This is a genomic window from Jiangella muralis, from assembly GCF_001270745.1.
Taxonomy (GTDB): Bacteria; Actinomycetota; Actinomycetes; order Jiangellales; family Jiangellaceae; genus Jiangella; species Jiangella muralis.
On the sequence record NZ_LFXL01000045.1, the window covers coordinates 1 to 57,671 of the forward strand.

Here is a 57,671-nt window from a genome sequence, read left to right on the forward strand (position 1 = left end):
ACTGGGAACGGCCGCCTGAAACTCAAGATCAACCTCAGAGTTTGGGAAACCTAGCAGCGCTAGCGGGAGGCCACCGTGGGGAAGGGCGTGACGTTGTCGGTGCCGGTGGCGCCGGCGGGGACGGCGGCGTCGGCCGGGCCGGCCTGGCGGGGCGCGTACTGGCCGGTCATCCGGGCCACCTTGAGCGACAGGTGCAGGGCCAGCCGCTCGGCGCCGCTCTTGAGGTTGGTGTGGGCGAGCTGCTCCAGCCGCTGCAGCCGATAGTACAGCGACGTCCGGTGCAGGTTGAGGCGCTCGGCGGTGAGCTGGGCGTTGCCGGCGACGTCGAGGTAGGTCTCGAGGGTCTCCAGCAGCGGCAACGCGTCGGGGTCGTCGAGCAGGTGGCCGAGGCCGGGATGGACCGTCGGCACCTCCTCGCCGAGCGACGCCAGCTTGACGACGATCTGGTGGATGCCGAGCCGGGACCAGTGGACGACGTCGCCGAGGCCCGGGAGCAGGCGAGCGGCGTCGGCGGACATGCGGGCCTCGCGGAAGGAGGCATACGCGTCCTCGAGAACGTCGCGGCGGCTGCCGACACCGACGACCAGCGCGGCGTCGGACCCGGCGCCGGCCAACGCGGTCCGGGTCAGCTCGACCAGCCCTTCGACCCGTTCGTCGACGTAGATGTCGTGGTCGCCGGTGCAGGACAGCAGCAGGACGGCGTGGTCGCGGCTGATCAGGTCCAGCGCCTGGCCGCGCCGGACCACGCGGCGGAAGTCGGCGACGGCCTGGGCGAGGGCGTCCTCGATGTCGACGGCGGAGGAGCGGCGCGGCACGCCCTGCAGCACCACGGCGACGACGCCGTCGCGGTCGGGCATGTAGCCGGCGTCGATGAGGCTGCGAGCGGCCTGGGCGCTCATCGGCGAGCTGCTCAGCAGCATGTGCATGGTGTCGGCCAGCCGGGCGGACGAGAACAGGCTGGCCACGCTCTCGCGGTGCAGCCACTCGCCCAGCTCGGCCGCGCCCTGCACGCACGCGTCGAGGTCGGCGTCGCTCATGCTGCCGTCGGCGTCGACGAACCAGAGGTGGCCGAGCAGCTTGCCGCGGTAGACGACGGGGACGCAGATCCGCGGCAGCATGTGCAGTTCGGGGTTGGCCGGCAGCCGCAGCGGCCGGCGCAGGTTCGGCAACCCGAACCGCTTCAGCCAGCCGCGCACCTCGGACGAGGCGTGCCGGCGCAGGATGGAATCTTCGCGGACGTCGTCGATCGGCTGGTCGTGCGAGCTGAACGCGAGCAGCCGCATGTACCGGTCTTCGAGCACGGCCGGCCGCGCGACCCGCTGCGCCAGGCTCTCCAGGATCTGCTGCATCGAGAGTTCCATGATCACCTCCGCCCGCGCAGTAACATATCACATGCTACCGGGATGAAAGGGATGAATACGTCACCGGGCGACGACGAACTCCGTCAGCTGGCTGCCGAGGTCCTCCACGCCGCCCGGCCAGCCGCGCACCAGCTGCCCGCCGCGCGCGATCAACGCCACCAGCGGCGGCTCGTCGACACCGTAGCGCCGGAACACCTCGCCGACCGGGTCCAGCCCGACCGGGTACGCGATGTCGTGCTCGCGCACGTACTCGGCGGCGTCGTCCTCGCTGGTCGCGCTGCCGACGCCGACGAACAGGACGGCGTCGCGGTACTCCTCGCTCAGCGCGGTGATGTCGGCCTGCTGCTGCGTGCACAGCTCGCAGAACGACTCGAAGAACACCAGCACGACCGGCCGCTGCTCCCACTGCTCCGCGAGGTCGAGGGTGCTGCCGTCGAGCAGCTCCAACTCGAACGACGGCGCCGCCGGCGCATCCGAAGGCGCGTCGATGAACGTCACGTCGCTGGGCACCTCGCCGGGCAGCTCGAACGACACCGCGGCCGGGTCGTCCGACCCGGAGCACCCGGCCAGGGCCAGCACAGCGGCCACGACCGCCACTACGACACGCCTCACGAGATCAACACCTCTCCGATCAGTTCCGCGTCGTCGCTCGGCTCGATCGGCACGGCGAAGCCGTCGCCGACGACGAACTCGTAGCCGTCCGGCGTGGTCAGCCCTTCGACGTCGACGTCCATGACGCACATCGTGGGCTGCCGCATGCCCTCGCGGAACGAGACGTCCATCATCTGCTCCGCGGTGCCGCTCGGCAGTTCGCCGCGCGCCACCTCGACGCCGTCACCGTCCTCGACGGTGAAGGTCGCCTCGGCGTGGACGGAGCGGAACGCGCCCGCCCCGTTGCACGGCTCGCCGAGCCGGCGCAGGTTGCCGTCCGGGATGAGCACCCGGACGACGCCGGCCTCGGTGCCGGAACCGGACGCATCGTCGGACGAGCCCGAGCACCCGGCCAGCACCGGGATCAGAACGGCGACGGCGAGCGCCGCACGGCCACGCAGACGTAGCACGGGATGAGTCCCCTCCCCGGGAGCCCGGGCAGCGGCGCGGAAACACGGCGCCGCCGCCCGGGTGCCCACTCGAGATCAGCGGCGCGGGTTGGTGTCCTGGACCGCAACCGTACAGGTGACGGACCGGGTGGCCGCCGGGTCGCTTTCCGACGTCGCGGTGAGCGTGACCGTGGTCTCGCGCGCCGCCGGCGTCTCGCGGGTGACGTACACCGGCACCTCGACGGTGTCGCCGGCCCGCGCCGTGGTGAGCGCGTTGTCCAGCCGCGCCGTCCAGCCCTTGCCGCTGGACGCCACCGACAGCCGGTACACGTCGTTGTCCAGCTTCGACGCGACGTCGGTCGGGTGGCCCGCGGTGTTCGTCGCGGCCGAGCCGGTGTTCGTCAGCGGGAACGTGCACTGCGCCGCCTGGCTGGTCCGCAGACCCGTGACCTCGGCCGCACCCACCGACACCCCGCGGTCCTGCGCACCGTCGCCGTCCAGCGACCGCACCGCGAGGTCGTACGACAGCACGCCCTCCTCGTCGCGCTCCATGTCGATGACGTAGAAGTGCAGCCGGTTGTGCTCGTCGACGTACTCGTACTCCGAGCCGGAGTTCGTGCCGGCGTGGAAGAGGGCGTCGTTGAGCTGGCGGTGGTCGGCGATCGACGCCATGACGGGGGTGCCGTCGGGGCGGTAGAAGTCGACCAGCCCGATGTCGTCGGGGTTGGCGTCGATGGTCCAGTTGAAGCAGCTGTAGCCGCAGGTGTTCGAGCCGCGCTGCTTGTTCTTCGCGATCATGACGCCGCTGTCCGGCGTGAACGAGTCGAAGCCCATCCGGTCGACGACCTCGACGGTGTAGTCGTCCCACCCGGTGTTGCCGTTGTTGTCCGGGTCGGTGTGGCAGAACGGGTCGGTGTCGGCGTTGCAGTCGGGGGTGCGGTCGGGGCGACCGGCGCCGTCCAGCCTGATCCGGACGCCCGACGTGCCGTCCTCGCCCGCGTCGACGGCGCGCGCCGTCACCCGGTCGACATAGACGCCGGTGTTCGCCAGGTTCTCCCGGCTGAGCTCCACCAGGTTGTCGGCGATGCCGGCCAGCATCTTGTTGCGCACCATCAGGCCGGCCGGCGACCACCCGCCCATGTTCGGCGGCACCACCCACCGCAGGTGGTGGCCACCGGGACCGTTGAACGAGCCGCGGTCCATCATGTCCCACGGCGCGGATCCCACCCGGTGGAACGGCGACGGCGGACTCTGCCGGTCCGAGAACGGATTGTTGTTGTTGTCGCCGATGCTGAAGAAGAAGTGCCCCATCTCGTGCGTGATGGTGCCCGAGCTCTCCGCCTGACGGATCGAGGCGCTGCCCCAGCGCTGCGACGACGCCAGCCACGAGGTCCACTCGACGTAGCGGGTGGGCGCCCAGTTCGGCATCGAGTCGTCCGGGTCCAGCCACTCCGGCGGGCCCCACTCGTCCGGCACGTCCTCCTTGGAGTCGAACATCATCTCGCCGAACTCCTGCCAGACCGAGGTCTGGTCGTAGCCGGCGTAGACCCGCAGCACGACGTCGTAACCGCACCGGCTGCCCACGCAGGGCGTGCCCTGCTCGGCGAGGTCGGCCCGCCACAGGTTGTCGGTGTCGCCCTCGACGTTGCCGTTGCAGGTGTAGCCCTCGGGGCAGTGCTCGCCCGGCGCGTTGCGGATCCAGCTCTCGTTGAGGCCGTACTCGAACTGGTTGCGCGGCAGCGTGTACGGGCCGAAGGTGTCCATCTCGTCGACGCCGAGCCGGCCGCGGCTCTGCTCCATCCAGTACTCGTGGATGGTGCGGCCGTGGTTGTACTCGTTCGGCTCCAGGTAGTAGTCGCGGTAGAAGTCCGGGACGTCCGCACGCGCGATCGGGTCGATCTGCGGGTTGCCGAACGGGTCCGACCCCTTCGGCTGGGTGATGACGAACGGGATGTCCTTGAAGTCGACCGCGACGAGGGCGATGCGCAGGCCGCGCTCGCTCGGCTTGACGTCGGGGTCGTTCCACTCGGTGCCCGGGATGTCGGTCCAGTCGTCCCAGGTCAGGTCGTACTGGTTCTGCCAGTTCTGCGGGTCGATCGGCTCGACGACGTAGTCCGGCGGATCGGCCTGTACCGCCCCGGCGGACATTCCGAGCACGAGGGCCGCGGCGGCGAACGTGAGACTGGCGGCACGAAGAGTTCGGCGGAATCTCATGGGTGCTCCTTCACGAACCGCCCGGGCCTGTCTCGCGGACAGGCCCGGGCGGCCGTCATGGGATGCGGACGACCGGCGTCACCGCCGGGGGTTGGTGTCCTTCACGGCCACCGTGCAGGTGATCTGCTGGGTGGCCGACGGGTCGCTCTCCGACGTCGCGGTGAGGGTGACCGTGGTGTTCCGTGCGGCCGGCGTCTCGCGGGTGACGTAGACCGGGACCTCGACGGTCTCACCGGCACGGGCCGTGGTGAGGGCGTTGTCGAGTTCGGCCGTCCAGCCCTTGCCGCTGGACTCGACCGAGAGCCGGAACACGTCGTTGTCGGCCTTGCCGCTGACGTCGCTGGCGTGGCCGGCCGGGTTCGTCGCCTCCTCGCCGGTGTTGGTCAGCGGGAACGTGCACTGGGCGGCCTGGCTGGCCCGGATCCCGGACACCTCGCCGTCGCCCAGCTCCACCCCCCGGTCCTGCGAACCGTCGCCGTCCAGCGACCGCACCGCCAACGTGTACGACAACACGCTGTCGTCGTCGCGCTCGATGTCGATGACGTAGAAGTGCAGCCGGTTGGCCTCGTCGACGTACTCGTACTCCGAGCCCGAGTTCAGGCCGGCGTGGAACGCGGCGTCGTTGAGCTGCCGGTGGTCGGCGATCGACGCCATGATGGGCGTGCCGTCCGGCTTGTAGAAGTCGACCAGCCCGATGTCGTCCGGGTTGGCGTCGATGACCCAGTTGAAGCAGCCGTAGCCGCAGGTGCTGTTGCGGTCCTCGTTGGTCTTGTTCTTGGAGATGATCACGCCGCTGTCGGGGTTGAACGAGTCGAACCCCATCTGGTCGACGACCTCCAGCGTGTAGTGGTCCCAGCCGGTGTTGCCGTGGCAGAACGGGTCGGTGTTGATGTCACAGGCCGGCGTGCGGTCCGGACGGCCCTCCCCGTCCAGGCGGATCTTCACGCCCGACGTGCCCTCGGCGCCGGGGTCGACGGCGCGCGCAGTCACCTCGCCGACGACGACGCCGGTGTCGGCCAGCGCCTCACGGCTGAGGTCGAGCAGGTTGTCCGCCGGCAGGATGCCCGCGTGGATCTTGTTGCGGACCATGAGGCCCGACGGCGACCAGCCACCCATGTTCGGCGGCACGACCCAGCGCATGTGGTGACCGCCGGGGCCGTTGAACGAGCCGCGGTCCATCATGTCCCACGGCGCCGAGCCGACCCGGTGGAACGGCTGCGGCGGGTTCGCGCGGTCCGAGAACGGGTTGTTGTTGTTGTCGCCGATGCGGAAGAAGAAGTGCCCCATCTCGTGCGTGATGGTGCCCGAGCTCTCCGCCTGACGGATCGACGAGAGGCCCCACTGCTGGGCCGCGGCCCGCCACGAGGTCCACTCGACGTAGCGCGTCGGCGCCCAGTTCGGCATCTCGTTGTCGGGGTCCACCGACGCCGGCGGGCCCCACTCGTCCGGGATGTCCTCCTTGGTGTCGAACATCATCTCGCCGTACTCCTGCCAGATGCTGGTCTCGTCGTAGCCGGCGTAGACCCGCAGGATGACGTCGTAGCCGCAGCGGCTGTCCGGGCACGGGACGCCCTTCTCGGCCAGGTCGGCCTTCCAGACCGTGTCGACGTCGCGGTCGAGGTTCCCGTTGCAGGTGAAGCCCTCGGGACAGGCCGACTGCTGACCCCACTCGTTCAGGCCGTACTCGAACAGGTTGCGTGGCACCTGGTACGCGCCGAAGACGTCCATCTCTTCGACGCCGAGCTTCCCGCGGCTCTGCTCCATCCAGTACTCCTGGATGGTGCGGCCGTGGTTGTACTCGTTCGGGACCATGTAGAAGTCGTGGTAGAACTGCGGCACCTCGTCCCGCGAGATCGGGTCGATCTGCGGGTTGCCGAACAGGTCGCTCTGCTTCTCCTGCGTCATGACGAACGGCTGGTCCGGGAAGTCCACCGCCACCAGCGCGATGCGCAGGCCACGCTCGCTCGGCTTCGCGTCCGGGTCGTTCCACTCGGTGCCCGGGATGTCGGTCCAGTCGTCCCAGGTCATGTCGTACTGGTTCTGCCAGTTCTGCGGATCGATCGGCTGGACCTCGAAGTCCGGCGGAGCCGCCTGCCCCGCACTCGCCACACCGACGACGAGCGTCGTGACCGCGGCCGCGGCAAGTCCCAGCCGCCACCGCCTCGCGCCGCTCGTCCTGCTGAGCCCTCTACGCATGCGCTCTCCCAACGTCGTGCCCGGTGGATAAAATACGACATTGCACATTGCTCGTCACGTCCGGACGACGGGTCAGCGCCGCACGGTCGTGGCGGCGACGTCGACCACGCAGGTGGCCGTCGCGGTCGGGTCGCTCTCCGAGGTGGCGGTGAGCGTGACGGTGGTCGACCGGACCGCCCCCGGGGTGCGGGTGACGTACACCGGCACCTCGACGGCGCCGCCGAACGGGCTCGCGGCCAGCTCGTTGTACAGCTCGGCGTCCCAGCCGGCGCCGGACGACGTCACCGACAGCCGGTACACGTCGGCCGCCACCTCGTCCGTGACGTCGCCCGGGTGCGCCGCCGCGTCGACCGGCGCCGTCTCGCCGGTGTTCTCCAGCGGGAACGTGCAGGTGGCCGCCTTGCCGGGGGTGTGCCGGCCGGGCACGCCGGTGTCCAGAGCGACGCCCCGCCGCTGCGGGCCGGCGCCGTCGAGCGAGCGGACGGCGACGGTGTACGTCCGCACGCCGTCCGCGTCCTCCTCGACGCCGACCACGTAGAAGTGCAGCCGGTTGTCCTCGTCGACCCACTCGTAGGACGTGCCCGAGTGCGTGCCGGCGTTGAACGTCGCGTCGTTGACCTGGCGCGGGTCGCCGGTGACGACCATCCGCGGCGTGCCGTCGGGCTGGTAGAAGTCGACCATCCCGATGTCGTCGGGGTTGGGGTCGATCAGCCACGAGAAGCAGGTGGCCGTGCCGCAGTTGCTGCCACGGTCCTTGTTCTTGTAGATCAGCACACCGTTGCCGGGCGTGTACGAGTCGACGCCGAGTTGCTGCACGACCTCGAGCGTGTAGTTCGTGTAGTCGGCCTGGCCCATGCATTCCGGGCCGGCGGTCGACGGGTGGCACGACGGCGTGCGATCCACCGGTGCGGCGCCGTCGAGCCGGATGCGCACGCCCAGCAGCTCGTCCTCGTCCGGACCGGCCGCTCGCGCCCGCACCTTCGCGACCACGACGCCGGACGACGCCAGCCCGTCGCGGCTGAGATCGACGATGTCGTCGGTGTCGATGAGGCCCAGCTCGAGCTTGTTGCGGATGCTGTGGTGCGGCCCGACCGTCGAGCCGCCGTCGGCCGGGACCTTCCAGCGGGTGTGCATGCCGGTCGGCCCGTTCCAGGAGCCCTGGCTCATCATGTCCCACTGGCCGGTGAAGGTCCGCTGGGCCGGCACCGCGAAGGCGCCGTTGTAGTTGTCGCCGAGGCCCAGGATGTGGGTGAACTCGTGCGCGAACCCGGCGGTGCCCGACGACTCCGACATGTTGCCGCTGCCGCCGCCGGCGCTGGCCCACGTGAACGAACCGGCCGCCCACGACGTCCACGGGATGTAGCGGGTCGGCATCCAGTTCGTCATGACGCCGTCGGGGTCGAACTCGGCCGGCGGGCCGAACTCGTCCGGCACGTCCTCGGGCGAGTCGAACATCATCTCGCCGAACACCTGCCAGGCGGTGGACTCGTCCAGGCCGGCGCCCATGAAGAAGATCAGGTCGTACTGGCTGCGCACTTCCGGCGGCACGTTCGCCTCGTACAGCGCGCGGGCGTCGCGGGTGTAGTTGCCGTTGCAGGTGAAGTCGGGCGGGCAGCTGGCGGCGTTGCCGTACGGGGAGTTGCCGTACTCGAAGTGGTTGCGCGGCATCCGGAACGGCCCGAACGCGTCGACGTCCACGCCGTACTGGCCGTAGGAGTCCTCCATCCAGTACGAGTTCAGCGTCTGCCGGTGGTTGAGGTCGCTCGGCTCGTTGAGCAGTCCGGCGTAGAACCGCGGGACGTCCGCGCGCGGGACGTCGCCGACGCCGATCGGGGTGCCGAAGATCGTGGACCCCTCCGGCTGGCTGATCTGGAAGTCCATGTTCGGGTAGTCGACCAGGACGAGCGCCGCCCGCCAGGTGTCGACGGTGGGCTCGCGATCCGGGTCGGTCCAGTCGACGCCCGGCACCGGGACGAAGTCGTCCCAGGTGAGGTCGTACTGGTTGTCCCAGTCCTGCGGGTCGATCGGGACGAGCGGCGGAGCCTGCGACGGGCCGGCGCTCTCGGCGCCGGCGAGCTGCGGGAACAGCAGCGCGGACGCGGCCACGGCGATCAGCAGCGCCCGCGCCCGGCGGACGTGTCGCGACGATCCATCCGCGACTGCCGTCAGGCCTCGCGGTCGGCTGCCAGCGTCTGTCGGAGACACAGATCCTCCTCGGCCAGAGGTGCGGGAAAAGGCGTCACCGGACAGCGACGCCGAGATGCGGTGATTCTGTGCCGGTACGAGGGAAACGAGAGTAATATTGTACTGTCACCGGTCACGTGGAACAAGTGCGCAGGTGCCGGCCGTCGCCACCACGGGCCGACCGTCCATGATCATCAACCGATGGCGACACATGACGTCACCAGTCGTTGATGACGACCGGCCGCGCGCGGACTCACCCCCCAAAAGGGGACATTCACCCGCGTTACGATTAGGACACAGTAGTGCAATAGCACATCGCACTGTGTCCGCTCTGATGGTTAGATCTGTGCTCTGTGGTGCCGCGGAAGACCCGTGCCGGTCGTGGGTTCCGGGGTGCCACAAGCGTACTGAGCGTCCCGACGCCAGATCCGCGAGCCGGCCGCCCCCCTCGGCTCTGTCGCATGTCGAACCAAGGAGGACCAATGCGTGTGCACCGCAAGGCAGGGCGACTCGTCGCCCTCACCGCCGCCGTAGGGCTGCTGGTCGCAGCCTGTGGCGGCGACGACTCTGGCTCGGGTGACACCGGCAGCGACGACGGCGGCGACCCGAAGACCTTCATCTTCGGCGCGTCCGACGACCCGAAGACCCTCGACGCCGCGTACGTCTCGGACGGCGAGTCGTTCCGGGTGATCTTCCAGATCTACGAGACCCTCGTCCAGCTCGAGCCGGGCACGACCGAGGTGGCGCCCGGCCTGGCCGAGGAGTGGGAGGTCAGCGACGACGGCCTCACCTACACCTTCAACCTGCGCGAGGGCGTCTCGTTCCACGACGGCGAGCCGTTCAACGCCGAGGCGGTCTGCTACAACTTCGACCGCTGGTACAACTTCACCGGCCCCGCGCAGAGCGGTGACGTCACCTACTACTGGCAGACGGTGTTCGGTGGCTTCGCCACCAAGGAGGTCGAGTCCGCGCCCGACACCAGCCGCTACCAGTCCTGCGCGGCGACCGACGAGCTCACCGCCACGCTGACGCTGACGGAGCCGTCGTCGGCGCTGCTGGCCGGCCTGGTGCTCCCGGCGTTCGCCATCGCCAGCCCGAAGGCGATCGAGGAGGGCGGCACCGACATCGTCGCGTCCGGCGACTCGTTCACCTACAGCGGCGGCTTCGGCTCCGAGGTGGTGGCCGGTACCGGCCCGTTCGAGTTCGTCAGCTGGGACCGCGGCGAGAGCCTGGTCCTGGAGCGCAACGAGGACTACTGGGGCGACGCGCCCGCGCTGGACGAGATCATCTTCCGGCCGATCGCCGACCCGACCGCCCGCCTCCAGGCGCTGCAGGCCGGTGAGATCGACGCCTACGAGGGCGTCAACGCCGCCGACATCGGCGCCATCGAGAGCAACGGCGACCAGGTCGTCGAGCGCCCGGCGTTCAACGTCGGCTACGTCGGCTTCAACAACAAGCTGCCGATCTTCCAGAACGAGAAGATCCGCCAGGCCATCGCGCACGCGCTGAACCGGCAGGGGCTGCTCGACGCCGCGTACCCGGAGGGCGCCGTCGTCGCCAACCAGTTCCTCCCGCCGGACCAGTGGGGCTACAACGACAGCGTCGAGGGCTACGAGTACGACCCGGACCTCGCCCGTCAGCTGATCCAGGAGTCCGGCGAGACGAACCTGACGCTGGAGTTCTGGTACCCGTCGGACGTGTCGCGGCCGTACATGCCGGACCCGCAGGCCGTGTACGAGTCCTTCGCCGCCGACCTGCAGGCCGTCGGCTTCACCATCGTCCCGAAGACGGTGCCGTGGACGCCCGACTACCTGCAGAACATCCAGGGCGACGGCCTCGGCCAGCTGCACCTGCTGGGCTGGACCGGCGACTACGCCGACCCGGACAACTTCGTCGGCACGTTCTTCCGCCAGGATCGCCCGGAGTTCGGTTTCACCGACCCGGCCATCCAGAGCAAGCTGAACGAGGCCCTCGGGATGACCGACCAGGCCGAGCGAGAGACGCTGTACCAGGAGATCAACCAGCTGCTGTACGACTACATCCCTGGCGTTCCGTTCGTCCACAACCAGCCGCTGCTCGCGCTCGCCGGTGATGTCACGGGCTACACCCCGTCGCCGGTCAGCCTCGAGTACTTCAAGCTGGTCGACATCGAGGGCTGATCGACACGTGCTGAGATTCATCGTCCGGCGCCTTCTCCTGCTCGTCCCGATCCTGCTGGGTCTGTCGGTCCTGCTGTTCGCATGGGTCCGCGCCCTTCCCGGCGGTCCGGCACAGGCACTGCTGGGAGAACGGGCCACGCCGGAGGCCGTCGCGGCGATCGAATCGCAGCTGGGCCTGGACCGCCCGCTCTGGGAGCAGTACCTCCAGTTCCTGGGGCGGGCCGTCCGGCTCGACTTCGGCGCGTCGCTGCAGACCGGGCAGCCGGTCATCGACGAGATGGTGCGCCGGTTCCCGGCCACCATCGAGCTGGCGCTCGCGGCGCTGCTGATCGCCGTCGCCGTCGGGATCCCGCTCGGGTACCTGGCGGCCCGGCGCTACGGCACCTGGATCGACAGCCTCGCGGTGACGGGGTCGCTGCTCGGCGTGACGATCCCGATCTTCTTCCTGGCGTACCTCCTCAAGTACGCCTTCTCGGTCGAGCTCGGCTGGCTGCCCACGGCCGGCCGGGCCGACCCGAGGGCCCGGGCGGAGCATCCCACCGGGTTCTACGTCCTCGACGGCATCGTCACCGGGAACCTGGGCGCCAGCTGGGACGCCATCCAGCACCTGATCCTGCCGGCGCTGGCGCTGGCGTCGATCCCGCTCGCGGTGATCGTCCGCATCACCCGGGCGTCGGTCCTCAACGTCGTCAACGAGGACTACGTGCGCACCGCCGAGGCCAAGGGCCTGCTGCCGGGCACGATCACCCGGCGGCACGTGCTGAAGAACGCGATGCTGCCGGTCACGACCGTCATCGGCCTGCAGCTCGGCGTCCTGCTGGCCGGCGCCGTGCTCACCGAGACCGTGTTCGCGTTCGCCGGCGTCGGCAAGTTCATGGCCGACGCGATCGTGCAACGCGACTTCCCGACCATTCAGGGGTTCATCCTGGTCATCGCCGTCGTGTACGTCGTCATCAACATGATCGTCGACCTGACGTACGGGTTGCTCGATCCGCGGGTGAGGGTCTCATGAGCGTCAACGAGGTGGTCGCAGGCGAGCCGGGCGGACCGGCCCCGGCCCCGACGGAGGCGGCCGCGCGGCCGCCGTCCAGCCTGGGCCGCGAGGCGCTGCGCCGGCTGGTGCGCACCCCGATGGCGGTCGTGGGCATGGCGCTCATCGCCGTCTTCGTCCTGGTCGCGATCTTCGCGCCGCTGATCGCGCCGTACTCCCCCACAGACAACTCCTGGCTGGACCAGGTCCGCCCGGGCCAGTACCCGGGCCCGTCCGCCGAGCACTGGCTGGGCATCGACCCGCTCGGCCGCGACGTGTTCTCCCGGATCATCTACGGCGCCCGGCAGTCGCTGCTGATCGGCGTCGTCGCGCTGGCGCTGGGCGCCGTCGCCGGCATCGCGCTGGGCGTGCTGGCCGGCGCGTTCGGCGGCTGGGTCGACACCGTCGTCATGCGCTTCGTCGACATCATGCTGTCGGTGCCCGGCCTGCTGTTCGCCATCGCCGTCGCCGCGATGCTCGGCCAGAGCCTCACCTCGGTGATGATCGCGATCGCCGTGGTGAACGTGCCGATCTTCGCCCGGCTGCTGCGCGGCGAGATGCTCGGGCAACGTGGCGCCGACTACGTGCTGGCGGCGCGGTCGCTGGGCATCTCGCGCTCGGCGATCGTGTTCCGGCACGTGCTGCCGAACTCGTTCACCCCGGTCATCGTGCAGGGCACGCTGACGCTGGCGCTGGCCATCGTCGAGGCGGCCGGCCTGGCCTTCCTCGGCCTGTCCGGCAGCGACCCGTCGGCGCCCGAGTGGGGGCGCATGCTCACCGACGCGCAGGAGACGCTGACGTCGGCGCCCATGCTGGCGATCTACCCCGGCCTGGCCATCGTCCTCGCCGCGCTCGGCTTCACCCTGGTGGGCGAGTCGCTGCGCGAGGCCCTCGACCCCAAGTTCCGGCGGTGACGACTTCATGAGCCTGCTCGAAGTGCGCGACCTCTCGGTCACGTTCACCCGATCCGGCCAGGAGCCGGTGCGCGCCGTCGACGGCGTCAGCTTCGACGTCGCCGCGGGCCAGTCCGTCGGCATCGTCGGCGAGTCCGGGTCCGGCAAGTCGGTGACGTCGCTGGCCGTCATGGGGCTGCTGCCGTCGCGCGGCGTCCAGGTGGGCGGCACCGTCACGCTGGACGGCAACGAGCTGACCGACATGGACCAGCGCGCCCTGCGCGACATCCGCGGCCGCGACGTCGCGATGATCTTCCAGGACCCGATGACGTCGCTGAACCCGGTGGTCACCAACGGCAGGCAGCTGGTCGAGGTGCTGACCCGGCACGCCGGGCTGAGCAAGGGCGAGGCGAAGGCCGAGGCCGAGCAGCTGCTGCGCCGCGTCGGCATCCCCGACCCGGTCCGGCGGCTCGGCGAGTACCCGCACCAGCTCTCCGGCGGCATGCGCCAGCGGGTGATGATCGCCATCGCGATCGCCTGCCGGCCGAAGCTGCTGATCGCGGACGAGCCGACGACGGCGCTCGACGTCACCATCCAGGCGCAGATCCTGGACCTGCTGCGCACGCTGGTGGCCGAGAGCGGCTGCGGGATGATCATGATCACCCACGACCTCGGCGTCGTGGCCGGCCTCTGCGACGACGTCCACGTCATGTACTCCGGCCGCATCGTCGAGTCGGCGGGGACGAAGGACCTGTTCGCCCGGCCGTCGCACCCGTACACCGACGGTCTGTTGCAGTCCATCCCGCGCATCGACGACGACGATCCGGCCGACCTGCTGCACACCATCCCCGGCTCCGCCCGCGACACCGTCGCGTGGGACCGTGGGTGCGCCTTCCAGCCGCGCTGCGCGCGGGCGGTGGCCGAGTGCCTGTCCGGGCCGCCGGCGGTGACCGAGCTCGGCACGCCGATCGTGCCGCATCCGGTCCGCTGCCTGCGGCCGGTCGGCCAGGACGTGAGCCTGCACGAAGGGAACGTGGCCCGGTGAGCCTGCTCCAAGTCCGCGACCTCGAGGTCCACTTCCCGATCAAGGCGGGGACGCTGTTCCAGCGCACCGTCGGCGCCGTCAAGGCCGTCGACGGCGTCGACCTCGACGTCGAGGCCGGCACGACGTTCGGGCTGGTCGGCGAGTCCGGCTGCGGCAAGTCGACGCTCGGCCGCGCGATCATGCGGCTGACCGAGCCGACCAAGGGCTCGGTCACACTGGACGGCCAGGACATCCTGGCGCTCAGCGAGCGGAAGATGCGCGCCGTCCGCCGCCAGTTCCAGATGGTCTTCCAGGACCCGATGGCCAGCCTCGACCCGCGGCAGAGCGTGGAGTCGATGCTCACCGAGCCGCTGCGGGCGCACAAGTTCCCCGGCGGCTCGGCGGCGCACGCCAAGCGCATCCGCGAACTGCTCGACGTCGTCGGGCTGCCCGAGTCGGTGGTGAACCGGTACCCGCACGAGTTCTCCGGCGGGCAGCGGCAGCGCCTCGGCATCGCCCGCGCGCTGGCCCTGAACCCGTCGCTGATCATCGCCGACGAGCCGGTGTCCGCGCTGGACGTGTCGATCCAGGCGCAGGTGATCAACCTGCTCAAGGAGCTGCAGGAGCGGTTCTCGCTCACCTACGTCGTCATCGCGCACGACCTCGCCGTCGTCCGGCACATCAGTAAGACCGTCGCCGTCATGTACCTGGGCGGCATCGTCGAGCAGGCGCCGGCCGCCGACCTCTACGGCCAGCCGCTGCACCCGTACACGCGGGCGCTGATGAGCGCCGTACCGGTGCCGGACCCGAACGTCGAGGAATCGCGCAACCGCATCCTGCTGCAGGGCGACCTGCCCTCGCCGGCGAACCCGCCGGCCGGCTGCCGGTTCCACACCCGCTGCCCGTGGAAGCAGGCGGCGAAGTGCGACACCGAGCGGCCGGCACTGCGCGAGCTGCCGTTGGTGGCGCCCGGGCACAAGGTGGCCTGCCACTACGCCGAGGACATCCTGTCCGGGAAGCTGACGCCGCACGAGGTGCGTCCCGAGGAGGTCGCGCTGACGCCGGCCGCCGACGATCCCGGCAGCATCGAGACGACGGAGGCGCACGTCGCCGGTGGGCTCACCCCCGGAGGACCGCCCGGTGCCCGCTGACACCGCAGACGTCGTGGTGGTCGGCGCCGGCGTCGTCGGCGCGGCCACCGCCTGGTACGCCGCGCGGTCCGGGCGCTCCGTCACGGTCGTCGACCGCGGCTCGGTGGCCGGCGGCACGACCGGCGCCGGCGAGGGCAACATCCTGGTCTCGGACAAGCCGCCGGGCGCCGAGCTGGACCTCGCCCGGCTGTCGTCCGCGCTCTGGCGCGACCTCGCGGTCGAGGTCGGCGGGTTCGAGTACGACACCAAGGGCGGCCTGGTGGTCGCGTCGACCCCGGCCGGGTTCGACGCCTTGGTCGCGCTGGCGGCCCGGCAGCACGCGGCCGGCGTCGAGACCGTCGTCGTGCCGGCCGGCGAGCTGGCCGAGCACGAGCCGCACCTGACGCCGTCACTGGCCGGTGGCGTGCTGTACCCCGGCGATGCGCAGGTCCAGCCGATGCTGGCGGCCGCCCGGCTGCTGCGCGCGGCCCGGACCAAGGGGGCACGGGTGCGCACCGGCGTCGAGGTGACCGGGTTCCTGCGCTCCGGCGACCGCGTGACCGGCGTGCGGACGACGGCCGGCGACCTGCCCGCAGGCGCCGTCGTCAACGCCGCCGGGACGTGGGGCGGCGAGATCGCCTCGCTGGCCGGCGTCGACGTGCCGGTGCTGCCACGTCGCGGCTTCATCCTGGTCACCGAGCCGCTGCCGCGCCTCGTCCGGCACAAGGTCTACGCGGCCGAGTACGTCGCCGACGTCGCCAGCGACGACGCCGACCTGCAGACGTCGCCGGTCGTCGAGGGCACCGAGGCCGGGCCGATCCTCATCGGCGCCAGCCGTGAGCGGGTCGGCTACGACCGCACGCTGTCCGTGCGCGTGCTGCGGGCGCTGGCCGCGCAGGCGGTCGCGCTGTTCCCCGTCCTGGCCGGCGTGCAGGTCATCCGCGCCTACCGCGGCTTCCGCCCGTACTGCCCCGACCACCTGCCGGTGATCGGCGCGGACCCGCGCGCGCCCGGCCTCTTCCACGCGTGCGGGCACGAGGGCGCCGGGATCGGCCTGGCCGCCGCCACCGGGCGGCTGATCGCCCAGCTCGTCGACGGCGACCGGCCGGAGCTGGACGTGACGCCGTTCCGGCCAGAGCGGTTCGCATGAGCGCGGCGTTCGAGTTCGACGGGCGCGACATCGCGTTCACCGAAGGGCAGACCGTCGGCGCGGCGCTGGTCGCGGCCGGGGTGCGGTCCTGGCGGACGACCCGGCGCGAGGGCCGCCCGCGCGGCGTGTTCTGCGGCATCGGCATCTGCTTCGACTGCCTGGTGACCATCGACGACGTCCCCAATCAGCGGGCGTGCCTGGTGCCGGCGGACGCGGACTCGATCGTCCGCAGCCAGGAAGGAGACGGCCGTGGCCACCTCGCCGTATGACGTCGCCGTCGTGGGCGCCGGCCCGGCCGGGCTGGCCGCCGCCGCGGCAGCGCTCGCGGGTGGGGCGCGCGTCGCCCTGATCGACGCCGGACGGCAGCCCGGCGGCCAGTACTGGCGGCACCGGCCCGGCGATCTGGGCGCGGTCGCGGACCTCCACCACGACCTGGGCGCCTTCCGTGCGCTGGTCGCCGGTGTCGCGGGTGCGGTCAGGTACTTCGGCCAGCACGTGTGGAACGTCTCGGGCTCGGCAGCCGACGGGTTCGCCGTCCTCACCGCCGAGACCGAGGTGGCCGCCCGGAGCCTGGTGCTCGCCCCCGGCGCGTACGACCGGCAGGTCCCATTCCGCAGCTGGGACCTGCCGGGCGTGTACACCGCCGGGGGCGCCCAGGCCCTGCTCAAGGGCAACGAGGTGCTCGTCGGCCGGCGCGTCGTCGTCGGCGGCACCGGGCCGTTCCTGCTGCCGGTGGCGGCCGGGCTGGCCGCCCGCGGCGCGCACGTCGCCGGCGTGTACGAGGCCAACGCCCCGGCCGGCTGGGCCCGGCACACCGCCGCGGTGCTGCCGGTCGCGGCCAAGCTGACGGAGGGCGCGGGCTACGCCGCCGCGCTGGCCCGGCACCGGGTGCCGTTCCACTCGCGCCGGGCCGTCGTCGCGGCGCACGGCGAGCAGGCCGTCGAGGCCGTCACCGTCGCGAAGCTGGACCGCGAGTGGCGCATCGTGCCCGGCTCGGAGCGGATCGTCGAGTGCGACGCCGTCGCGGTCGGCTGGGGGTTCACGCCGCAGCTGGAGCTGCCGCTCGCGCTCGGCGTCGCCACCCGCGTCGACGCCGACGGCTCGCTCGTCGTCGAGGTCGACGAGCGGCAGCGGACGTCGGTGCCCGGCGTCTACGTCGCCGGCGAGGCCTGCGGCGTCGGCGGGGCGCCGCTGGCCGTCGCCGAGGGCGAGATCGCCGGGACGGCGGCCGTCGCGGCCCCCGTGCCGGCCCGGCTGCGCCGCCGCCGGCGGGCGCTGCGCCGGTTCGCCGCCGCCATGCACGCCGTCCACCCGGTGCGCGACGGCTGGCAGAGCTGGCTGGGCGACGACACCCTGGTCTGCCGGTGCGAGGAGGTGACCGCGGGCGAGGTGCGGGCCGCGGTCGACGACCTCGGCGCGACCGACGCACGGACCGCGAAACTGCTGAGCCGAGCCGGCATGGGATGGTGTCAGGGACGGGTGTGTGGCTACGCCACCGCCTGCCTGACCGCGTCGGCCTCTGGATCAGCCACAGTGTCGGCGCTCGACCTACAGGGGGTGAGCGAACGGCCGATCGCCGTTCCGATCTCGCTCGGCCGGCTGGCGGGCGACGCCGGCCACACCGGACAACAGTGACATTTCACATGTCACTAAGATATTCTGTAGGAAGCACACGACGACGTCCGGCGCCCGGCGGACCTCTCGTCGACTCACCCCGCACCGAACCTGGAAGGCTCATGCATGTCTGACGTCGATCACGCCGTCGGCGCCGCCGCCGAGGCAGCAGCGCCGTTCGAGCAGGCCGGCCGCGTCCGCCGGGCCGACGCTCTCGACGCCGTCGCCGCCGCGCTCGAGGACGACCGCGACGCCATCGTCTCCACCGCCGACGCCGAGACCGGGCTGGGCAGCACCCGGCTGAACGGCGAGCTCACCCGCACCACGTACCAGCTGCGGCTGTTCGGCGAGGTGCTGCGCGAGGGCTCGTACACCGAGGCCACCATCGACCACGCCGGCGACACCCCGATGGGCCCGAAGCCCGACCTGCGCCGCATGCTCGTGCCGGTCGGCGTCGTCGGTGTCTTCGGCGCGTCCAACTTCCCGCTCGCGTTCAGCGTGCCCGGCGGCGACACCGCATCCGCGCTGGCGGCCGGCTGCCCCGTCGTCGTCAAGGCGCACCCGTCGCACCCCGAGACCAGCCGGCGCACCTTCGCCGCCATGCGGGCCGGGCTGGCCGAGGCCAAGCTGCCCGAGGGCACGCTCGGCCTGGTCGAGGGCCTGGAAGCCGGCACCGCACTGGTCCAGCACCCCGACGTCCGCGCCGTCGGCTTCACCGGCTCCACCCGCGGCGGCCGGGCGCTGGCCGACCTCGCCGCCGCGCGGCCGCAGCCCATCCCGTTCTACGGCGAGCTCGGCAGCCTGAACCCGCTGGTCGTGACGCCCGAGGTGGCGGACGGCCAGGCGCAGGAGTTCGCCGCCGGCTACGTCGGCTCCATCACCATGGGCGTCGGCCAGTTCTGCACCAAGCCGGGGCTGCTGTTCGCGCCCGCCGGCGCCGACGAGCTGCGGGCCGCGCTGGGCGCGAAGCTGGCCGAGGTGCCGGCCGGGCGCATGCTCAACGACTCCATCCGCGACGCCTACCAGGCCGAGACCGAACGGCGGCGCGCCGACGACCGGCTGCGCACGCTCGGCGACGGCCAGGGCGACGACCCCGCGCTCGGCCGTCCGGCGCTGTTCTCCGTCGCCGCCGCCGACCTCGACGCCGAGCTGCTCGAAGAGTGCTTCGGCCCGACCGCGCTGGTCATCGAGTACCGCGACACCGACGAACTGCTGGCCGCGCTGGACCGACTCGAGGGCCAGCTGACCGCGACCATCCACGCCGGCGACGGCGAGACCGACCTGGTCGGCCGGCTGCACACCACCCTGCGGCAACGGGCCGGCCGGCTGCTGTTCGGCGGCTTCCCGACCGGCGTCGCCGTCACGTGGGCCATGCAGCACGGCGGGCCGTACCCGTCGGCCAGCCTCAGCACACACACCTCCGTCGGGCCGACGTCGATCCGCCGGTGGCTGCGCCCGATCTCGTATCAGAACGCGCCCGAGCACGTGCTTCCCGAGGAGCTGCGCGAGGCGAATCCGGGCATTCCGCGGCGCGTGGACGGCATTCTCCAGACCTAGATTTTGCCCACCTGGACCCGTTGGTCCCATTCTCCACACATGAGTGAAATGTTATATAGTATAGAAATGGAGCCTCACATGAACGGTCGTGAAAAGCCATGGCACGGCGTTCTGGTTGCCACCCCGACGTTCTTCCGTGACGACCTGTCGGTCGACTACGACCGGTACGCCGAGCACGTCCGCTGGCTTGCCGGCAACGGCATCGACGGCGTGTGCCCGAACGGCTCGCTCGGCGAGTACCAGGTGCTGACCCCGGAAGAGCGGGCCACCATGGTGAAGGTCGCCATCGAGAACGCGCCCAAGGGCTTCACGGTGATGCCCGGCGTCGGCGCCTACGGCTCCCGCGAGGCACGGGGCTGGGCCGAGCAGGCCGCCGAGGCCGGCGCACAGGTGGTCATGGCGCTCCCGCCGAACGCCTACCGTGGCGACGACCGTTCGGTCATCGAGCACTTCCGCGAGATCGCGAAGGTCGGCATTCCGGTGTCGGCGTACAACAATCCCATCGACACCAAGATCGACCTGAAGCCGGCTGTGCTGGCCGAGCTGTACAACGAGGGCCTCATCGTCGGCGTCAAGGAATTCACGGGCGAGTCCCGCCGCTCCTACCAGATCAGCGAGCTGGCGCCCGGCCTCGACATCCTCATCGGCACCGACGACTCCGTCGTCGAGGTCGGACTGGCCGGCGCCAAGGGCTGGATCTCCGGCTACCCGAGCGTCTTCCCGCAGGCCTGCGCCCAGCTCTACCACGCGGTGCTGGCGCACGACCTCGACACCGCGCTGCCGCTGTACCGCGACCTGCACGCGCTGCTGCGCTGGGACTTCAACACCGAGTTCATCCAGGCGATCAAGCTGTCGATGGACGTCATCGGCCGTCACGGCGGTCCGGTCCGTCCCCCGCGCCAGCCTATGCTGGCCGGGGACGCGGCGACCGTGCGCGAGCTGACCGCCAAGGCCGCCGAGAAGTACTCCTGACGGTCGAGGGAGCCCGCCGATGCGATCCAAGCGCATCTTCCACACCGTGGAATCGCACACCGAGGGAATGCCGACGCGCGTCGTGACGGGCGGCGTCGGCACCCTGCCGGGCGCCACCATGGAGGAGCGGCGCCAGTGGTTCATCGCGCACTCCGACCACCTGCGGCGACTGTTGATGTTCGAGCCGCGCGGGCACTCCGCCATGAGCGGCGCGATCCTCCAGCCCGCCACCCGGCCCGACGCCGACTGGGGGGTCGTGTACATCGAGGTGTCCGGGTGCCTGCCGATGTGCGGGCACGGCACCATCGGCGTCGCGACGGTGCTGGTCGAGACCGGGATGGTCGAGGTGACCGAACCCGTCACGACGATCCGGCTGGACACCCCGGCCGGGCTCGTGGTCTGCGAGGTCGCCGTCCGCGACGGCGCCGCCGAGGCCGTCACCATCCGCAACGTCCCGGCGTACACCGACCGCCTCGACGCGAAGGTCGACGTCCCCGGCTGGGGCGCCGTCACCTACGACCTCGCCTACGGCGGCAATTTCTACGCCATCGTCGACGCCGGCCAGCTCGGCCTGCGCGTCGACGTCGCCCAGAAGGACCAGTTGCTCGCCGCCGGACTGGCCGTCATGGACGCCATCAACGCGGCCGACGCCCCGGTGCACCCCGAGAACCCGGAGATCAACGTCTGCCACCACGTCCAGCTGGTCGACCCCGGCTCGGACGCCCGCCACTCCCGGCACGCCATGGCGATCCACCCCGGCTGGTTCGACCGCTCGCCCTGCGGCACCGGCACGTCGGCACGTATGGCACAGCTCTTCACCCGCGGTGAACTGCCGCTCGACACCGACTTCGTCAACGAATCGTTGATCGGCAGCCGATTCGTTGGCCGTCTCGTCGGCGAGTCGAGCGTCGGAAACCTTCCCGCGGTGATACCTACAGTCACCGGGCGCGCATGGCTGACTGGAACGGCACAATACTTCCTCGACCCAGCAGATCCCTTTCCCGAGGGCTTTCTCCTTTAGGGTTGAAGAGGTGGGATATCTCGCACGAACGCGACGTCGCGGTGACGTTCGGCCGTCGTGCAACACCGGAGGGACCACAGATGGCTGAACTGCGGCAGTTGGCTCTGCCGTCCTTCGCACGACGGATGAGCGTCAGGGAAGAGGTCGCCGACGCATTGCGTGGCGCCATCGTGTCCGGGGAGATGAAGCCCGGCGAGCTCTACTCCGCCCCCGGACTGGCCGAGCGTTTCGGCATCTCCGCCACCCCCGTCCGCGAGGCGATGCTCGACCTCGTCAAGCAGGGACTGGTCGAGGTCGTCCGCAACAAGGGGTTCAAGGTCACCGACATGTCGGAGACCGACCTCGACCAGATCACCCAGATCCGGGAGCTGCTCGAGCCCCCCATCGCCGCCCAGGCCGTCTCGGCGATCTCCGCGCAGGAGCTGTCCCACCTGCGCAACCTCGCCTCGGCCATCGTCGACGCCGCTGCCGAGGGCGACCTCATCAGCTACATCGGCGCCGATGTCGAGTTCCACCTCCGGCTGCTCTCGGCCAGCGGCAACCAGCGTCTCGTCCGCATCGTCCAGGAGTTGCGCGCCCAGACTCGCCTCTACGGCCTGTCGTCGCTGGCGTCGTCGGGGCGACTGGTCGCGAGTGCGCGGGAGCACCTGCAGATGTGCGACCTCATCGAGGCCGGCGAGGCCGAGCAGCTGCAGGAGCTCATGCGCACCCACATCGGCCACATCCGGCGCGAGTGGGCCGGCCGGGAGGACTAGGGTCCGGGGTCTCGGCGATCAGGTGACGGAAGCGCCCGGCGTTCGCGCGTTGTGTCACCTGATCATCTCCACGATGCGGACACCAAACGATCAGGTGACGAAGGCGCGCCGAATCTGAGCGATACGTCACCTGATCATCGGCGGCAGCGGTGCCGCCGGCACCTGGCTTCGAGCCCTGGATGAGAGCCCTCTCACCCAGGGCTCATCGGCAGCTCAGACAGCGGCGAGAGGCTCACTCCCGCACCGGCGGTGCCGACGAACCCCGCCGGAGCCCGGGACCTCCCGGAGCACGAGGCCTGAGCCCCGCCGGACGACTCCCCCTTCGGCGGCGCGGCTCAGGTCTCGCGCTGCGTTCGACGCCGCTTCCGGCGACGGCGGGCGCGGCCACCCGCCACGCGCGGCCGCGCCGCCGCCCTCGCCGTCACGCCACCACTACCGGCCGCCACCCACCCTTGACGCCCGTTTCGTCCGGTCAGTACCATGTCACATCTTTCCATGCTGTTACCGCTAACAGGATCCACGGCACACTCCGAACCCGTCGGACTCCGCATCTCCCCGGACAAGGAGAACCACATGAAGAAGGACCTGTCCCGGCGCACCGTCCTCCGCTTGGGGGCACTGGCGGCAGCGGCACCGGCCGTCGGCACCATGGCGGCCGGCAGCGCCGGTGCCGCGCCCGGCGGCGCCTCCGCCGCAGCCGCCCGTCTCGCCAGCCAGCCCAACCTCCCGATCGCGGACAGCTGGCAGGTGCGCCCGTTCACGCTGAGCCAGGTGACCCTCGGCGACAGCGTCTTCAAGGAGAAGCGGAACCGGCTGCTCAACTACGCCCGCGAGTACGGCCCGAGCGTCGTCAACGGCGTGCGCGACGACCAGCGGGGACCGGACCGCATGCTGCGCAGCTTCCGCGTGACGGCGGGGCTGGACCACAAGGGCGTGAACCCGATCGGCAGCTGGGAGTCGCCCGACGGCAACCTGCGCGGCCACTTCAGTGGGCACTTCCTGACGCTGCTGGCGCAGTCGTGGGCGTCGACCGGTGAGCAGATCTTCAAGGACAAGCTCGACTACATGGTCAACGCGCTGGGCGAGTGCCAGGACGCGCTCGCCGCGCAGGCCGCCCGGCCCACGCCCCGTGTCGACGGACGCCACGGGACGGCGATCCGGTTCACCGGCACCCCGAACGGCCACATCACCGGCGACGCCGACGTCATCCGGCTGCCGGAGGGCATCGTCAGCGGCCTGACGGACTTCACGATCGCCGCGTGGGTGAACCCGGCCGTGCGCGACGACAACGCCCGCGTGTTCGACTTCGGCCACCCGGGCGACGCCGCGTCGGACTCGCTGTCGCGGATGTACCTGACGGTGCACAACGACACCGGCCCGCGGTTCGCCATCACCACCGGCGGCGCAGCGGCGGAGCAGCGCATTCAGGCAACGACGGCACTGACGGCGGGCCAGTGGGCGCACGTCGCGATCGTCAAGTCCGGCGGCACCGGCACCATCTACGTCGACGGGGTCGCAGCGGGCAGCGGCGAGCTGACGCTGTCGCCGTCCGACCTGGGCAGCACGCCGGCCAACTGGCTCGGGCGGGCCCAGTTCCCGCAGGTCAACATCAAGTTCCTGAACGGCCTGATGGACGAGTTCCAGATCTTCGGCCGTGGCCTCGACGCGGCCGAGGTGGCCGCCGTCGCCGCCGACCCGGCGTCGGCGAGCGCCGACGTCGCCTGGTACCGGTTCGACGAGGCGCCCGGCCCGGTCGTCACCGACTCGTCCGGACGCGGCCAGCACGGCGAGTTCGCCGGCGCGACGGACGGACGGCGGCACCCGGGCTTTCTGTCGGCGTACACCGAGGCGCAGTTCATCCGGCTCGAGGAGTTCACCACCTACAGCGGCACCGGCATCTGGGCGCCGTACTACACGCTGCACAAGATCATGCGCGGCCTCATCGACGCGTACCACCTGGCCGGCAGCGAGCGGGCGCTGGAGATCGTCACGAAGATGGGCGACTGGGTGCACAGCCGCCTGTCGCGGGTGCCGCGCGAGAACCTCGACCGCATGTGGTCGCTGCACATCGCCGGCGAGTTCGGCGGCTCGAACGAGAACCTCGCCCACCTGGCCGCCATCGACACCGACCCGGAGCGCAGCGCCAACCACCTGGCCGCGGCGAAGGCGTTCGACAACCGGCGGACGGTGTTCCCGGCGGCCGTCGAGGACCGCGACGTGCTCACCGGCATCCACGTCAACCAGCACGTGCCGCAGTTCACCGGCTACCTGCGCATCTACGAGCAGGACACCGAGGCCAACGCCGAGTACTTCACCGCGGCGGACAACTTCTGGCACATGATCGTCCCGCACCGGATGTTCAGCCACGGCGCGGCCGGCGGCCAGTACGGCGCGGCGCCCGGGCGGCCGGAGAACACCAACCCGGAGCTGTTCCAGCCGCGCGGCGACATCTCCGAGTCGCTGCACTACCAGGCCGCGACCGCCGGGACGACCAGCGGCGGCGGCGAGACCTGCTCGTCGTACAACCTGCTGAAGCTGACCCGGAACCTGTACTTCCACCAGCCCGATCCGGCGTACATGGACTACTACGAGCGTGGCCTGACGAACCACATCCTCGGCTCGCGCCGCGACAACGACAGCGCCAGCGACCCGCAGGTGACGTACTTCCTGCCGGCCCACGCGGGCGCCACCCGCGGCTTCGGCAACAACGGCACCTGCTGCGGCGGCACCGGCATGGAGAACCACACGAAGTACCAGGAGACGATCTACGCGCAGTCCGCGGACGGCTCGACGTTGTACGTGAACCTGTACATCGCCTCGACGCTGGACTGGGCGGAGCAGGGGTTCGCCGTCACGCAGGTGACGGACTTCCCGCGGCAGGAGTCGACCTCCATCACGGTCGACGGCAGCGGCCCGCTCGCCGTCAAGCTGCGGGTGCCGTCCTGGGCGCGGCGCGGCTTCACGGTGACGGTCAACGGCGCCGCCGTCGACGCCGCGGCCGAGCCGGGGACGTACCTGACGCTGGACCGGACGTGGGCGCCGGGCGACCGGATCGACGTCGCGATGCCGTTCGGCCTGCGCACCGAGCGCGCGCTGGACGACCCGCAGGTCGAGAGCATCTTCCACGGCCCGCTGGTGCTGCCGGCGCTGAACCGGTCGCGGGAGTGGCGGCAGTTCTCGTTCTACCCGTCGCTCAAGCTCGACGGCGACCTCGCGGCGGCCGTCGAGGCGCTGGACGAGCCGAACTTCTTCGCCACCCACGAGCACACGCTGCGCCCGCTGTACGTCGGCATCAACGACGCGCACCACGTGTACTACAAGCGGGTGGAGCCGAAGGTGGTGTTCGGCTCGATCGACTCCGGCGTCTCGAACGAGGCCCGCGACGACGACGGCGACAGCTTCCTCGACAAGGTCTGGGCGGCGGCGCCGTTCCAGGGCCACGGCGAGTTCGTCGCCCGCGTCGAGCAGGTCGCGTCCGAGTGGCAGGCGGCCGGCCGGTTCACCCGCCGTGAGCGCCAGAACGTCCTCGTCGCCGCCGCACAGGCGCAGAAGGACCTGCGGGCCGGCTGACCCGCCCGCAGAGAGGTGCGCCGGCCCGGGACCGCAGCCCGGGCCGGCGCACCTGCGTCACTCCTCTGCGTCGAGGTGAGTGAGCATCAGGCGGTACGTCTCGTCGACGGCGCCCTCGGCGGACGGGACGACGACGGCGTGCGGACGCCGGGCCAGGTACGCCGTCAGCCGGTCGTACAGCGCGGCCACCTCGGCCGGCTCGGCCCGTGCCGGGTCGGCGGCCGTCCGGGCGCGCTCGGCGAACCGTCGTAGGACGGCCGCCCGATCGGCCATCACCACCAGCTCGTGGAACGCCGCTAGGGTCTCCGTCGCCACCGCCTCGAGTTGCTCCAGGAACCCGGGCCGGGCCACCGACTGGGGCACCACGACGTCGTGACCACCCCGCAGGTGCGCCCGCGCCGCGACGACGGCGACCGCGCGGGCCAGCAGCCCCGCGGCGCCCGGATCGTCGCGCCAGCCGCCGATCAGGTCGCGGACGCGGTCGACGTCGAGGTTCAGCGTCAGCGGGTGGTCGGTCGCGTAGCACCCGGCCAGCGTCGACTTGCCGACCGCCGGCGGGCCGTTGAGCACGATCAGCCGCGGCGTCACCGTCCGTACGCGGCGAGGAACACGTCGGCCGCGCGGTCGGCCAGGACGTCCAGCTCGTCCGCCGGCGACACGGCGGCGGTGCCGGCGAACATCATCCGGTTCATCGGCTTGTACATGACCAGCCCGGCGAGGTGGTACGCCGCCAGCGTGGGGTCGTCCAGCTCGCGCAGCAGGCCGCGCTCGGCCATGCGCGCCAGCGCCTCGCCGAGCAGCACCAGCGACGGGTGGAAGGCCCGTTCCCACCAGGTGCCGGAGACGTCGGGGAAGCGGTCGGCCTCGGCGATGACCAGCCGGCGCAGTTGCAGCACCTCGGGCCGGCTCAGGCTCTGCAGCAGTTGCCGCCCGACGTCGCGCACAGCGGCGCGCACGTCGGTGGCGTCGTCGAGCGTCGCGTACACGGCGGCCAGCCGGTCGCCGAGGGTGTCGGTGCGCCCGGCGATGATCTCGGCGAACAGGTGCTCCTTGTCGGCGAACTGCTTGTAGACGGTCTGCTTGGAGACCGCGGCCTTCGCCGCCACCTGGTCCATGCTGGCGCCGATGTAACCGTGCTGGAGGAACACCTCCGTGGCCGCTTCGACGATCGCCCGCCGCTTGCGCGCCGTCCGGCCTTCCTCAACGCCTTCGAGAACCATGCCTTCTCCTCACTCCCTCAGCAGAGAGTACTAGACAGTTCCGTACTCGTGTGAGTACTGTACCGTCTAGTTCCAAGCCACCACCGAGATTCGGGAGCACGAGATGAGCACGGTCACTTCCAAGGACGGCACCACCATCGCGTTCGACACCTACGGCGAGGGCCGGACGCTGATCATGATCGACGGCGCCACCGGCTACCCGGCGATCAACCCGCTGAACGCCGAGACCGGCAAGCTGCTGGCCGACGGGTTCCGCACCTACGCCTACGACCGCCGCGGCCGCGGCAACAGCACCGACACCGCCCCGTACGCCGTCGAGCGCGAGATCGAGGACCTCGCCGCGCTGGTCGAGCATGCCGGCGGCGGCCCGGCCGTGCTGTTCGGCTGGTCCTCCGGCGGGGTGCTGGCGCTCGACGCCGCCGCGTCCGGGCAGCTGCCGGTCAGCCACGTCGTCGCGTTCGAGCCGCCGTTCGTCGTCGACGACGTCCGCCCGCCGCTGCCGTCTGACTACGTCGAGCGCCTGGACGCCGCCAACGCGGCCGGCCGGCCCGGCGACGCCGTTGAGCTGTTCATGACGGCCGCCGCAGGCATGCCGCCCGAGGCCGTCGAGGGCATGCGGCAGAGCGACTTCTGGCCGGTCATGGAGGGCATCGCGCCGACCATCGCCTACGACGGCCGGATCATCGGCACGACGATGTCCGGCAACCCGCTGCCGGCCGACCGATGGGCGTCGGTCGACGTCCCCGTGCTGGTCATGCACGGCATCGACACCTGGCCGACGCTGATCCCCGGCCCGCGCGCGCTGGCCGAGCTGCTGCCGACGGCCACGCTGAAGCCGGTGCCGGGCGAGAACCACGCCACCACCCCCGAGGTGCTGGCGCCGGAGCTGCGCGCGTTCGTTGAGGGGGCCTGACATGGGACGCATCGTCGTGACGGAGTTCAGCAGCCTCGACGGCGTCGTGCAGGCGCCGGGCGGCGAGGACTTCAAGTACCAGGACTGGAGCTTCGACTTCGACAGCGGCGAGGAGGGCGAGCAGTTCAAGGTCGACGAGGCGCTCGGCGCCGAGGCGCTGCTGCTCGGCCGCGTGACGTACGACGGGTTCGCCGCGGCCTGGCCGCAGGAGGAGGGCGAACTCGCCGACAAGTACAACGGCATGCGCAAGTACGTCGTCTCGTCGACGCTGACCGATCCGACCTGGAACAACACCCAGGTCGTCCGCGGCGACGTCGCCACCGAGGTGGCGAAGCTCAAGAACGAGGTCGACGGCGAACTGCAGGTGGCCGGCAGCATCCGGCTGGCGCAGGAGCTGCTGGAGCACGACCTCGTCGACGAGCTGCACCTCATGACGTACCCGGTGCTGCTCGGCTACGGCCGCCGGCTGTTCGGCGAGACCACCGACCGCACGCGGTGGCGGCTCACCGAGTCGCGGACCGTCGGCGAAGGCGTCCTGATCACCCTGTTCGAACGGAACCGGGCCTAGGCTCGCTTGGTCTCCGAAACTCCGACACGTGAGTCGAGGTTTGAGCGGAGTAGCGCGAATCGCACCCCGCGCCACATCTGCAGACTGGACGACCCTGCCGCGTTCGCCGGAGGCCGCCACGTTGGCCGTCCCGCTGGCGCCGGCAGGAACGGCGCACGGCAGCCAACGGCGGACGGTGCACACGGGCGGGCTCTGCCCGCACTTCCCCCGTCCCCCTGATAGCTGCCCGTTCTTGGCCGCGGTGCCGGGGGTCAAGCGGTGCTTCGCTCGCGCGAAGCGCGCCGTTGGGCTCCGCTTGAGGCGCGGTGCCGCGGCTAAGAAAATGGGCAGCAGGGGGACGGCCCACTACCGCAAAACGGCGAACTGCGGGACAACGGCGAACCGCTACACGATCCCCCACCCCACCGTGTGGATCCGCTGCGCCGCCACGCGACGCCGGTCCAAACTCGGTTCACGTGCCGGAGCTTCGGAGACCCAGTGAAGCTAGGCTCGAAGCATGAGCGACGACCCGGTCGGTGTGGTGACACGCTGGGAGAACGCGGGCGGCGAGTGGCGCGTCGTCGCCCGCACGGCGGTGGGCGTCACCGTCGCCCTGTGCCGCTGCGACGGCGGCGAGGAGGTCGACCGGTTCACCTCGGCCGACCCCGCGCTACTGGCGTTCCTCGCCGGCCGCGGCTGAGCCGCCGGCCAGCGCCCGCAGCGGCGCCGTCAGCCGATCGGCCAGGACGGGGTCGACGTGGCGGGCCTCGGCCAGCAGCGCCTCGGTCGCGACGGCGAACGCACGGCGCAACGTCGGGTCGTCGAGGGCGCCGACCAGCGAGCCGGCCAGCGACGCCGTCACGGCCTCCGGCAGGGCGTCGACGCCGCGGCCCTGGTGGGCGGGGAGGTCGTGGCGCAGGCAGGCCAGCGCGACGACCTGGTCGCGCAGGCCGTCGATCATGGACAGCGCCTGCCAGCCGCGGCCGCGCTCGATGCTGGACCGCGCGTGCAGGGCGTACAGCCAGCCCATCCCGACCAGCCCACCGGCCGCCGGCGGCGTCGCGGCCGGGACGTCGCGGGCGGCGCCGAACAGCAGCCGGAAGGTCGGGGCGATGGCGCCGAACTCCGCGGCCGGCGCGAACGCGATGTCCACCTGCAACGTGTTGGCCAGCAGGAACACCCGGTAGATGGTGCTGCCGCGCGGGGAGTCGAGGTGCGCGACCGCGCCATGGCGCTCGTACATGACGGCGGTCCAGCCGGCGATCACGGCGGCCTGGTCGGCGCCGTCGGCCAGCCCGAACGCGAGGTCGATGTCGGACCAGTCGTCCTCGGCGCCGCTCGCCGCCGACCCGGTGAGGGCAGCGCCGTCGATGCGGTGGTCGGCACGGGCGGCCGCGACCAGCTCGTCGCGCAGCGCCGAACGCTCGTCCGGGGTGAACACGATCGGCCAGCCTACGTCAGCCGAACACCCAGCCTCCGTCGACAGTGAGGACCTGGCCGGTGACGAACGCGCTCTCGTCGCCGGCGAGGTAGACGAAGGCGCCGGCGAGGTCGGCCGCGGTCCCCCGGCGCTTCAGCGCCTGAACGGCCGTGACCTGCTCGAACACCGCGTCGGGGTCGGGTTCGAGCGCCTCTTCGTGCTCGGTCCGGATGGCGCCGGGCATGACGGCGTTGACGCGGACGCCGTCGGGGCCGGCCTCGCGGGCCAGCGCCCGGGTGAGCCCGATGATGCCGGCCTTGCTGGCGGTGTAGTGCAGCGCGCCGGCCTGCCCGGTGCGTGCCATGACGCTGCTGACGGTGATGATCGAGCCGCGGCCGCCGGCGACGAGGTCGGGGTAGGCGGCGCGGGCCAGCAGCCAGCTGCCGCGCAGGTTGACGGCGAAGACGCGGTCCCAGTCGGCGACGCTGATGTCGCGCCACGACGACTGCGCGGACAACGCGGCATTGGCGACGACGATGTCGAGCGGGCCGAGGTGGGCGCGGGCGCCGTCGACCAGCTCCTGGACGGCGCCGGGGTCGGCGAGGTCGGCCTCCAGCGCGACCGCCTTCGTACCCGCCGTCCGCAGCTCGGCCGCGAGGTCCTCGGCCTGCGCCGCCATGTCGGGACGCGGCTCGTGGCCCAGCGCGACGGAGGCGCCCTCGGCGGCGTACGCTCGGGCCACCGCCGCGCCGATGCCGCGGGAGGCGCCCGTCACCAGCGCCACCCGTCCGGCCAGCCGACCCTCGTCCACTCGTCACCTGTTTCAGCAGATGCAATGGTCGGTTCGAATTCTCGGACCGGCGGGCGTGCGGTGTCAACCGGAAGGGCCGCATCGTGGCCGTCCGGCAAGGGCTACCGGGTCAGCTCGTCGACCGCCTCGACGGCGGCGTCGACCTGCTCAGGGGTCGTGACGATGCTGGTGCCGAACCTGACGTAGGTCTCGCGGTACGGCGTCAGAGAAGCGTCGCGCGCCAGCTCTCCCGCGACGGCCGCCGCCGGGTCCGCGTCGAACGCGTCGCGCCACCGCTGGACGGCGGCCCGCACCGGCGCCGGGTGGCTGGCCAGCACGTACGCGGCGAAGTGGGCCAACTCGGGGTCGAGGGCGAACTGGGCGCGCACGACCTCCCAGTCGGCGAGGTCGAGCTCGTCCGGCGACGGCGAGGTCGCGGCGGCGGGCTGGCCGGCGTCGTCGCCGCCGGTGTTGCCGGACGAGCAGGCGACCAGCAGTGCCGGCGCACCAGCCACCACCGTCCGTCGCCGCAGCCGCGCGCCCGCCATGCCGCGACGCTACTCCGCACCACGGACACGAGCGAGAGTGTGGAGCGCTGGCGCCTTGGGGGCTGGATGAGTGAGTCCGAAATGACCCCGGGTGGCTGGTCGTGCTGGTGAGAACCATGGTCATGGCGCTATTTGTGTCGCCAGGGCAGCAATTTCCGCGCCATGGTCATGGTTCTCATCGGCGCGGACGTGCCCGCATCAACTGACCGCGTCGCTGGTGCTCGCCACCCGGGTACGCCACCCGGCCACCCGAGGATCATTCGGACTCAGCGCTAGAGCAGGGCGGGCAGGCGGGCGGCCAGCAGCTCGAAGTCGCGGGCGCCGGTGTAGGCGTGCGCCGACAGGCGGAGGAATGCGCGGCTGTCGTGGACGCAGACGTTGACCTCGGCGGCGGCGTCGCGGGCGATGCGCACGCGCAGGGCCTCCTCGGCCGCCTTGTCGCCGATCCGGACGGACGGGGGCAGCGCGACCAGGCGCATGGTCGGCGCCGGGGCGGCCAGGTCCGGGACCTCGCTGCCGATCGCCTTGGCCACGAGGTCCGCACCGGCCGCGACCAGCCGCGACACCGATTCGCGAGCGGCCGGCCAGTTGAGGTCGTCCAGCACGTCCAGGGCGGCCGGCGCCGCCAGCCAGGGCACGTAGTCGGCCGTCGCCTGCCAGTCGAAACGTTCCGGCAGCGAGCCGTGCTCGGACCACGAGACCACCGGCGGCAGCGTCCGCGACCGCCACTCCGGCGCCACCACCACGCCGGCGGTCCCCCGCGGCGCGCACGCCCACTTGTGCAGGTTGCCGGTCCAGAAATCCGCACCCACCGGCACCGGAGCAGGCAGCAGCCCGGGCCCGTGCGCGCCGTCGACGATCACGGGGACGCCGGCCGCACGGCACAGCGACACCAGCCGATCCACCGGGAAGACCGTCGCGGTCGGCGAGGTGATCTGGTCGACCACCACGACGTCCGCGGCGCCGACGGCCGGCGTCAGCAGCGCCACCACGTCGTCGGGCGACGCCGTCAGTGGCACGGGCACCTCGACGACGGACGCGCCGCGAGCCGCCGCGAACCGGTCGGCGGCGAACCGCACGGCGCCGTAGCCGTGTGAGGTGACGACGATGCGCCCGCCGGCCGGCACGTCCACGGCCGCCAGCGCGACCGTCACGCCGGCGCTCACGTTCGGCACCAGCGCGAACCCGGCCTCGTCGGCGCCCAGCCAGCGGGCCAGCTCCCGCCGCGCCGACGCCACCCGCTGCGGCAGCGCCCGGAACCACGCGGCCGGGTTCGCCTCGTTCTCCGCCCGCAGCAGCGCCGCCTCCCGCTGCGCGGCCAGCGGCACGGCGCCCCACGACCCGTGGTTGAGGTGGAGGACGGCGGGGTCGAGGGTCCAAAGGCCGGACCGCGGCTGCCACTCAGACGTCACCGTCTCATCCTTCCCGACGGTGTGCGGCGGCGACCGTCGACCCGTCGGCGGGGACGCCATCGCGAGCGACGCCGTCGTCGTCCTGGTAGCGCCAGCTGAAGCGGAGGCCGTGGGCGGTCGCGATGTCCGGGCCGTCCATCAGCTGGAAGTGCAGGTGCGGCTCGGACGAGTTGCCCGAGTTGCCGCACTCGGCCAGCGGCTGGCCGGCGACCACCACATCACCCACGGCCACCCGCAGCGAACCTTGCCTGACGTGGGCAAACACCGCGTACACGCCGTCGCCGAGGTCGACGACGACGTGGTTGCCGAGCAGGTGCCGGGGCCGGCCGAGCGTGCGGACGAAGCCCTCGAGGAGCAGGTAGAGCAACCCGGGCAGCGATGTACGGGTCAGGTGGTCGCGCTGTCGATCCGCCGCCGCGACGACCCGGGCGCCGGCCGGCGCGAGCAGGGGCATCCCGAACGCCGGGTACGCGGCCGGGCGGCGGGCGACCGGCCACAGCCACACCGGCGCCGGCGCCGGCCGGAGGGCCAGATCGATGGCGTAGGTCTGCGCCAGGGCGTGGGTGTGGCTGGGCACCTTGGTGCCCGGCCCGTTCAGGGCCGTCCAGCGCCCGGCCAGCGGCAGCTCGACGGCGACGGGGTCCGGCTCGGCGCCGCGGGGCGGCCGCTGGGCCCGCGTCGTCAGCCAACGTCCGGCCAAGCCGAACGCCAGCAGCCCGACACCGGTGAACCAGAGCGGGCCGAGCCCGGCCCGGTTGATGAGGACGGCGACGGCGCCAGCCGCGAACGCCGGCCCGTGCAGCCACCTGAGAACCCGCATGACTGCGAGCCTAACAACGCGGTGAGCTGCGGTTTCGTGAACTCGTGAGCGATCGGCCATGACATCTGTCAGCTGCCGGCGAAGCGGCACGGGATTGTCGCGGGCCGCATGTTCCCGGTAACGTCACCGCGCCGAGACGTACGATCAGACCGGCGTCGGCCGGGGTCCCGGCACCGTGCCGCCGCGAGTGACGTGCAGAGTGTGGGAGGGAAGATGAGCGCCGGGAGCCCGGACGACAAGCCGAACCTGCGGTCCATCGCGTCCCTCGCGGGCGTCTCGCACATGACCGTCTCCCGCGTCCTCAACGACCACCCGAACATCCGGCCGGAGACCCGCGAGAAGGTCCTGCGCGTCGTCGAGGAGCTGAACTACCAGCGCAACAGCGCCGCCCGGGCGCTGGCGACGCGCAAGTCGCGGCGCATCGGCGTCATCGTCGACCGGCCGGTCGAGATCGGCCCCGACAGCACGCTGCGCGCCGTCGAGCACGCGGCGCGCGAGGCCGGCTACTCCGTCAGCTCCGTCGCCGCCTCCCCCGACGACGACGGAGTGCGCCCGCGCGAGGCCATCGCGTACCTGACGGCGCACGGCATCGACGCGCTGTGCGTCATCGCGCCGCGTGCGTCGTCGGTCGACGTGCTGCGCGAGCTGACCGAGGGGCTGCCGACGCTGATCGTCAAGGCCGACGACGACCCGAACTTCCTCACCGCCTCGGTCGACCAGCGACTCGGCGCCACGCTGGCCGTCCAGCACCTGATGGACCTCGGCCACCGCGAGATCGTGCACGTCGCCGGCCCGCTGGACTGGCTGGACGCGCGGGCCCGCGAACGCGGCTGGCACGCGCACCTGAAGAAGGCCGGGCTGCACATCCCGCCGGCGTTCGTCGGCGACTGGTCGGCCGACTCCGGCTACGAGTTCGCCGTCGCGTTCGACGAACTGCCGCCGTTCACCGCGATCTTCGCCGCGAACGATCAGATGGCGCTCGGCATCCTGCACGGCTTCCGCGACCGCGGCATCCGCGTGCCGGAGGACGTCAGCGTCGTCGGGTTCGACGACCTGTCCGTGTCGCGGCACTTCCTGCCCACCCTCACGACGGTGCGACAGGACTTCCACGCCCTGGGCACGCTCGCGGTCGAGATCCTCGTCGCCGCGCTCGAGGGCGGCAGCACCGAGCGGCGCTCGCGGATCGCACCGGAGCTGATCCTGCGCGAGTCGACGGCTGGGCCTCGAAGTATGTGACATCAGTCAGTACCATTTCACATCTTGCATGGTCCATGTGTTCCCGGTAACATCTCCCCGTTCCACGCCCACGAACCACGCCGGAAGGCACGGGTCTCAAGGAGGAGATCGATGCGCAGCAACGCACGGATCGCACGGGCCTTCGCGGCGGCCGGGGCACTGACCCTGGCCCTCACCGCGTGCGGCGGAGGCGACGACGACACCAGCGCCAGCGGCGACGGGGGCGACGAGGTCGTCACCGTCGGCTTCGTCGCGGTCGGCCCCGAGGGCGGCTGGCGGCAGGCGAACGAGGCGAACGTCCAGGACACCTTCACCGAGGAGGCCGGCTTCGAGCTGAAGTACGCGCCCGCCACCAACCTCGACCAGCGCTCCCAGATCGACGCGTTCACGTCGTTCGTCGACGAGGGCGTGGACGTCATCCTGCTGTCCGCCACGGAGGGCGCCGGCTGGGAGGACTCCCTGCGCCGCGCCCAGGAGGCCGAGATCCCGGTCATCCTCGTCGACCGGGGCATCGAGCCGGACGACACCGACCTCTACGTCACCCGGATCGCGCCGGACAACTACGAGGTCAGCACGTCGGTGGCCGAGTGGGCCGTCGCCGCGTTCCCCGACGGCGGCAACTACTTCGTGCTCGAGGGGCCGGCCGGCGTCTCCGTCGTCAACGAGCGCAACCAGGGCTGGGACGACGCCGTCGGCTCGGCCGCCAACCTGGTGAAGATCGGCGCGCAGACCGCCAACTGGTCGACCGAAGAGGCCAAGAGCGTCTTCGAGACCGTCCTGCGGGCCAACAACAACGACATCCAGATCGTGTTCGCACAGAACGACGAGATGGGCCTCGGCGCGGCGATCGCGGTCGAGGAGGCCGGCCTGACGCCGGGTGTCGACGTCCAGATCGCCACCATCGACGGCACCAAGCCGGCGCTGGAGGCGCTCTCCGAGGGCCGGCTGAGCTTCGTCGCCGAGTACAACCCGCTGTTCGGCGAGACGCTGCTCGACGTCGTGGGCCAGGTGCTGGACGGCGAGGAGGTCGAGCCGTACATCGTCGTGCCGAGTGAGACGTTCGACTCGCCGGAAGCCGCGACGGCCGCGCTGCCCACCCGCAAGTACTGAGGACTCTGGAGCCGTCATGACCGGAGCGCCACCGATCGTCGAGATGACCGGCATCTCGATCTCGTTCCCAGGGGTCAAGGCCCTCGACGCCGTCGACTTCCGCCTGTTCCCGGGCGAGGTGCACACCCTCATGGGCGAGAACGGGGCCGGGAAGTCCACCCTGATCAAGGCGCTCACCGGGGTCTACAAGATCGACGAGGGGCAGATCCTGGTCGCCGGGGTGGAGCGCCGCTTCGGCGGCACCGCCGACGCCCAGGCGGCCGGGATCGCCACCGTCTACCAAGAGGTCAACCTCTGCGCCAACCTGTCCATCGGCGAGAACGTGATGCTGGGCCACGAGGTCCGCGGCCCGTTCGGCATCAACTGGAAGGCGACGCACCGGGCGGCGGCCGGGGTGCTGGCCACGCTCGGCCTGGAGCAGCTGGACCTGCGCCGTCCGCTCGCCACGCTCTCGCTTGCCATCCAGCAGCTGGTCGCGATCAGCCGGGCCATGGTGACCGAGCCGAAGGTGCTCATCCTCGACGAGCCCACCTCCAGCCTGGACGCCAACGAGGTGGCCAACCTCTTCACCGTCATCCGCAAGCTGCGCGACCAGGGCGTCGCCATCCTGTTCGTCACGCACTTCCTCGACCAGGTCTACGCGATCAGCGACCGCATCACCGTCCTGCGCAACGGCGGCTTCGTCGGCGAGTACCCGACCCGCGAGCTGGACCGCACGACGCTGATCTCGAAGATGATCGGCAAGGACTTCGCGACGCTGCGCTCGCTGGGCAGCGAGCGGCAGACGCACCACTACGAGCCGCGCGGCGAGCCCCTGCTCAAGGCCGAGGATCTCGGCCGCAAGGGCTCGTCCGAGCCGACCGACCTGGAACTGCACCAGGGCGAGGTGCTGGGCCTCGCCGGGCTGCTCGGCTCCGGCCGGACCGAGCTGGCCCGGCTGCTCTACGGCGCCGACCGGCCGGACAGCGGGACGGTCTGGCTGCGCGGCAAGAAGACCGACATCCACAACCCGACGGCCGCGCTCTCGCACCGCATCGCGTTCTCCAGCGAGAACCGGCGCGACGAGGGCATCATCCGCGACCTCACCGTCCGCGAGAACCTGGTGCTCGCCGTCCAGGCCAAGCGCGGCTGGTTCCGGCCGCTGTCGCGCAAGGAGCAGGACGCGCTCACCCGCAAGTACCTGGCCGAGCTGAACGTCCGGCCGGCCGACCCGGAGCGTCCGATCAAGTTCCTGTCCGGCGGCAACCAGCAGAAGGTGCTGCTCGGCCGGTGGCTGGCGACCGAGCCGGACCTGCTCATCCTCGACGAGCCCACCCGCGGCATCGACGTCGGCGCCAAGGCGGAGATCCAGGCCGCCGTCGCCGCGCTGGCCGCCAAGGGCGTGGCCGTCGTGTTCATCTCCTCCGAGCTCGAGGAGGTGGTCCGGCTCAGCGACCGCATCATCGTCATGAAGGACCACCGCAAGCTCGCCGAGCTGGAGAACGGCCCGCACGTGACGGCGGAGACCATCGTCGCCGTCATCGCCGACGAGGGCGACGACGAGGAAGGTGACTCCGAATGAGGGACGTGGCCGCGCGGCGCGGCGCGATCATGCGCAACCCGGCGTTCTGGGGCGTCATCGCGATAGCGGCGCTGCTGGCGATCAACGTCATCAAGGACCCGAGCTATCTCTCCATCGGCTACAACGGCGAGACCGGGCGGTTGTCCGGCAATCTCGTCGACATCCTGCGCGCCGCCGCGCCGATCCTGATGATCGCCGTCGGCATGTGCCTCGTCGTCGCCACCAGCGGCATCGACCTGTCCGTCGGCTCGATCATGGTCGTGGCCGGCGCGGTGTCGATGGAGCTGCTGAGCGGCATGGACGGCAGCACCGGCAACGCGGCGCTGACGCTGGCCGTCGCGCTCGGCATCGCGACAGCGCTGGGCGCGGTGAACGGCATCCTCGTCTCCGTCGTCGGGCTGCAGCCGTTCATCAGCACGCTGGTGATGATGCTGGCCGGCCGCGGCATCGCCAAGGTCATCACCGGCGGGCAGAACACCACCGCCGACAACGACTCGTTCGCGTGGCTGGCCAACGGCTACGTCGCCGGGATCCCGGTGGTGTTCCTGCTGGCCATGGCCATCGTCGCGCTGGTCTGGCTGCTGGTGCGGCGCAGCGCGCTCGGGCTCATGCTGGAGGCGATCGGCATGGACTCGCGGGCCAGCCGGCTCGCGGGCGTGAAGCGGCGTAACCTGCAGCTGACCGTCTACTCGGTGAGCGGGCTGCTGGCCGGCGTCGCCGGCGTGTTCGCGACCGCCAGCGTCATGACGGTGGACGTTTCGCGCACCGGCTACCAGCTGGAGCTGGACGCGATCCTCGCCGTCGTCATCGGCGGGACGTCGCTGGCCGGCGGCAAGTTCTCCATCGGCGGCGCCGTGATCGGCGGGCTGCTGATCGCGACCCTGGACAAGACCGTCGTGTTCCTCGGCATCCCGGCCTCGGCCACGCCCGCGTTCAAGGCCATCGTGATCGTCGTGCTCTGCCTGCTGCAGTCCGAGCGCGTCCGGTCGCTGTTCCGACACCGCCGTGCCCTCCGGGCGCAGTCGCAGAAGGAGGCCGTTGCGGCATGACCGTCACGACTCGACCGCCGACCGGGTCCGCGCCCGGCCCCGCGCCGTCGCGCCGCTCGCTGGGCGACCGGCTGGGGGCCCGGCTCAGCGCGCTGCCGACGGTCGCCGCACTGCTCATCTTCGTCGGGATGATCATCTACGGCGAGGCGGCGTACGGTCGCATCGTCCAGTTCAGCACGCTGTCGAACCTGCTGGTCAACAACTCGCACCTGATCATCCTCGCGGTCGGGCTCACGTTCGTGATCCTCACCGGCGGCATCGACCTGTCCGTCGGCGCCATCATCGCGGTCAGCAGCGTCGCCGGGGTCATGCTGTCCAACGCGGGCTGGCACCCGGTGGCCGCCGTGCTGGTGATGGTGCTGATCGGCTCGGCGCTGGGACTGGTCTCCGGCGTGCTGATCCAGTACTTCGGGGTGCAACCCTTCATCGCGACCCTGGCGACGATGTTCCTCGCGCGCGGGCTCGCGTCGATGCTGAGCACCGTCCCGGAACGGCTGGCCGACGACTCCGCGATCCGCGAGCTGGCCACCCAGCTGAAGATCATCGACGGTGAGAAGGTGAACGACCTGGTCGTCACGCCAGGCGTGGTCGCCGCCGTCGTCATCGTCGTGCTGGGGTTCCTCGTGCTGCACCGGACCCGGTTCGGCCGCACCGTCTACGCGATCGGCGGCTCGGAGCAGTCGGCGACGCTGATGGGCCTGCCGGTCCCCGCGACCAAGCTGGGCATCTACGTCATCAGTGGCACGCTCGCCGGCATCGCCGCCGTCGTCTACACGTCGCGGCTGGGCAGCGCGCAGAACATCACCGGCATCGGCTGGGAGCTGGATGCGATCGCGGCAGTCGTCATCGGCGGCACGCTGCTCACCGGCGGGACCGGGTTCGTGCTCGGCTCGGTGGTGGGCGCGCTGGTACTCGGCCTGATGAACGTCCTCATCACGCGCGACGGCGGCATCCGCCCGGAGATGACCACCATCATCACCGGCGGCATCCTGCTGGTCTTCGTCATCCTGCAGCGTGTCCTCGCCGCCCGGCGCCGGTCGGAGACGGGCTAGGGGAGATTGGCCACCGGCCGCTCCCTCGCAGGTATGGCTCTGCATGGCTCCGGGTCGCGGCATGCCGCGTCCGGCCGACGGCGGCAGCGGCCGACCGGCCTAGCGTCGTCGGCCGTGCGCGACTACGTACCGCAGCCGAACGCCCCCGGCTACGAGTATCTCCGCCTGGCCGACCACCTGGCCGCGGAGATCGCCGCCGGTCGGCTCCCTGCCGGCAGCAAGCTGTTCGGCGAGCAGGAGCTGGCCAAGACCTGCAACGTCGCGCTCGGCACGGTGCGCCGCGCCCTCGTCGTGCTGCGCGAGCGTGGGCTGATCACCACCTGGCCCGGCAAGGGCAGCTTCGTGACCGGCCCGGAGACGTCGAACGAGGCGGGCGGAACGTCACCGGGGTGACGCTCGCCCGTCTCGCCGACGCCCTCGGGGTGCGGGCGCCGGACCTGCTCTGACGATCCCGGCGGTTCGTCAGACGCGCTCGAGCTCGACCTTCGGCAGCACCCGGGCCAGCGGCGCCGGCAGCCACCAGGCGCGCCGCCCCAGCAGTTGCATGACGGCGGGCACGATCATGCATCTGATGATGACCGCGTCGACGAAGATCGCCACCGCGAAGGCGAAGCCCGTCTGTTGCAACAGCCGTTGCGGGCTGAGGACGAAGGCCGCGAAGATCACGATCATGATCGAGGCGGCCGCCGTGATCACCCCGCCGGTGTGGGCCAGGCCCTCCCGGATCGCGCGCGACGGGTCCTTCTCCCCCGCGCGCACCCATTCCTCGTGCATCCGGGAGATCAGGAAGATCTCGTAGTCCATCGAGAGGCCGAAGACGATGGCGAAGATCATCACCGGCACGTACGCCTCGATGGGTCCACTCTCGAAGCCGAGCGCGCCGTCCTGGAACACCAGCTTCATCGCGCCGAGCGCGGCGCCGATGCTGAGCAGGTTCAGGAACGCGGCCTTCAGCGGAATGAGGACCGATCGGAACACCGCCATCAGCAGGACGATCGAGAGCCCCACGACGATGAGGATGAACAGCGGCATCCGGTCGGCGAGCTTGCCGGCGTAGTCCTCGGACGCGGCCGTGGCCCCGCCGACCAGATACTCCGCGCCGTTGTCCGCAGTCAGCCCGGGCAGCACGTCGTCGCGCAGGGTGCCGACCAGTTCCGTCGTCGCTTCGTCCTGCGGTGAGGTGGTGGGGTAGACGAGGACGGTCGCGGCCTCGCCGTCCGGCGTGGGTATCGGGTCTGCGGTGGCCGCGACTCCCTCGGTCTGGGCCAGCGCCTGCGCCGCGTCGGCGGCGGCCTCGTCGGCGCTGCCGTCGCCGCCGTCGGTCACGACCAGCAGCGGCCCGTTGAACCCGGGACCGAAGCCTTGCGAGAGCAGGTCGTACGCCTGCCGGCTGGTGGAGTCGCTCGGGTCGTTGCCCGCGTCGTTGAAGCCGAGCCGGATGCTCAGCGCCGGGAAGGCGAGGGCTCCGAGCAGCACCGCCGCCAGCACCAGGGCAGCCAGCGGGCGCTTCTGCACCGCCGCCGCGAGCTTGCGCCAGCGCTCACCGTCCTCGTTCTTACCCTTGGCCCTGCGCTTCTCGGCCCGCGCGCGGAACTGGCGGGCGAAGCGGTTGCCGAAGATGCCGAGCAGCGCGGGCAGCAGCGTCAGCGAGGCGAGCATCGTCATCATCACCGTCAACGCCACGGACAGCGCCATGCCCTGGATCGAGCCCAGGCCGAGGGCGGTGAGGCCGAGCAGCGCCAGGATGACGGTGCAGCCGGCGAAGAACACCGAGCGGCCCGCGGCGTCCAGGGCCGTGACGGTGGCCCGTTCCGGTTCGGCGCCGCGCACCAACTCGGCCCGGTAGCGGGCGAAGATCAGCAACGCGTAGTCGATGCCGACGCCGAGGCCGACGAGGAACATGATCGGCGGCGTCCAGGACGCGATGGTGAAGATGTGCGAGGCCAGGACGATGATGCCGACCGTCGAGCCGACCGCGAAGAGGGCGATCATGATGGGCAGGCCGGCGGCGATGAACGTGCCGAACATCAGCACCAGGATCACCATCGCGGCTACCAGACCGGCCGCCTCTCCGACGCCGGTCTCGGATTCCGCGATCAGCCGGACGGCGTCACCGCCCAGCTCGACCTGGAGTCCCTCGCCCTCGATCCCCTGCGCGACGTCGAGGATGCGTTCGGTGTCCTCCGCCGGCATGTCGTCCGACGGCACCTCGAGCTCCACGGTGGCGTAGCCGATCGTGCCGTCGTCGGAGACGGCGGTCGGGTTGTCGTAAACGCTGCGGACCTCGCCGACATTGGGCAGCTCCGCGACCTCCGCGAGCATCGGTTCGACGCGCTCTCGCACGCCGGTCAGCCCGCCCTCGTCGTGCAGGACGATGTCGACGGTGTCCCCGGCGCGCTCCGCGCCGTGCTCCTTCAGCAGGTCGGCGGCGGCCTGTGCCTCCGTGCCGGGGAGCGAGGTGTCGTTCTTGTACGCGTCGCCCACGGCGGTGGCGACGCCCCACACGCCGATCAGGACCGCCACCCACAGGATCAGAGCGATCCACTTGCGGCGGTGCGCGAACCCGGCGATGCGGACGAACACCCCCGCCCGCCCGGGTGGTTGTGTGATCTCTTCTTCGCGGTTCAACTGTGGCGTCGTCACGGGTGATGACGACGCAGCCCGGCGAGGTGTGACATCGACGTGTCACAGTGGACGGGGCCGTGTCGTCAACCGGGCATGGGAGCGATGAACGCACGAGACGCCGACGACCTGCTGGCTCGCTCGTTCGAAGCGAACCGGCCGCGGCTGCTGCGGGTCGCCTACACGATGACGGGCTCGCTGGCCGACGCCGAGGACTGCGTTCAGGAGGCGTGGCTGCGGCTGCGCGGGCTGGCCGACCCCGGCACCGTCCGCGACCTCGCCGCGTGGCTGACGACCACCGTCAGCCGGCTGGCGCTCGACGCCCTGGGCAGCGCGCGGGCCCGCCGCGAGCAGTACGTCGGGACGTGGCTGCCCGAGCCGCTGGTCGAGACCCGCGACTACGACCCCGCCGACCGCGTCACGCTGGACGAGTCGGTGAGCATGGCGCTGCTGGTGGTCCTCGAACAGCTCTCTCCCGCCGAGCGCACCGCGTTCGTCCTGCACGACGTGTTCAGCATGCCGTTCCCGGAGATCGCCGAGGTGGTCGGGCGGTCCCCGGCGGCGGTGCGGCAGCTGGCCTCGCGGGCCCGCCGGCACGTGGAGGGCACGCGGCCGCGGCTCCCGGCCACCGGCGCCGAGCAGCGCGAGCTCGTCGACGCGTTCATGGCCGCCTGCCGGCAGGGCGACCTCCCCGGGCTGATCGCGCTGCTCGACCCGGACGTCGTCCTGCGCAGCGACGGCGGCGGCAAGGTCTCGACGCTGCCGAAGATCGTGCACGGCGCGGGCCGGGTCGCGCATGCGCTGGTGCACTACGGCCGGGCGGCCTACTTCCAGGTGCACACGGCCGACGTCAACGGCGCGCCCGGCGTCGCCGTCCGCCACGAGGACGGCGTGCTGACGGTCATCGCGTTCACCGTCGACGCGGGCCGCATCACCGCCATCGACGGCGTGCGCAACCCGGACAAGCTGACCCGGGTGCCCGGCCTTGACTGACGCCGCCGTGACCGGTCCGTGACCGACCGGCGAAGCCGGCCCCGTTCTGGCTCTCCAGGTCTCGTGTGTGCACGCCTACGGTCCCGACTGGTGACATCTGCGCGCTCGCGCCGCTGACACCGTCGTCCCACACGTGAACACGAATCCTGGAGATCTACGTGATAAGGAAAAGCCTGCGCAGCCGGTCTGCGCTGGGCGGTGTGGCCGCGCTGACGCTCGTCACGAGCCTGCTGGGCGGCCTGGTCGCGTCGGCCGCCGAGACGCGGGAGGACCCGGCCGAGCCGCTGCCCCGCATCGCCGCCGGCGACAACCGTCAGCTCATCGACACCGACACCGGCCGGCCGTTCATCCCGCGTGGCTACAACTACGTCCGCCTCGCGCCGCAGCCGTGGAACCCCGAGGAGCCCTACCACTCGACCTTCGAGCCGGGACAGTACGACGGCGAGCGGGCCGGCGCCGCGCTGGCCGAGCAGAGCGCCGCCGGCTACAACACCGTCCGGGTGTTCGTCGACCCCGGCCACGGCCAGGACAACGTCAACGGCACTCCGCACGGCCTGGGTCACGGCGACGACGACACCAGCACCGGCAACCCGGAGTACCTGGACAACCTCGCCGACTTCGTCCGCCGGGCGGCCGGCCACGGCATCTACGTGCTGCCGTCGATGGACGCGTTCCCGCAGAACGCGTACTACTTCGACATCGTCGCGCAGAGCGCACCGCCGGAGAACGTCGCGGGCCGCAACACCAACTACATGTACGAGGGCTTCGTCAAGGCGAAGGAGGCGTACCTCGCCAACTTCACCACCGAGATGACGGACCGGCTCGGCCCGCTGATGAGCACGTTCCTCGCGCTCCAGCTGGACAACGAGGCCACCTTCGCCGCCGACAAGGCGCCGTTCGCAGCGGCGTCGGGCACCTTCACCGGCCCGGACGGCACCAGCTACGACATGTCCGTCCCCGACCAGCGCCAGGCCGCCGCCGACGACACCATCGTCGCGTACGCCGACGCGGCCACCGCCGCCGCCAAGGAGGTCGATCCCGACCTCATGGTGACGATGGGCGCGTTCACCAACCGGGCGGTCGGCAAGCCCGGCTACGACGGCTTCGCCACGCACTGCGAGGGCGACGCCTGTGATGGCGACTTCCGCTACCCGGCCCGCGTGTCGACGCTGACCCGCGAGTCGGCGCTGGACTTCTTCGACATCCACACCTACCCGAACCCGCAGTTCACCCTCGAGGAGGCGCTGAACTCGGTCGAGTGGCCGGAGGTCGAGGGCGTCGTGATCAACGGCGAGTTCGGCGCCCAGCGCGACCGCTACGGCAACGACATCGACCGGGCCGCCGCGGCGATGCGCGACCACCAGATCGAGAGCTGCGCGTTCAACCTCACCGGCTGGCTGTTCTGGACCTGGGACACCGACGATGACGACGTCCAGCAGCTGTTCTTCCGCGGCAACGAAGCCGGCGGCGTCATCGACCAGCAGCTCTCCCCCGTCAACCGGCCCGACCCGTGCCTGCGGGAGGCCCCGGTCGTCGCGCCGCTGGCGGTGGAGTCGCCGGAGGACGGGCAGACCGGCGACGTCGAGTTCGCCGGGACGGGCCAGCCCGGCGGCACGGTCACCCTCACCGTCGACGACGAGGAGCTGGGTTCGGCCACCGTCGGCGACGACGGCGGCTGGACGATCGAGCCGGAGGCGGGCCTGCCGGTCGGCGTCCGCTTCGACGCGCAGCTCACCCAGGTCGTCCGCCTCGACTACCAGGACGTCGTGGTCGCGGACCTCGGCGTCCCGGCGCCGGGCGTGACGATCGACGAGCCGTCGAGGGACGCGGGCCAGGTCTTCACCGGCGGCTCGTACCCGGACGCGGAGCTGGCGGTCTCGCTGACGGCCGACGCCGGCCGGGCCGCCGTCGAAGGTGAGCTGGACCGCGACGACGACGGCGGCTGGACGTTCACCCCGGCGGCCGCGCTCGGGGCCGGCGACTACACCCTGACGGCGACCGCCTCGGCCGGCGACGGCGGCGACGCCGAGCTGCTCGGCTCGGACGCCTCCGTCACCGTCACGGTGAAGTCCTCGGACGACGGCGGCGCCTCGGGCGGCGAGGACGACGGCGGCGACGCCTCGGGTGATGGTGGCGACGGCGGCGCTTCGGGCGAGTCCGGCGACGCCGGCGCGGCCGAGGACGGCAGCGGTGAGGACCTGCCCGACACCGGCGGCCCCGGGGCCGGCCTGCTGCTCGGCGCGGTCCTGCTGCTGGCCGCCGGTGGCGCGCTGGTGGCCCGCACCCGTGGGCGGGCAGCAACGCGCTGACGTCCGCTCCACGACGACGGGCACCGCCGCGAGCGCGCGGCGGTGCCCGTCGGTTCGTCCGCCGCCTGCGCTGAGCCACGCTCACTCAACGCGCTGGTTCCGCCTTCAGGAGGAAGGCCTTGCTCGCGACAGCCTCCCGCACCGCGACGAGAGTCGCTGCGGGCTCTTGGCTCGTGGTGTCGATGACATGCCGTTCCAGCCGCCCGAGACCGGAGAACTCGTCCCAGAGCGAGGCGACAGGCTCTTCGGCGATGAGCGCGTCTGGTGCGGTTCGGCTCTGGGCCCGGCGCAGCGTCTCGGCACGGGAGGGGCGCAGCACCACGTAGTGCAGGCGAGCAGTGGCACCGACACCGTCAGCGAGCTGGAAGTGGTGGAGCATCCACGGGCCGATGACCCCGTCGACGACGGTCACGAACCCGCCGGCCGCATAGGTGGCAGCCGCACCTTGGATGACCCGCATCACCAGGTGGTTCTGCACCCCGGACTCGGGAAGGTAGGGCGGGATGGCACCCGAGACGATGGAGCGCCAGAAGTCGTCGGTGTGCAGGTGCACCGAACGCGGGAACGTCGATGCGAGCGCACGCGCCGTCGTCGATTTCCCCGCCCCCGGAGGCCCGGAGAGGATGATGATGTCCGCACTCATGCATCCAGGCTAGGCACGACGGCCTGCCCACGTCGCGACGGCCCGCGCTCAGCCCGTCCGCAGCGGCGCGAGGTGCTCGGCCAGTTCGTCGTGCGCGTCCGCGACCTGCTCGAACAGCCCGGCGAGGTGGGCCGCCTCGCGCTGGACGGCCGCGTACTGGGCGCGTCCGAGCAGCCGCGCCTACCGGTCCAGCAGGCCGGCCAGGGGCGCGTCGAGCGGCCGTAGCGTCTGAGCGGCGTCGACGCGGCGGCGGGCGGCCAGGCGCAGCGAGAAGTCGGCGAGCACCGTCGTCACCTCGTCGTCCAGACCGGCCGCCGCCCGCCCGGCCAGATCGCGCAGGCCGGCCGCGTTCTCCGGCGCCGCCGCCCACACCGCGGCCCTCGGGAGCGACGCGGCCAGCGCGGCCTCCACCCCGGCCGCGGCCACCGGGCGGATCGCCGTGCGCAGCGGGAACCGGCCCACGCAGTAGGCGATCGGGCTCGCCCAGGCGGCGATGAACGCGTCCTTCGGCAGCCACGCGTACGGGAACCCCTCGGGGTCGTGCATGAGCACCCCCTCGGCGTCGGCAGCCAGCACCGTCACGAAGTGGTCGGCGCCGAGCGGGCGGTCCGGCCCGGGCTGGTGCAGCAGCAGCCCCATCTCCAGCGGCCCGACGAACACCGGGCCGTCCGCCGCCAGCGCCGTGAGGTCCCGGTACGCCGTCTCACCGTCGTCGTACGTGCGCCGCTCGCTCGTCCAGCCGAACAGGTCCAGCGCCTGGTCGACCCCGAGGTCCGGATCCCACCCGGCCGGGTCGAAGTACGGCACGCCGTCGTACAGCTGGTACCCGAACGCCGACCCCGTCAGCGTCTCGACCACGGCCGCCGGCCACCCCCTCCCGGCGACTGTGGCGAGCGTGCTGGCATAGCAGTACGGGCCGGACCCGACGTACGCAGTCATGCCGTCAGCATGACATTTTCGCAGGTCAATTCGCTATGCGCACGGACATGGCGGCCTCGGCACGGCTGCGGCGGGGCAGGTACAGCGCGACGACGAGGAGGATGCCGACGGCGGCGCCGGCCAGCTGGGCGGCGACGAACGCCGGCGCCGACGACGGCGCGATGCCGGCGAAGGTGTCGGAGAAGATCCGCCCGACAGTGACGGCCGGGTTCGCGAACGAGGTCGAGCTGGTGAACCAGTAGGCCGCGCCGATGTAGGCGCCGACAGCCGGCGCCACCACGACGACGCCGCGTCCGGACAGCACCAGACCGAAGATCAGCAACACCAGCCCGGCGGTCGCGACCACCTCGCCCACCAGCACGCCGGTCCCCGTCCGCTCCGTCGTCGCCAGGCCCGCGTCGACCTCGAACATCACGTTCGCCAGCACCGCGCCCCCGATGCCGCCCAGGCACTGGGCCGCCACGTACCGCGCCACCTCGACGCCGGCCAGGCCGGTGCCGCGCCTCCGGCCGAGCCACCAGTCCGCGATCGACACGACGGGGTTGAAGTGCGCCCCCGACACCGGGCCGAACAGCAGGATCAGCACGCTGAGCCCCAGCACCGTCGCGATGCTGTTCTCCAGCAGCTGCAGGCCCACGTCGCCGGACGACAGCCGGCTGGCGGCGATCCCGGAGCCCACCACGATCGCCACCAGCAGCCCGGTCCCGAGGAACTCGGCGAGCAGCCGGCGCGCCATCACTGCGCCGGCCGGGCCGGGAGATCCCAGACGTGGCGCAGGCCGGTGTCGCCGCCGGAGTAGTCGTCCGCGACGGAGTGCAGCGGGCCCACCCGCTCCTGCCAGACGACGTTCGCGGGATGGTCGCGCATGGCCGCTCGCATCGCCTGGTAGTCGTCGCACTCGACCACGTGGAACAGGTCGCGGCCGTCGCGCCAGATGCGCCAGCTGTGCACGCCGGCCGCTCGCAACGCGGCGTCGAGCTCGGCCGGGATCACGGCGTGGACGCGTTCGTACTCCTCTTCCATTCCGGGCTTGAGCACCGTGTGCAGGGCGATCCGTTGCATGGGCGGGCGGGTCCTCTCCTGGTCGTTCATGCGCTGGCCGGGATGCGATGGGTGGGCCGCGGGAATCCTGGCGCCTTGTCCGACGCGCTCTGGACGACGACGTCGACGCGATGCCGGGTGGAGACCACCCGCACACACTCGTCCACCAGGGCGGCCAGGTCCGCGGGGCTCATCTCCACCCGGGCGTTGATCAGGACGTCGGCGCCGTCGGCCTCGCCCGCGTGGCGTTCGTCGATGCTGTACCGGCCCGGCCCGATGACGCTGCCCTTGGCGCGCCGCTCGCCGCTGCCCGCCGACAGCTTGACGTGGCCGACGAGCCCGCCGTGACGGGTCAGCGCACGGTCGAGCGCCGCCAGGAGGTCGCTGAGCCAGGCGTCCGGGTCGATCGTGCCGTCGAGGCGCAGCCGGCGATCGACCCAGCCGAGCATCGCCTCGGCCGCCCCATACCGCTCGTAGTCGATGGTGAGCGACCGCGACGCGACCGGCGCCGCCCGCACGATCCAGTCGTCCAGGAGCTGGTCCAGGCCGTCGCCGGTCACGGCCGACACCCGGGTCAGCGGGGTGCTGGCGTAGTCCGCCGCGATCTCGGCGAGGGCGGCGGCCTGCTCGTCCGTCGCCGCCAGGTCGGCCTTCGTCGCGACGATCCGGTCGGCCTCCTCCAGCTGGGTGTGCAGCAGCCAGCCGAGCTCGAGCGCCTGCCGGTCCAGCTCCGGCGCGGCCAGTTCCACCAGCCGGTACGGGTCGACGGCGACCATCAGGGGCGCGAGCCGCAGCTTCGCCCCGTAGGCCGCCCGCAGCGGCCGGACCACCGTGGCGGCCAGATCGGTGCAGCTGCCGACCGCTTCGGCCAGGATGACGTCCGGCCGGTGCTCCTCGATCAGGACGTCGATGACGGCGGCCAGGTCGTCGAACCGGCAGCAGAAGCACCCGTCCGTCACCTCGCCGACCGGCACGCCGGCCTTCTGCGCGGTGTCGGTGTCGAGCAGTTCCGTCCCCTGATCGTTCGTGACGATCACCACGCTCGTGCCGTTCGAGCGCAGCCGTTCCGCCATGGCCGCGAGCAGCGTCGTCTTCCCGGCGCCGAGGAAGCCCCCGACCAGGCCGACGACCGGTACGTCCGAGGTCCCCGGCGTCATCCCGCGATCACCTCCAGCTGCTGTCCGGCCTCGATCGTGACCGGAGCGTCCAGGACGACGACGAGCCGGCCGGCGTCGTCGCGGTGCGCCTGCGCCGGCACTCGGCGCATCGACGCCGGGCGGCCCGCGTCGGCGACCCGCACGTGGACGGTGGTCCGCTCGCCGGGCACGTCCAGGCGCAGCGTAGCGACCCGCAGCCGGCCCGACCGCGCCTCGAGCTCGCTCGTCTGCCGGCCCGACTCGCGGCGCTGACGGTAGACGCCCCAGCCGCCGGCGGCCGTGAATGCGGCGCTGAAGTCGTCCTGCTGGATGACCGGTGCGAAGCCGAAGTGGCCGCGCGGGCCGTGGTGCTCGTAGCCCAGGACGGTGAGGTAGACGCCGAACGACGCCATGGAGCGCGCGTAGTGGTCGCCGCACTCGATCTCGTTGTAGGGGTTGCGCCGGTCGGGACGGTACCGCTCGTGCACGGCGCGGGTGACGAGCAGGCCCTTCTCCACCAGGCCCTCGGCGACCATGTGCCCGGCGGCCTGGTACTCGAACCCGTTCATCGCCTCGTTGAAGTACCCGACCGACCAGTTGCGGCCGATCTCGTCCGCCCCGCCGGTCGGCCAGGTGCACATGAGCAGCGCGTGGGTGTCGGCGTCGTAGTAGGTGCGGCCGCCCTCGATCGGGCTGTTGTCGCGGTACTCGACCGGCCGCGGGGTGAAGTTGTAGCGCCACAGGCTGTCGAGGGCGGTGGTCGTCTGGTCCGCGGACAGCACCCGCGGCAGGCCGACCTGGTGCGCCCAGCCCTGGCCGAGGACCTGGTCGATGTGCACGCCGCGGTTGGTGTTCACCGAGTCCGGCTGGCTGAGGTCACGCTCGTGGATGAACCACTCGCCGTTCCACAGGTCCCGCTCGATCACCTCGGTGCCGCTCTGCGCCAGCGCCGCGCACTGCTCGGCGAAGGCGTCGTCACCCAGCTCACGGGCCATCGCCTCGCCCGCGCGCAGCGCCGCCACGTACAGCCCCGAGATCCAGGCGATCCGCCCGTACCAGGTGGCGTCCAGGGTGTTCGGCTGACCGCCGTCGAGCACGCCGTCGGCGCCCGCGTCGTGCTGGATCATCCACTCGATCGACGCGCGGACCTTGGGCCACACGCCCCGCAACCAGGTGTCGTCCTCGCTCATCTGGTGCTCGCGGTAGATACGCAGGACCGTGCCGGCCTGCCCGTCCGCCGCCCAGCCCCGGTCGGCCTCGGCGCGCATGCCGATCTCGCCGGTGGCGCGGAAGCCGACGCCGAGGTCGACCCGCTCGCGGGTGTCGCGCTCCAGCCCCGGGAACACCCGGCCGACGGCCTGGGCGTAGTGCCATACGTGGGTGCAGGTGCCGGCGCAGCAGTAGATGCCCTCCCAGCCGTGGAAGCGGCCGTCGTCGAGCCGGTAGGTCGTCGACGTCGCCAGCGTCGCGAGGCCCGTCCCCACCCGGTCCAGCAGCCACCAGGGCAGCGTCGACTCGTCGTACCAGGCCGCGGTCCAGCCCTTGGTGGCGGCGGACAACCGGTCGATGTCGCGGTGGACGGTCTGCACGGCGTCCGCGGCGTCGTCGTGCACGGCGCCGTACCACCGCCGCTCGGACGTCTGGAGGAAGCCCAGGCCCGTCGTCGCGGGGAAGTGCCAGCCGAGGTAGACGCGCACCGTCTGCGTCTCCAGCGGCCGCAGGCTCAGGCTGATACTCATCACGCCGGCCTGCGGGCCGTCGTCGAGCTCCGCCGCCGCGTCGGGTGCGTCGAAGACCGCGTCGGGCGTGTCCCAGGCCGCGACGGACGGCCGCACGCGCCCGATGGTCTCCAGGTCGAGCCACTCGTCGTCGATCTGCGGGTCGCCGTCGGTCCACGGGACGCTCGCCGCGATGGCGAAGGTGCCGTGGTCGGGGAGCTCGCTCAGCGGCCGGGTGTCGCCCGTGCTCTGGGCGAACACGAGCTGGTCGACGCCGACGTTGCCCCAGCCGCCGGTGGCGTCGTCGAGGATCACGATCTGGGCCTGCCGGCCGAGCCAGCGCCACAGGCCGAGGACGCGGTCCGCCATGGCGTTGGAGTTGGGGCCGGTCGCCTCGGCGACCACCTCGCCGTCGACGACGACCTGCAGGCCGGTCTGCCCGGGATGGTTGCCGCCACCGAGGCGGAAGCGCAGATAGGGGTGGGTGATGGTGAAGGGATCGCTGGTGAGCCGCCCGGTGGCGGCGTCCTTGCCGGCGGTGTTGCTGCCCGGCGCCGACGCGTGCGAGTTGACGCAGCGGCTGCCGACGGCGTTGACGTCGCCCTGGTAGGACGGGATGTCGGCGACGGCGATCGGACCCGGCCCGAAGGCCGTGCCCTCGACGGTCCACCCCTCGTAGGTCTCCTTCTCCCAGTCCTCGAACACGACGTCGACGGCGTCGGTCAGCCAGATGCCGTCGACGCTCACGTAGGCGTATCCGCCGGCCGCGTCGTCGACGATCTGAATCGTGGCGTCGCGGCCCTCGTAGGCGGAGAGGTCGAGCGTGCGCGCGACGATGGCGTTGCCGCCCGAGCCGGTGGCCGTCGCGACGACCTCGCCGTCGACCAGGACGTTCAGGCAGGTCTGCCCGGCGTACGCGCCGCCGCCGATGAGCACCCGCAGACCCGCGCGGTCGATGGTGACCGCCGGGCTGGTGAGCGTTCCGCGCAGCCCGTCGCGCACGTTGTAGTCGCCGTCGACCCGGGGGTCGTGGCTGAAGACCAGGTAGCTCCCCTGGGCGTTGACGCCCGAGGTGTAGTCGGGCAGCTGGTCGGCGCGCACGGGGCTGTCCCCGAACGCGGTCCCGGTCGCGGTCCAGCCGCCGTAGCTGCCGTCCTCCCAGTCCGCGACCAGAACGTCCGGCCGCCCGCCGGAGGGATCGGTGGGCGCGTCGTCGGCCCGGAACGCCACCCCGGCGAGGCCGTCGTCGGCGAAGGCGCCAGCGGTGAACCGGACCCGCCGGTCCTGCCGCGCGGAGAAACCGACGGGGTTCTCGGCCATGACCGCCAGCTCCGCCTTGACGGCACGCGACTGCGTGTTGGTGAGCCGGTACTCCATGACGGTCACCGGATGGGAGCTGGAGTCCTCGTCCAGCGCCACGAACGGCGAGTAGGCGGTCAGCGTGGCCCGGACCGGGCTCGCGGGGTCGTCGAGCTCGACGACACCGAGCGGATACCGTCCGCGGAAGCCCACCTCGGCGAACTGCCGTCCGTCCAGCCAGCGGGTGTCGACGGCGTTCCCGACCCGGGTGCGCAACGCCACGGCGGTCTGGAACGGCGACTCCGGCTCCATGGGCTCGGCGTAGTGGCGCCCGTTGTCGTTGTAGGGGCTGATCCGGTTGTCGACGTCCCAGCGCCACAGCCGGCCGTCACCACCGAGGTACACCTGTCCGCAGCCGATGCCACCGACCGGCAGGCCGACCCAGGCCAGCTCGTCGGCGCCGAGCACCCGCTCCTCGCCGCGGACCGTGAGGGTGTCCAGCCACCGCTGCGGGATCTCCTTGTCCTCGGGTACGAGCGTCCACTCGTCGAGGGCGACCCCGGCCTCGGCGGCCGCGGCCCGCAGCTGGTGCAACGGCACCATGCTGGCGACCGCGCCCAGGCCCAGTGCCTGGACGAAACGCCGCCGGCTGACGCCTCGAGGTGCCGCTTCGTTCTGGGAAACCACGCTGTCGCTCCGCTGGATCATGGTGCCTCCTTGCACGTCGTCCATGTCGGTTCGGTCCCAGTCCCGGTCAGCACTCGTTGCGGTAGATGTACTGCGTGACGTCCTCGTCCTCGAGCGTGGCCGCGGTCAGGAACACGTAGTCGGTCTCGATCTGCGCCTCCGTGGCCTCCCCGTCCAGGGCCTTGACCATCTGCTCCATCGCCTGACGACCCATGTCGAGCGGCTTCTGCACGACGACGCCCTGCACCGACCCCGCCTCGATCGCCTCGACGATCGGGTCGGACGTGTCGAAGCCGACCAGCTGCACGGTGCCGACCGCGTCGGCCTGCTCCAGCGCGACGATCGCGCCCTCCACCTCCTGGGTGCTGACCGCGAAGACGGCCGCCAGGTCCGGGTTGGCCGACAGCACCGCGGACAGCTTGTCCGTGGCGCCGGCGGGCGTGCTGCCGGAGTACTGGGTCTCCAGCACCTCGATGTCGGGGTACTCGCTCTCCATCGTCTCGACGAAGCCCTCGACCCTGGCGTCGGTGGTGGAGATGCCGGGGGTCGCGCCGAGGACGAGGACCTTGCCGCTCCCGCCGACGAGCTCGGCTGTCTGCTCCGCCGCGAAGCGTCCGCCCTCGACGTTGTCGGAGGCCACGAAGGACGCCGCCAGCGACTGGTCCGACGCCGTGGTGTCGACGAAGACGAGCTCGATGCCGGCACTCTGGGCCTCGGTCAGCGTCGGCATCATCGCCTCACCCGCCATCGGCGAGACGATGATCCCGTCGGGCTGCTGGGCGATCACCGCCTGCAGGATCGGCGTCTGCGCCTCGGCGCTGTAGTCCTTGCCGCCCTGGTAGTCGAAGTCCACGCCGAGGTCCGTGGCGGCCGCCTCGGCGCCGCACGTCACCGAGGTGAAGAACGGGTTGCCGGTGACGCCCTGCACGTACACCACCTCGTACCCGCCGTCGCCCTCCGCCGTGGCGCCGCCGCCGTCGTCGTCGCCGCAGGCGGCCAGGAAGAGCACCAGGGCGCCGGCCATTCCGGCCGTGACGATCTTCTTCATGAAACGCTCACTTCCATCTGGGCGGGCACGTGACCCGCGTCGTCGGTCAGGAATCGCGTGTGTCAGTGCTGCTGCCGGGCACGTCGGCGCAGCTGGTCGAGGTACACGGCCGCGACGAGAACGGCGCCGATCGCGACCTGCTGCCAGAACGGCTTGACGCCGAGGATCACGAAGCCGTTCTGCAGAACGGCGGGAATGAAGACACCGATGACGGTGCCGATGACGGTGGCGACACCACCGAAGAGGCTGGTTCCGCCGAGAACCACGGCGGTGATCGCTTGCAGGTTGTCGGTGCCATGGCCGGCGATGGTGGTGCTGGCGAACCGGGCGAGGCTCAAGAAGCCGGCGAACCCCGCGAGCAGGCCGGCCAGCGCGTACACCTTGAGCACGTGCCGGTCGACGCGGACGCCCGAACGGCGGGCCGCTTCGTGGTTCGACCCGATGGTCAGCGTGTACCGCCCGAACCGGGTCTTCGCCAGCGCGAACGCGGCCACGGCGGTCACGGCCACGGCGGCGACGACGAGCCACGGGACGGTGCCGAACAGCCGGCCCTGACCCACCGTCGTCACCAGTTCGCCCGGCACCCCGCCGAGGTCGTTGCCACCGGTGATCACCTGGGCGAGGCCCAGCGCCATGCCCATCGTGCCCAGCGTCGCGATCAGGGCCGGGACGCGCGCCCGGGTGACGAGCAGCCCGTTGAGCAGCCCCCAGCCGCACCCGGCGGCCAGCGCCGTGACGAAACCGGCGCCGACGGCGCCCCAGCCCGAGCCGCCGAACGCGTCCATCACCTTGACGGCGACCACGCCGGAGAAGACCAGCACCGCGCCCACCGAGAGATCGATGCCGGCGGTCGCGATGACGAAGGTGGCGCCGACCGCCATCACCAGCAGGATCGACGCTCCGGTCAGGACCGTGCGCACGTTGTAGGCGGAGCCGAACGCCTCGGGCTCGAGCGCGGTGAACACGCCGATCAGCGCCGCCAGGGCGACGGCCAGGTAGAGCGTGCTCGACACGGCCAGGCGCCGCAGCTGCACACGGGACGCCAGCGGGAGCGCGGTCATCGGACCTCCTGGTTGACGGCGCCCGTCATCGCGGCGACCAGCAGGTGCTCGTCGGCCTGACCACGCTCGTAGGTCGCCACGCGGCTGCCGAGCCGCAGCACCTGCACGCGATCGGCCAGCTCGATGACCTGCGGCATGTTGTGACTGATCAAGACGACCGCGACTCCCTGCTCTCGCACCCGGGTGATGAGCCGCATCACCCGCTCGGTCTGCACGACGCCCAGCGCGGCGGTCGGCTCGTCCATGAAGACGACCCGCTCGGCCCACGCGACCGCGCGGCAGATCGCCACGCTCTGCCGCTGGCCGCCCGACAACGACGCCACGGGGGCGTTGAGATCCTTGAGCTCGACGCCCAGCCGCTGCAGTTCCTCCGCCGTGCGCCGGTTCATCGCACCGGCGTCCAGCCAGCCGAGCCGGCCGAGGAGACCGGGACGCAGCAGCTCGCGGCCGATGAAGAAGTTCGCGGCCGGGCTCAGATCCGGGGCGAGCGCGAGGTCCTGGTAGACCGTGCCGATGCCGTGACCGGCGGCGTCCTGCGGGCTGCCGAACTGCACGGGCGACCCGTCGACCTCGATGGTGCCGCCGTCGGGCTGCATGACACCGGACAAGACCTTCACCAGGGTGCTCTTCCCGGCGCCGTTGTCACCGATCAGGGCGGTGATCTCGCCGGGGTACACCTCGAACGCCGCCTCGCGCAGCGCCTCGACGTGGCCGAAGGACTTGACGATGCCGGACGCCCGCAGGACCGGCGTGCGACCTCCGGAAGGCTCAGCTGGCACTTGCACTCCCTTGTACAAACATCGGATCATTAGCCGGAAAGTTATCGTTGCCGCTAGAGGCTGTCAACCATCAAGATGCCCTCTGATCAGCACGTATCCTGAACGCTCGCGGGAAAGCGCTGTCTTTTAGGTAGGACGTATCACGTCCGGCGTGAGTGGATCGGCGCTGGGGGTCGGAGGTATGGCCGACGTCAGCCAGCGCTCCACGCCGCCGATGTGCACCGTCGCCCAGGCGCGGGCGCTGTCCGGGTCTCGGGCCGCCAGGCTCGCGGCGATGGCCCGGTGCTCCCGCAGGGTCGCCGCCACGGCGTCGGCCTGCGTCAGGCCCCGCCAGATGCGGGCGCGCTGGGTGGTCGCCGACACGGTGTCCACCATCGACGAGAGCACGGGATTGCCGGCGCCAGCGACGATGCGCCGATGGAACTCCAGGTCGTTGGCGACCAGGTCGTCGACCGTGGGGCTGTCGCCGAGCCGCTCGAGGAGGCACCTCAGCTCGGCGATCTCGTCGCTCCCCATGCGCTGGGCGGCGAGCGCCGTGGCGGCCGGCTCGAGCAGCCGGCGCACCTCGAAGAACTGGAGGACGGTGTCGTCGCGATGCAGGTCCACCACGAAGCTCAGCGACTCCAGCAGCAGCGCCGGCTCCAGGCTCGTGACGTACGTGCCGTCGCCCTGGCGGACGTTCAGCACGTTGATCAGCGTGAGCGCCTTGACCGCCTCACGGAGCGAACTGCGCGACAGCCCCAGCCGTTCGGACAGGTCGGCCTCTCGCGGCAGCCGATCGCCCGGTCTCAGCTCGCCGGCCACGATCATCTGCTTGATCTTCTCGATGGCGGCATCGGTGACGGCCATGCGTCGCCCTACCGCTCGAACGGCCGCGACCACGCGGGGCCGTCGGGGAAGCGGTGCGCCGTCAGGGACTCCGGCCGCAGCTCGGTGGACATGCCGGGAGCCGCCGGCGCCAGGTAGCGGCCGTCGACGATGCGGACCGGGTCGACGAAGTGCTCGTGGAGGTGGTCGACGTATTCGATGGCGCGGTCGTCGAGCCGCCCGCTGACCGCCACGTAGTCGAACATCGAGAGGTGCTGGACCGCTTCGCACAACCCGACGCCGCCGGCGTGCGGGCACACCGCGACGCCGAACTTCGCCGCCAGGAGGAGGATCGCGACGTTCTCGTTCACCCCGGCGACCCGGCAGGCGTCGATCTGCACGATGTCGACCGCGCCGGCCTGCAGGAGTTGCTTGAACACGATCCGGTTCGCGACGTGCTCGCCGGTCGCGACCCGCACGGGAGCGACGCCGCGCCGGACCGCGGCGTGCCCCAGGATGTCGTCGGGGCTGGTCGGCTCCTCGATCCACCACGGCTGCAGCGGGGCCAGCTGCCGCACCGCGCCGATCGCCTCGTCCACACCCCACCGCTGGTTGGCGTCGATCGCGATGCGGATGTCGGGACCGACCGCCTCGCGGGCCAGCCGCATCCGCCGGACGTCATCGGCGGCATCGGCGCCGACCTTCAGCTTGATCTGGGTGAACCCGTCGGCGACGGCCTGCTTCGAGAGCCGCACCAGCTTCTCGTCGTCGTAGCCGAGCCAGCCCGGCGACGTCGTGTACGCCGGGTACCCCTCGGTCACCAGCGTCGCCGCTCGCTCACGTCGGCCCGGCTCGGCGGCGCGGAGGATCGCCAGCGCCTCGTCGCGGCTCAGCGCTTCCTCGATGTACCGGAAGTCGACGAGGTCCGCGATCTCCTCCGGCGTCATCCCGGCGAGCATGCGCCACACCGGCTGCCCCGCCAGCTTGCCGGCGAGGTCCCACGCCGCGTTCACCACCGCCCCGGCGGCCATCGCGACCACG

At 71.7% G+C, this 57,671-nt stretch carries 50 protein-coding genes (1 of these 50 running past the window's edge); 25 read left to right on the forward strand and 25 right to left on the reverse strand.

The window, feature by feature from the left end; all coding sequences use genetic code 11:
* Positions 1–59: 59 nt before the first annotated feature.
* The 6 genes from ACW62_RS29370 to ACW62_RS29395 form a co-directional block, all read right to left on the reverse strand.
* Positions 60–1,361, reverse strand: a complete 1,302-nt coding sequence (locus tag ACW62_RS29370) for a PucR family transcriptional regulator (protein ID WP_157575066.1) — start codon at positions 1,359–1,361, stop codon at positions 60–62.
* A gap of 60 nt (positions 1,362–1,421) precedes the next feature.
* Positions 1,422–1,973 (reverse strand): peroxiredoxin family protein, encoded by a 552-nt coding sequence (locus ACW62_RS29375; RefSeq protein WP_169792155.1) that lies wholly within the window; start codon positions 1,971–1,973, stop codon positions 1,422–1,424.
* The gene (locus ACW62_RS34910) at positions 1,970–2,422 is read right to left on the reverse strand and encodes a hypothetical protein (protein ID WP_053207687.1); all 453 of its coding nucleotides are present in this window, start codon (positions 2,420–2,422) and stop codon (positions 1,970–1,972) included. Before ACW62_RS34910 ends, ACW62_RS29375 begins: the two co-directional genes overlap by 4 nt.
* A 75-nt stretch (positions 2,423–2,497) precedes the next feature.
* Positions 2,498–4,615, reverse strand: coding sequence for a metallopeptidase domain-containing protein (locus ACW62_RS29385; RefSeq protein WP_205629682.1), 2,118 nt, complete (start codon positions 4,613–4,615; stop codon positions 2,498–2,500).
* A 78-nt stretch (positions 4,616–4,693) separates the two neighbouring features.
* Complete coding sequence (locus ACW62_RS29390) at positions 4,694–6,811, reverse strand: metallopeptidase domain-containing protein (protein ID WP_157575068.1); 2,118 nt, start codon at positions 6,809–6,811, stop codon at positions 4,694–4,696.
* A 72-nt stretch (positions 6,812–6,883) separates the two neighbouring features.
* Positions 6,884–9,016, reverse strand: coding sequence for a M6 family metalloprotease domain-containing protein (locus ACW62_RS29395; protein WP_205629683.1), 2,133 nt, complete (start codon positions 9,014–9,016; stop codon positions 6,884–6,886).
* A 461-nt stretch (positions 9,017–9,477) separates the two neighbouring features.
* Here ACW62_RS29395 and ACW62_RS29400 point away from each other — a divergent pair, with 461 nt between their 5' ends.
* The 13 genes from ACW62_RS29400 to ACW62_RS29460 all read left to right on the forward strand — a co-directional run bounded on the left by ACW62_RS29400 (position 9,478) and on the right by ACW62_RS29460 (position 25,870).
* The gene (locus ACW62_RS29400; protein ID WP_053207691.1) at positions 9,478–11,154 is read left to right on the forward strand and encodes an ABC transporter substrate-binding protein; all 1,677 of its coding nucleotides are present in this window, start codon (positions 9,478–9,480) and stop codon (positions 11,152–11,154) included.
* Between the two features lie 7 nt (positions 11,155–11,161).
* Positions 11,162–12,166: an ABC transporter permease gene (locus ACW62_RS29405; RefSeq protein ID WP_053207692.1), complete on the forward strand. Its 1,005-nt coding sequence runs from the start codon at positions 11,162–11,164 to the stop codon at positions 12,164–12,166.
* Positions 12,163–13,098, forward strand: a complete 936-nt coding sequence (locus ACW62_RS29410; RefSeq protein WP_053207693.1) for an ABC transporter permease — start codon at positions 12,163–12,165, stop codon at positions 13,096–13,098. The genes ACW62_RS29405 and ACW62_RS29410 overlap by 4 nt, the downstream gene beginning before the upstream one ends.
* Positions 13,099–13,105: 7 nt before the next feature.
* Positions 13,106–14,122 (forward strand): ABC transporter ATP-binding protein, encoded by a 1,017-nt coding sequence (locus ACW62_RS29415; protein ID WP_053207694.1) that lies wholly within the window; start codon positions 13,106–13,108, stop codon positions 14,120–14,122.
* Positions 14,119–15,252, forward strand: coding sequence for an ABC transporter ATP-binding protein (locus ACW62_RS29420; RefSeq protein ID WP_053207695.1), 1,134 nt, complete (start codon positions 14,119–14,121; stop codon positions 15,250–15,252). Before ACW62_RS29415 ends, ACW62_RS29420 begins: the two co-directional genes overlap by 4 nt.
* The gene (locus ACW62_RS29425) at positions 15,242–16,381 is read left to right on the forward strand and encodes an NAD(P)/FAD-dependent oxidoreductase (protein ID WP_053207732.1); all 1,140 of its coding nucleotides are present in this window, start codon (positions 15,242–15,244) and stop codon (positions 16,379–16,381) included. Before ACW62_RS29420 ends, ACW62_RS29425 begins: the two co-directional genes overlap by 11 nt.
* Positions 16,378–16,650, forward strand: coding sequence for a (2Fe-2S)-binding protein (locus ACW62_RS29430; RefSeq protein WP_053207696.1), 273 nt, complete (start codon positions 16,378–16,380; stop codon positions 16,648–16,650). Before ACW62_RS29425 ends, ACW62_RS29430 begins: the two co-directional genes overlap by 4 nt.
* The gene (locus ACW62_RS29435) at positions 16,631–18,016 is read left to right on the forward strand and encodes an FAD/NAD(P)-dependent oxidoreductase (RefSeq protein ID WP_053207697.1); all 1,386 of its coding nucleotides are present in this window, start codon (positions 16,631–16,633) and stop codon (positions 18,014–18,016) included. The genes ACW62_RS29430 and ACW62_RS29435 overlap by 20 nt, the downstream gene beginning before the upstream one ends.
* Positions 18,017–18,121: 105 nt before the next feature.
* Positions 18,122–19,552, forward strand: coding sequence for an aldehyde dehydrogenase (NADP(+)) (locus ACW62_RS29440; RefSeq protein ID WP_083460315.1), 1,431 nt, complete (start codon positions 18,122–18,124; stop codon positions 19,550–19,552).
* A gap of 78 nt (positions 19,553–19,630) precedes the next feature.
* Positions 19,631–20,524 (forward strand): dihydrodipicolinate synthase family protein, encoded by an 894-nt coding sequence (locus tag ACW62_RS29445; protein WP_053207699.1) that lies wholly within the window; start codon positions 19,631–19,633, stop codon positions 20,522–20,524.
* Positions 20,525–20,543: 19 nt separating this feature from the next.
* A complete protein-coding gene (locus ACW62_RS29450) occupies positions 20,544–21,545 on the forward strand; it encodes a proline racemase family protein (RefSeq protein WP_053207700.1) in 1,002 nt (333 codons plus the stop codon).
* Positions 21,546–21,625: 80 nt separating this feature from the next.
* Complete coding sequence (locus ACW62_RS29455; RefSeq protein ID WP_053207701.1) at positions 21,626–22,300, forward strand: GntR family transcriptional regulator; 675 nt, start codon at positions 21,626–21,628, stop codon at positions 22,298–22,300.
* 573 nt (positions 22,301–22,873) lie between these two features.
* Positions 22,874–25,870, forward strand: coding sequence for a beta-L-arabinofuranosidase domain-containing protein (locus ACW62_RS29460; RefSeq protein ID WP_053207702.1), 2,997 nt, complete (start codon positions 22,874–22,876; stop codon positions 25,868–25,870).
* Positions 25,871–25,927: 57 nt separating this feature from the next.
* On the opposite strand, the gene ACW62_RS29465 is transcribed toward ACW62_RS29460, so the two are convergent.
* Both ACW62_RS29465 and ACW62_RS29470 read right to left on the reverse strand, forming a co-directional pair.
* Entirely contained in the window at positions 25,928–26,458 is a 531-nt protein-coding gene (locus ACW62_RS29465) for an AAA family ATPase (protein ID WP_053207703.1), read from the reverse strand.
* Positions 26,455–27,090, reverse strand: a complete 636-nt coding sequence (locus tag ACW62_RS29470; protein WP_053207704.1) for a TetR/AcrR family transcriptional regulator — start codon at positions 27,088–27,090, stop codon at positions 26,455–26,457. Before ACW62_RS29470 ends, ACW62_RS29465 begins: the two co-directional genes overlap by 4 nt.
* A gap of 103 nt (positions 27,091–27,193) precedes the next feature.
* Here ACW62_RS29470 and ACW62_RS29475 point away from each other — a divergent pair, with 103 nt between their 5' ends.
* From ACW62_RS29475 to ACW62_RS29485, 3 genes are all read left to right on the forward strand, one after another.
* Positions 27,194–28,003 carry an alpha/beta fold hydrolase gene (locus ACW62_RS29475; protein ID WP_053207705.1) on the forward strand — a complete coding sequence of 270 codons (810 nt, stop codon included), beginning with the start codon at positions 27,194–27,196 and terminating at the stop codon, positions 28,001–28,003.
* A 1-nt stretch (position 28,004) separates the two neighbouring features.
* The gene (locus ACW62_RS29480; RefSeq protein ID WP_053207706.1) at positions 28,005–28,571 is read left to right on the forward strand and encodes a dihydrofolate reductase family protein; all 567 of its coding nucleotides are present in this window, start codon (positions 28,005–28,007) and stop codon (positions 28,569–28,571) included.
* Positions 28,572–29,067: 496 nt separating this feature from the next.
* Entirely contained in the window at positions 29,068–29,250 is a 183-nt protein-coding gene (locus tag ACW62_RS29485) for a hypothetical protein (protein ID WP_053207707.1), read from the forward strand.
* Here ACW62_RS29485 and ACW62_RS29490 read toward each other — a convergent pair.
* The 5 genes from ACW62_RS29490 to ACW62_RS29510 all read right to left on the reverse strand — a co-directional run bounded on the left by ACW62_RS29490 (position 29,221) and on the right by ACW62_RS29510 (position 33,540).
* Positions 29,221–29,991 carry a nucleotidyltransferase domain-containing protein gene (locus tag ACW62_RS29490; RefSeq protein WP_053207708.1) on the reverse strand — a complete coding sequence of 257 codons (771 nt, stop codon included), beginning with the start codon at positions 29,989–29,991 and terminating at the stop codon, positions 29,221–29,223. The genes ACW62_RS29485 and ACW62_RS29490 overlap by 30 nt on opposite strands.
* A 16-nt stretch (positions 29,992–30,007) precedes the next feature.
* Positions 30,008–30,781: an SDR family NAD(P)-dependent oxidoreductase gene (locus ACW62_RS29495; protein ID WP_053207709.1), complete on the reverse strand. Its 774-nt coding sequence runs from the start codon at positions 30,779–30,781 to the stop codon at positions 30,008–30,010.
* Positions 30,782–30,882: 101 nt separating this feature from the next.
* Positions 30,883–31,308: a hypothetical protein gene (locus ACW62_RS29500; RefSeq protein WP_053207710.1), complete on the reverse strand. Its 426-nt coding sequence runs from the start codon at positions 31,306–31,308 to the stop codon at positions 30,883–30,885.
* 272 nt (positions 31,309–31,580) lie between these two features.
* Positions 31,581–32,720 (reverse strand): aminotransferase class V-fold PLP-dependent enzyme, encoded by a 1,140-nt coding sequence (locus tag ACW62_RS29505; protein ID WP_053207733.1) that lies wholly within the window; start codon positions 32,718–32,720, stop codon positions 31,581–31,583.
* 4 nt (positions 32,721–32,724) lie between these two features.
* Entirely contained in the window at positions 32,725–33,540 is an 816-nt protein-coding gene (locus ACW62_RS29510) for a M23 family metallopeptidase (RefSeq protein WP_083460318.1), read from the reverse strand.
* Between the two features lie 213 nt (positions 33,541–33,753).
* Between ACW62_RS29510 and ACW62_RS29515 the strand changes: the two genes are divergently transcribed.
* The 6 genes from ACW62_RS29515 to ACW62_RS29540 all read left to right on the forward strand — a co-directional run bounded on the left by ACW62_RS29515 (position 33,754) and on the right by ACW62_RS29540 (position 39,941).
* The gene (locus ACW62_RS29515) at positions 33,754–34,776 is read left to right on the forward strand and encodes a LacI family DNA-binding transcriptional regulator (RefSeq protein WP_053207711.1); all 1,023 of its coding nucleotides are present in this window, start codon (positions 33,754–33,756) and stop codon (positions 34,774–34,776) included.
* Positions 34,777–34,887: 111 nt separating this feature from the next.
* Complete coding sequence (locus tag ACW62_RS29520; RefSeq protein WP_053207712.1) at positions 34,888–35,886, forward strand: ABC transporter substrate-binding protein; 999 nt, start codon at positions 34,888–34,890, stop codon at positions 35,884–35,886.
* A gap of 16 nt (positions 35,887–35,902) precedes the next feature.
* A complete protein-coding gene (locus tag ACW62_RS29525; protein WP_053207713.1) occupies positions 35,903–37,447 on the forward strand; it encodes a sugar ABC transporter ATP-binding protein in 1,545 nt (514 codons plus the stop codon).
* A complete protein-coding gene (locus ACW62_RS29530) occupies positions 37,444–38,496 on the forward strand; it encodes an ABC transporter permease (protein ID WP_053207714.1) in 1,053 nt (350 codons plus the stop codon). The genes ACW62_RS29525 and ACW62_RS29530 overlap by 4 nt, the downstream gene beginning before the upstream one ends.
* A complete protein-coding gene (locus ACW62_RS29535; protein WP_083460319.1) occupies positions 38,493–39,548 on the forward strand; it encodes an ABC transporter permease in 1,056 nt (351 codons plus the stop codon). Before ACW62_RS29530 ends, ACW62_RS29535 begins: the two co-directional genes overlap by 4 nt.
* Before the next feature lie 114 nt (positions 39,549–39,662).
* Positions 39,663–39,941 carry a GntR family transcriptional regulator gene (locus tag ACW62_RS29540; protein WP_053207715.1) on the forward strand — a complete coding sequence of 93 codons (279 nt, stop codon included), beginning with the start codon at positions 39,663–39,665 and terminating at the stop codon, positions 39,939–39,941.
* A 69-nt stretch (positions 39,942–40,010) separates the two neighbouring features.
* Here the strand turns inward: ACW62_RS29540 and ACW62_RS29545 are convergent, their stop codons facing one another.
* Positions 40,011–42,131 (reverse strand): MMPL family transporter, encoded by a 2,121-nt coding sequence (locus ACW62_RS29545; RefSeq protein WP_053207716.1) that lies wholly within the window; start codon positions 42,129–42,131, stop codon positions 40,011–40,013.
* A gap of 144 nt (positions 42,132–42,275) precedes the next feature.
* On the opposite strand from ACW62_RS29545, the gene ACW62_RS29550 reads away from it, so the two are divergent.
* Both ACW62_RS29550 and ACW62_RS29555 read left to right on the forward strand, forming a co-directional pair.
* The gene (locus ACW62_RS29550) at positions 42,276–43,163 is read left to right on the forward strand and encodes a sigma-70 family RNA polymerase sigma factor (RefSeq protein ID WP_053207717.1); all 888 of its coding nucleotides are present in this window, start codon (positions 42,276–42,278) and stop codon (positions 43,161–43,163) included.
* Between the two features lie 200 nt (positions 43,164–43,363).
* The gene (locus ACW62_RS29555) at positions 43,364–45,472 is read left to right on the forward strand and encodes an Ig-like domain-containing protein (RefSeq protein ID WP_053207718.1); all 2,109 of its coding nucleotides are present in this window, start codon (positions 43,364–43,366) and stop codon (positions 45,470–45,472) included.
* 85 nt (positions 45,473–45,557) lie between these two features.
* Here ACW62_RS29555 and ACW62_RS29560 read toward each other — a convergent pair whose 3' ends face one another.
* Entirely contained in the window at positions 45,558–46,115 is a 558-nt protein-coding gene (locus tag ACW62_RS29560; RefSeq protein ID WP_053207719.1) for an AAA family ATPase, read from the reverse strand.
* A gap of 72 nt (positions 46,116–46,187) precedes the next feature.
* On the opposite strand from ACW62_RS29560, the gene ACW62_RS34470 reads away from it, so the two are divergent.
* Positions 46,188–46,340, forward strand: coding sequence for a hypothetical protein (locus ACW62_RS34470; RefSeq protein WP_157575069.1), 153 nt, complete (start codon positions 46,188–46,190; stop codon positions 46,338–46,340).
* Here the strand turns inward: ACW62_RS34470 and ACW62_RS29565 are convergent.
* From ACW62_RS29565 to ACW62_RS29610, 10 genes are all read right to left on the reverse strand, one after another.
* Complete coding sequence (locus ACW62_RS29565) at positions 46,296–47,054, reverse strand: hypothetical protein (RefSeq protein ID WP_053207720.1); 759 nt, start codon at positions 47,052–47,054, stop codon at positions 46,296–46,298. The two genes, ACW62_RS34470 and ACW62_RS29565, sit on opposite strands and share 45 nt — an antisense overlap.
* A 25-nt stretch (positions 47,055–47,079) precedes the next feature.
* Entirely contained in the window at positions 47,080–47,790 is a 711-nt protein-coding gene (locus tag ACW62_RS29570) for an aquaporin (RefSeq protein WP_053207721.1), read from the reverse strand.
* Positions 47,790–48,116, reverse strand: coding sequence for an L-rhamnose mutarotase (locus tag ACW62_RS29575; RefSeq protein WP_053207722.1), 327 nt, complete (start codon positions 48,114–48,116; stop codon positions 47,790–47,792). The genes ACW62_RS29570 and ACW62_RS29575 overlap by 1 nt, the downstream gene beginning before the upstream one ends.
* A 26-nt stretch (positions 48,117–48,142) precedes the next feature.
* Positions 48,143–49,252, reverse strand: a complete 1,110-nt coding sequence (locus ACW62_RS29580; RefSeq protein ID WP_053207723.1) for a GTP-binding protein — start codon at positions 49,250–49,252, stop codon at positions 48,143–48,145.
* Positions 49,249–52,956: a GH116 family glycosyl hydrolase gene (locus tag ACW62_RS29585; protein ID WP_169792156.1), complete on the reverse strand. Its 3,708-nt coding sequence runs from the start codon at positions 52,954–52,956 to the stop codon at positions 49,249–49,251. Before ACW62_RS29585 ends, ACW62_RS29580 begins: the two co-directional genes overlap by 4 nt.
* A 46-nt stretch (positions 52,957–53,002) precedes the next feature.
* Positions 53,003–53,983 carry an ABC transporter substrate-binding protein gene (locus tag ACW62_RS29590; protein WP_053207725.1) on the reverse strand — a complete coding sequence of 327 codons (981 nt, stop codon included), beginning with the start codon at positions 53,981–53,983 and terminating at the stop codon, positions 53,003–53,005.
* A gap of 62 nt (positions 53,984–54,045) precedes the next feature.
* Positions 54,046–55,044: an ABC transporter permease gene (locus ACW62_RS29595; RefSeq protein WP_053207726.1), complete on the reverse strand. Its 999-nt coding sequence runs from the start codon at positions 55,042–55,044 to the stop codon at positions 54,046–54,048.
* Positions 55,041–55,853 carry an ATP-binding cassette domain-containing protein gene (locus tag ACW62_RS29600; RefSeq protein WP_053207727.1) on the reverse strand — a complete coding sequence of 271 codons (813 nt, stop codon included), beginning with the start codon at positions 55,851–55,853 and terminating at the stop codon, positions 55,041–55,043. The genes ACW62_RS29595 and ACW62_RS29600 overlap by 4 nt, the downstream gene beginning before the upstream one ends.
* A 96-nt stretch (positions 55,854–55,949) precedes the next feature.
* Positions 55,950–56,672 (reverse strand): FadR/GntR family transcriptional regulator, encoded by a 723-nt coding sequence (locus ACW62_RS29605; RefSeq protein ID WP_053207728.1) that lies wholly within the window; start codon positions 56,670–56,672, stop codon positions 55,950–55,952.
* A gap of 8 nt (positions 56,673–56,680) precedes the next feature.
* Positions 56,681–57,671, reverse strand: the 3' portion of a protein-coding gene (locus tag ACW62_RS29610) for an enolase C-terminal domain-like protein (RefSeq protein ID WP_053207729.1). 320 nt of this gene lie beyond the right edge of the window; the window shows 991 of its 1,311 coding nt (coding positions 321–1,311); its start codon lies off the right edge, out of view; its stop codon occupies positions 56,681–56,683.

Bases quoted from the DNA above. Each gene is read 5' to 3' on its own strand.
- ACW62_RS29535 (WP_083460319.1), top strand. From the start codon at position 38,493: ATGACCGTCACGACTCGACCGCCGACCGGGTCCGCGCCCGGCCCCGCG.
- ACW62_RS29455 (WP_053207701.1), top strand. From the start codon at position 21,626: ATGGCTGAACTGCGGCAGTTGGCTCTGCCGTCCTTCGCACGACGGATG.
- ACW62_RS29550 (WP_053207717.1), top strand. From the start codon at position 42,276: ATGAACGCACGAGACGCCGACGACCTGCTGGCTCGCTCGTTCGAAGCG.
- ACW62_RS29370 (WP_157575066.1), bottom strand. From the start codon at position 1,361: ATGGAACTCTCGATGCAGCAGATCCTGGAGAGCCTGGCGCAGCGGGTC.
- ACW62_RS29470 (WP_053207704.1), bottom strand. From the start codon at position 27,090: ATGGTTCTCGAAGGCGTTGAGGAAGGCCGGACGGCGCGCAAGCGGCGG.
- ACW62_RS29485 (WP_053207707.1), top strand. From the start codon at position 29,068: ATGAGCGACGACCCGGTCGGTGTGGTGACACGCTGGGAGAACGCGGGC.
- ACW62_RS29605 (WP_053207728.1), bottom strand. From the start codon at position 56,672: ATGGCCGTCACCGATGCCGCCATCGAGAAGATCAAGCAGATGATCGTG.
- ACW62_RS29450 (WP_053207700.1), top strand. From the start codon at position 20,544: ATGCGATCCAAGCGCATCTTCCACACCGTGGAATCGCACACCGAGGGA.
- ACW62_RS29385 (WP_205629682.1), bottom strand. From the start codon at position 4,615: ATGAGATTCCGCCGAACTCTTCGTGCCGCCAGTCTCACGTTCGCCGCC.
- ACW62_RS29570 (WP_053207721.1), bottom strand. From the start codon at position 47,790: ATGGCGCGCCGGCTGCTCGCCGAGTTCCTCGGGACCGGGCTGCTGGTG.
- ACW62_RS29580 (WP_053207723.1), bottom strand. From the start codon at position 49,252: ATGACGCCGGGGACCTCGGACGTACCGGTCGTCGGCCTGGTCGGGGGC.
- ACW62_RS29575 (WP_053207722.1), bottom strand. From the start codon at position 48,116: ATGCAACGGATCGCCCTGCACACGGTGCTCAAGCCCGGAATGGAAGAG.
- ACW62_RS29415 (WP_053207694.1), top strand. From the start codon at position 13,106: ATGAGCCTGCTCGAAGTGCGCGACCTCTCGGTCACGTTCACCCGATCC.
- ACW62_RS29600 (WP_053207727.1), bottom strand. From the start codon at position 55,853: ATGATCCGATGTTTGTACAAGGGAGTGCAAGTGCCAGCTGAGCCTTCC.
- ACW62_RS29525 (WP_053207713.1), top strand. From the start codon at position 35,903: ATGACCGGAGCGCCACCGATCGTCGAGATGACCGGCATCTCGATCTCG.
- ACW62_RS29480 (WP_053207706.1), top strand. From the start codon at position 28,005: ATGGGACGCATCGTCGTGACGGAGTTCAGCAGCCTCGACGGCGTCGTG.
- ACW62_RS29560 (WP_053207719.1), bottom strand. From the start codon at position 46,115: ATGAGTGCGGACATCATCATCCTCTCCGGGCCTCCGGGGGCGGGGAAA.
- ACW62_RS29515 (WP_053207711.1), top strand. From the start codon at position 33,754: ATGAGCGCCGGGAGCCCGGACGACAAGCCGAACCTGCGGTCCATCGCG.
- ACW62_RS29400 (WP_053207691.1), top strand. From the start codon at position 9,478: ATGCGTGTGCACCGCAAGGCAGGGCGACTCGTCGCCCTCACCGCCGCC.
- ACW62_RS29595 (WP_053207726.1), bottom strand. From the start codon at position 55,044: ATGACCGCGCTCCCGCTGGCGTCCCGTGTGCAGCTGCGGCGCCTGGCC.
- ACW62_RS29440 (WP_083460315.1), top strand. From the start codon at position 18,122: ATGTCTGACGTCGATCACGCCGTCGGCGCCGCCGCCGAGGCAGCAGCG.
- ACW62_RS29565 (WP_053207720.1), bottom strand. From the start codon at position 47,054: ATGACTGCGTACGTCGGGTCCGGCCCGTACTGCTATGCCAGCACGCTC.
- ACW62_RS29475 (WP_053207705.1), top strand. From the start codon at position 27,194: ATGAGCACGGTCACTTCCAAGGACGGCACCACCATCGCGTTCGACACC.
- ACW62_RS29460 (WP_053207702.1), top strand. From the start codon at position 22,874: ATGAAGAAGGACCTGTCCCGGCGCACCGTCCTCCGCTTGGGGGCACTG.
- ACW62_RS29585 (WP_169792156.1), bottom strand. From the start codon at position 52,956: ATGATCCAGCGGAGCGACAGCGTGGTTTCCCAGAACGAAGCGGCACCT.
- ACW62_RS29500 (WP_053207710.1), bottom strand. From the start codon at position 31,308: ATGGCGGGCGCGCGGCTGCGGCGACGGACGGTGGTGGCTGGTGCGCCG.
- ACW62_RS29520 (WP_053207712.1), top strand. From the start codon at position 34,888: ATGCGCAGCAACGCACGGATCGCACGGGCCTTCGCGGCGGCCGGGGCA.
- ACW62_RS29530 (WP_053207714.1), top strand. From the start codon at position 37,444: ATGAGGGACGTGGCCGCGCGGCGCGGCGCGATCATGCGCAACCCGGCG.
- ACW62_RS29445 (WP_053207699.1), top strand. From the start codon at position 19,631: ATGAACGGTCGTGAAAAGCCATGGCACGGCGTTCTGGTTGCCACCCCG.
- ACW62_RS29390 (WP_157575068.1), bottom strand. From the start codon at position 6,811: ATGCGTAGAGGGCTCAGCAGGACGAGCGGCGCGAGGCGGTGGCGGCTG.
- ACW62_RS29410 (WP_053207693.1), top strand. From the start codon at position 12,163: ATGAGCGTCAACGAGGTGGTCGCAGGCGAGCCGGGCGGACCGGCCCCG.
- ACW62_RS29430 (WP_053207696.1), top strand. From the start codon at position 16,378: ATGAGCGCGGCGTTCGAGTTCGACGGGCGCGACATCGCGTTCACCGAA.
- ACW62_RS29590 (WP_053207725.1), bottom strand. From the start codon at position 53,983: ATGAAGAAGATCGTCACGGCCGGAATGGCCGGCGCCCTGGTGCTCTTC.
- ACW62_RS29510 (WP_083460318.1), bottom strand. From the start codon at position 33,540: ATGCGGGTTCTCAGGTGGCTGCACGGGCCGGCGTTCGCGGCTGGCGCC.